This window comes from Streptomyces sp. bgisy027 (assembly GCF_057710365.1).
In genome coordinates, this window is record NZ_JBYIVZ010000021.1 from 112,269 (window position 1) to 155,461 (window position 43,193).

The 43,193-nt window shown below is 70.9% G+C and carries 51 protein-coding genes and 3 pseudogenes (1 of these 54 only partly in view); 24 read left to right on the forward strand and 30 right to left on the reverse strand.

The features are described 5' to 3' along the window. The 3 genes from AC3ETA_RS22735 to AC3ETA_RS22745 all read right to left on the reverse strand — a co-directional run. Window positions 1–566: the 5' portion of a hypothetical protein gene (locus AC3ETA_RS22735; protein ID WP_432194725.1), read on the reverse strand. The gene continues 79 nt to the left of window position 1, outside the view; only the first 566 of its 645 coding nucleotides appear in the window; its start codon is at window positions 564–566; its stop codon lies off the left edge, out of view. 111 nt (window positions 567–677) lie between these two features. After that, window positions 678–851: an Rmf/CrpP fold protein gene (locus tag AC3ETA_RS22740; protein WP_432194726.1), complete on the reverse strand. Its 174-nt coding sequence runs from the start codon at window positions 849–851 to the stop codon at window positions 678–680. A 4-nt stretch (window positions 852–855) separates the two neighbouring features. Further along, window positions 856–3,108 (reverse strand): phage minor capsid protein, encoded by a 2,253-nt coding sequence (locus AC3ETA_RS22745; protein ID WP_432194727.1) that lies wholly within the window; start codon window positions 3,106–3,108, stop codon window positions 856–858. Between the two features lie 184 nt (window positions 3,109–3,292). Between AC3ETA_RS22745 and AC3ETA_RS22750 the strand changes: the two genes are divergently transcribed. Further along, a complete protein-coding gene (locus tag AC3ETA_RS22750) occupies window positions 3,293–3,448 on the forward strand; it encodes a hypothetical protein (protein WP_432194728.1) in 156 nt (51 codons plus the stop codon). 3 nt (window positions 3,449–3,451) lie between these two features. Here the strand turns inward: AC3ETA_RS22750 and AC3ETA_RS22755 are convergent, their stop codons facing one another. The 4 genes from AC3ETA_RS22755 to AC3ETA_RS22770 are packed head-to-tail and all read right to left on the reverse strand — an operon-like array spanning window position 3,452 to window position 6,941. Then, window positions 3,452–4,930 carry a phage capsid protein gene (locus tag AC3ETA_RS22755; RefSeq protein WP_432194729.1) on the reverse strand — a complete coding sequence of 493 codons (1,479 nt, stop codon included), beginning with the start codon at window positions 4,928–4,930 and terminating at the stop codon, window positions 3,452–3,454. A 6-nt stretch (window positions 4,931–4,936) separates the two neighbouring features. Next, window positions 4,937–6,193: a PBSX family phage terminase large subunit gene (locus AC3ETA_RS22760; protein WP_432194730.1), complete on the reverse strand. Its 1,257-nt coding sequence runs from the start codon at window positions 6,191–6,193 to the stop codon at window positions 4,937–4,939. A 6-nt stretch (window positions 6,194–6,199) separates the two neighbouring features. Continuing rightward, on the reverse strand, window positions 6,200–6,730 hold the full coding sequence (locus AC3ETA_RS22765) for a helix-turn-helix domain-containing protein (RefSeq protein ID WP_432194731.1): 531 nt from the start codon (window positions 6,728–6,730) through the stop codon (window positions 6,200–6,202). Window positions 6,731–6,749: 19 nt separating this feature from the next. Next, window positions 6,750–6,941: a hypothetical protein gene (locus tag AC3ETA_RS22770; protein WP_365127216.1), complete on the reverse strand. Its 192-nt coding sequence runs from the start codon at window positions 6,939–6,941 to the stop codon at window positions 6,750–6,752. 459 nt (window positions 6,942–7,400) lie between these two features. On the opposite strand from AC3ETA_RS22770, the gene AC3ETA_RS22775 reads away from it, so the two are divergent. Continuing rightward, window positions 7,401–7,571: a hypothetical protein gene (locus AC3ETA_RS22775; protein ID WP_432194732.1), complete on the forward strand. Its 171-nt coding sequence runs from the start codon at window positions 7,401–7,403 to the stop codon at window positions 7,569–7,571. Between the two features lie 77 nt (window positions 7,572–7,648). Here AC3ETA_RS22775 and AC3ETA_RS22780 read toward each other — a convergent pair whose 3' ends face one another. From AC3ETA_RS22780 to AC3ETA_RS22875, 20 genes are all read right to left on the reverse strand, one after another. Next, a complete protein-coding gene (locus AC3ETA_RS22780) occupies window positions 7,649–8,053 on the reverse strand; it encodes a hypothetical protein (RefSeq protein ID WP_432194733.1) in 405 nt (134 codons plus the stop codon). 76 nt (window positions 8,054–8,129) lie between these two features. Further along, window positions 8,130–8,696: a hypothetical protein gene (locus tag AC3ETA_RS22785; protein ID WP_432194734.1), complete on the reverse strand. Its 567-nt coding sequence runs from the start codon at window positions 8,694–8,696 to the stop codon at window positions 8,130–8,132. Window positions 8,697–8,759: 63 nt separating this feature from the next. Continuing rightward, complete coding sequence (locus AC3ETA_RS22790; protein ID WP_432194735.1) at window positions 8,760–10,169, reverse strand: zinc finger domain-containing protein; 1,410 nt, start codon at window positions 10,167–10,169, stop codon at window positions 8,760–8,762. 204 nt (window positions 10,170–10,373) lie between these two features. Then, complete coding sequence (locus AC3ETA_RS22795) at window positions 10,374–11,201, reverse strand: hypothetical protein (protein WP_432194736.1); 828 nt, start codon at window positions 11,199–11,201, stop codon at window positions 10,374–10,376. Beyond that, a complete protein-coding gene (locus AC3ETA_RS22800) occupies window positions 11,198–12,037 on the reverse strand; it encodes a hypothetical protein (RefSeq protein ID WP_432194737.1) in 840 nt (279 codons plus the stop codon). Before AC3ETA_RS22800 ends, AC3ETA_RS22795 begins: the two co-directional genes overlap by 4 nt. After that, window positions 12,034–12,186 carry a hypothetical protein gene (locus tag AC3ETA_RS22805; protein WP_432194738.1) on the reverse strand — a complete coding sequence of 51 codons (153 nt, stop codon included), beginning with the start codon at window positions 12,184–12,186 and terminating at the stop codon, window positions 12,034–12,036. Before AC3ETA_RS22805 ends, AC3ETA_RS22800 begins: the two co-directional genes overlap by 4 nt. Then, window positions 12,183–12,893, reverse strand: coding sequence for a hypothetical protein (locus AC3ETA_RS22810; protein ID WP_432194739.1), 711 nt, complete (start codon window positions 12,891–12,893; stop codon window positions 12,183–12,185). Before AC3ETA_RS22810 ends, AC3ETA_RS22805 begins: the two co-directional genes overlap by 4 nt. A 148-nt stretch (window positions 12,894–13,041) precedes the next feature. After that, the gene (locus AC3ETA_RS22815) at window positions 13,042–13,533 is read right to left on the reverse strand and encodes a single-stranded DNA-binding protein (protein ID WP_432194740.1); all 492 of its coding nucleotides are present in this window, start codon (window positions 13,531–13,533) and stop codon (window positions 13,042–13,044) included. After that, window positions 13,533–14,060 carry an HNH endonuclease signature motif containing protein gene (locus AC3ETA_RS22820; protein ID WP_432194741.1) on the reverse strand — a complete coding sequence of 176 codons (528 nt, stop codon included), beginning with the start codon at window positions 14,058–14,060 and terminating at the stop codon, window positions 13,533–13,535. The genes AC3ETA_RS22815 and AC3ETA_RS22820 overlap by 1 nt, the downstream gene beginning before the upstream one ends. A gap of 141 nt (window positions 14,061–14,201) precedes the next feature. Then, complete coding sequence (locus tag AC3ETA_RS22825; protein ID WP_432194742.1) at window positions 14,202–14,354, reverse strand: hypothetical protein; 153 nt, start codon at window positions 14,352–14,354, stop codon at window positions 14,202–14,204. Continuing rightward, window positions 14,351–14,911, reverse strand: coding sequence for a hypothetical protein (locus AC3ETA_RS22830; protein WP_432194743.1), 561 nt, complete (start codon window positions 14,909–14,911; stop codon window positions 14,351–14,353). Before AC3ETA_RS22830 ends, AC3ETA_RS22825 begins: the two co-directional genes overlap by 4 nt. Then, window positions 14,908–15,627 (reverse strand): zinc finger domain-containing protein, encoded by a 720-nt coding sequence (locus AC3ETA_RS22835; RefSeq protein WP_432194744.1) that lies wholly within the window; start codon window positions 15,625–15,627, stop codon window positions 14,908–14,910. Before AC3ETA_RS22835 ends, AC3ETA_RS22830 begins: the two co-directional genes overlap by 4 nt. Continuing rightward, a complete protein-coding gene (locus tag AC3ETA_RS22840) occupies window positions 15,624–16,487 on the reverse strand; it encodes a hypothetical protein (protein ID WP_432194745.1) in 864 nt (287 codons plus the stop codon). Before AC3ETA_RS22840 ends, AC3ETA_RS22835 begins: the two co-directional genes overlap by 4 nt. A 70-nt stretch (window positions 16,488–16,557) precedes the next feature. Beyond that, complete coding sequence (locus AC3ETA_RS22845) at window positions 16,558–16,773, reverse strand: hypothetical protein (protein ID WP_432194746.1); 216 nt, start codon at window positions 16,771–16,773, stop codon at window positions 16,558–16,560. Next, on the reverse strand, window positions 16,770–17,387 hold the full coding sequence (locus tag AC3ETA_RS22850; protein ID WP_432194747.1) for a hypothetical protein: 618 nt from the start codon (window positions 17,385–17,387) through the stop codon (window positions 16,770–16,772). Before AC3ETA_RS22850 ends, AC3ETA_RS22845 begins: the two co-directional genes overlap by 4 nt. Continuing rightward, window positions 17,384–18,616, reverse strand: a complete 1,233-nt coding sequence (locus AC3ETA_RS22855) for a recombinase RecT (RefSeq protein WP_432194748.1) — start codon at window positions 18,614–18,616, stop codon at window positions 17,384–17,386. Before AC3ETA_RS22855 ends, AC3ETA_RS22850 begins: the two co-directional genes overlap by 4 nt. Beyond that, a complete protein-coding gene (locus AC3ETA_RS22860) occupies window positions 18,613–18,993 on the reverse strand; it encodes a hypothetical protein (RefSeq protein ID WP_432194749.1) in 381 nt (126 codons plus the stop codon). The genes AC3ETA_RS22855 and AC3ETA_RS22860 overlap by 4 nt, the downstream gene beginning before the upstream one ends. Continuing rightward, window positions 18,990–19,340 carry a hypothetical protein gene (locus AC3ETA_RS22865; protein ID WP_432194750.1) on the reverse strand — a complete coding sequence of 117 codons (351 nt, stop codon included), beginning with the start codon at window positions 19,338–19,340 and terminating at the stop codon, window positions 18,990–18,992. The genes AC3ETA_RS22860 and AC3ETA_RS22865 overlap by 4 nt, the downstream gene beginning before the upstream one ends. A 66-nt stretch (window positions 19,341–19,406) precedes the next feature. Then, window positions 19,407–19,601: a hypothetical protein gene (locus AC3ETA_RS22870; protein ID WP_432194751.1), complete on the reverse strand. Its 195-nt coding sequence runs from the start codon at window positions 19,599–19,601 to the stop codon at window positions 19,407–19,409. After that, a complete protein-coding gene (locus AC3ETA_RS22875) occupies window positions 19,598–19,831 on the reverse strand; it encodes an XRE family transcriptional regulator (RefSeq protein ID WP_432194752.1) in 234 nt (77 codons plus the stop codon). Before AC3ETA_RS22875 ends, AC3ETA_RS22870 begins: the two co-directional genes overlap by 4 nt. Window positions 19,832–20,108: 277 nt before the next feature. Between AC3ETA_RS22875 and AC3ETA_RS22880 the strand changes: the two genes are divergently transcribed. The 7 genes and pseudogenes from AC3ETA_RS22880 to AC3ETA_RS22910 all read left to right on the forward strand — a co-directional run bounded on the left by AC3ETA_RS22880 (window position 20,109) and on the right by AC3ETA_RS22910 (window position 26,293). Further along, window positions 20,109–20,558 carry a helix-turn-helix domain-containing protein gene (locus AC3ETA_RS22880; protein WP_432194753.1) on the forward strand — a complete coding sequence of 150 codons (450 nt, stop codon included), beginning with the start codon at window positions 20,109–20,111 and terminating at the stop codon, window positions 20,556–20,558. Window positions 20,559–20,575: 17 nt separating this feature from the next. Continuing rightward, complete coding sequence (locus AC3ETA_RS22885; RefSeq protein WP_432194754.1) at window positions 20,576–20,995, forward strand: hypothetical protein; 420 nt, start codon at window positions 20,576–20,578, stop codon at window positions 20,993–20,995. Beyond that, the gene (locus AC3ETA_RS22890; protein WP_432194755.1) at window positions 20,992–22,644 is read left to right on the forward strand and encodes a recombinase family protein; all 1,653 of its coding nucleotides are present in this window, start codon (window positions 20,992–20,994) and stop codon (window positions 22,642–22,644) included. Before AC3ETA_RS22885 ends, AC3ETA_RS22890 begins: the two co-directional genes overlap by 4 nt. 38 nt (window positions 22,645–22,682) lie before the next feature. Continuing rightward, window positions 22,683–23,336: pseudogene (locus AC3ETA_RS22895) on the forward strand (ATP-binding protein); the annotation flags it as partial. Continuing rightward, a complete protein-coding gene (gene dprA, locus AC3ETA_RS22900) occupies window positions 23,333–24,487 on the forward strand; it encodes a DNA-processing protein DprA (protein WP_432194756.1) in 1,155 nt (384 codons plus the stop codon). The pseudogene AC3ETA_RS22895 and the gene dprA, both read left to right, overlap by 4 nt. A gap of 311 nt (window positions 24,488–24,798) precedes the next feature. After that, a complete protein-coding gene (gene whiG, locus AC3ETA_RS22905) occupies window positions 24,799–25,641 on the forward strand; it encodes an RNA polymerase sigma factor WhiG (protein WP_107902371.1) in 843 nt (280 codons plus the stop codon). Between the two features lie 94 nt (window positions 25,642–25,735). Next, a complete protein-coding gene (locus AC3ETA_RS22910; RefSeq protein WP_432194771.1) occupies window positions 25,736–26,293 on the forward strand; it encodes a TetR/AcrR family transcriptional regulator in 558 nt (185 codons plus the stop codon). A 98-nt stretch (window positions 26,294–26,391) separates the two neighbouring features. Here the strand turns inward: AC3ETA_RS22910 and AC3ETA_RS22915 are convergent, their stop codons facing one another. After that, complete coding sequence (locus AC3ETA_RS22915) at window positions 26,392–27,009, reverse strand: M23 family metallopeptidase (protein WP_432194757.1); 618 nt, start codon at window positions 27,007–27,009, stop codon at window positions 26,392–26,394. Between the two features lie 342 nt (window positions 27,010–27,351). On the opposite strand from AC3ETA_RS22915, the gene rpsB reads away from it, so the two are divergent. The 6 genes from rpsB (at window position 27,352) to AC3ETA_RS22945 (ending at window position 32,697) form a co-directional block, all read left to right on the forward strand. After that, window positions 27,352–28,275 carry a 30S ribosomal protein S2 gene (gene rpsB, locus AC3ETA_RS22920; protein WP_330356406.1) on the forward strand — a complete coding sequence of 308 codons (924 nt, stop codon included), beginning with the start codon at window positions 27,352–27,354 and terminating at the stop codon, window positions 28,273–28,275. 155 nt (window positions 28,276–28,430) lie between these two features. After that, on the forward strand, window positions 28,431–29,267 hold the full coding sequence (tsf, locus tag AC3ETA_RS22925) for a translation elongation factor Ts (RefSeq protein ID WP_432194758.1): 837 nt from the start codon (window positions 28,431–28,433) through the stop codon (window positions 29,265–29,267). 195 nt (window positions 29,268–29,462) lie between these two features. After that, complete coding sequence (gene pyrH, locus AC3ETA_RS22930; protein WP_432194759.1) at window positions 29,463–30,221, forward strand: UMP kinase; 759 nt, start codon at window positions 29,463–29,465, stop codon at window positions 30,219–30,221. Between the two features lie 168 nt (window positions 30,222–30,389). Then, window positions 30,390–30,947, forward strand: coding sequence for a ribosome recycling factor (gene frr / locus AC3ETA_RS22935; RefSeq protein ID WP_062666818.1), 558 nt, complete (start codon window positions 30,390–30,392; stop codon window positions 30,945–30,947). Further along, window positions 30,947–32,101, forward strand: coding sequence for a phosphatidate cytidylyltransferase (locus tag AC3ETA_RS22940; RefSeq protein WP_432194760.1), 1,155 nt, complete (start codon window positions 30,947–30,949; stop codon window positions 32,099–32,101). The genes frr and AC3ETA_RS22940 overlap by 1 nt, the downstream gene beginning before the upstream one ends. 146 nt (window positions 32,102–32,247) lie before the next feature. After that, window positions 32,248–32,697 (forward strand): SRPBCC family protein, encoded by a 450-nt coding sequence (locus AC3ETA_RS22945; RefSeq protein ID WP_432194761.1) that lies wholly within the window; start codon window positions 32,248–32,250, stop codon window positions 32,695–32,697. 174 nt (window positions 32,698–32,871) lie between these two features. Here AC3ETA_RS22945 and AC3ETA_RS22950 read toward each other — a convergent pair. Continuing rightward, a pseudogene (locus AC3ETA_RS22950) lies at window positions 32,872–33,660 on the reverse strand (tyrosine-type recombinase/integrase); the annotation flags it as partial. 88 nt (window positions 33,661–33,748) lie between these two features. Here AC3ETA_RS22950 and AC3ETA_RS22955 point away from each other — a divergent pair. Beyond that, window positions 33,749–33,850: pseudogene (locus tag AC3ETA_RS22955) on the forward strand (IS5 family transposase); the annotation flags it as partial. A gap of 123 nt (window positions 33,851–33,973) precedes the next feature. After that, window positions 33,974–34,393 (forward strand): hypothetical protein, encoded by a 420-nt coding sequence (locus AC3ETA_RS22960; protein WP_432194772.1) that lies wholly within the window; start codon window positions 33,974–33,976, stop codon window positions 34,391–34,393. 81 nt (window positions 34,394–34,474) lie between these two features. On the opposite strand, the gene AC3ETA_RS22965 is transcribed toward AC3ETA_RS22960, so the two are convergent. After that, window positions 34,475–34,696 carry a hypothetical protein gene (locus AC3ETA_RS22965; RefSeq protein ID WP_432194773.1) on the reverse strand — a complete coding sequence of 74 codons (222 nt, stop codon included), beginning with the start codon at window positions 34,694–34,696 and terminating at the stop codon, window positions 34,475–34,477. Between the two features lie 170 nt (window positions 34,697–34,866). Between AC3ETA_RS22965 and rlmN the strand changes: the two genes are divergently transcribed. The 7 genes from rlmN (at window position 34,867) to AC3ETA_RS23000 (ending at window position 43,009) form a co-directional block, all read left to right on the forward strand. Then, window positions 34,867–35,973, forward strand: a complete 1,107-nt coding sequence (gene rlmN, locus AC3ETA_RS22970; RefSeq protein ID WP_432194763.1) for a dual-specificity RNA methyltransferase RlmN — start codon at window positions 34,867–34,869, stop codon at window positions 35,971–35,973. Window positions 35,974–36,191: 218 nt separating this feature from the next. Next, on the forward strand, window positions 36,192–37,277 hold the full coding sequence (locus tag AC3ETA_RS22975; protein WP_432194764.1) for a thiamine ABC transporter substrate-binding protein: 1,086 nt from the start codon (window positions 36,192–36,194) through the stop codon (window positions 37,275–37,277). Next, the gene (locus AC3ETA_RS22980) at window positions 37,253–38,932 is read left to right on the forward strand and encodes an ABC transporter permease (protein WP_432194765.1); all 1,680 of its coding nucleotides are present in this window, start codon (window positions 37,253–37,255) and stop codon (window positions 38,930–38,932) included. Before AC3ETA_RS22975 ends, AC3ETA_RS22980 begins: the two co-directional genes overlap by 25 nt. Beyond that, window positions 38,933–39,961 (forward strand): ABC transporter ATP-binding protein, encoded by a 1,029-nt coding sequence (locus tag AC3ETA_RS22985; protein ID WP_432194766.1) that lies wholly within the window; start codon window positions 38,933–38,935, stop codon window positions 39,959–39,961. Window positions 39,962–39,986: 25 nt separating this feature from the next. Then, window positions 39,987–40,778 carry a maleylpyruvate isomerase family mycothiol-dependent enzyme gene (locus AC3ETA_RS22990; protein WP_432194767.1) on the forward strand — a complete coding sequence of 264 codons (792 nt, stop codon included), beginning with the start codon at window positions 39,987–39,989 and terminating at the stop codon, window positions 40,776–40,778. Window positions 40,779–40,985: 207 nt separating this feature from the next. Continuing rightward, window positions 40,986–41,189, forward strand: coding sequence for a cold-shock protein (locus tag AC3ETA_RS22995; protein WP_031013754.1), 204 nt, complete (start codon window positions 40,986–40,988; stop codon window positions 41,187–41,189). Window positions 41,190–41,275: 86 nt separating this feature from the next. Further along, on the forward strand, window positions 41,276–43,009 hold the full coding sequence (locus AC3ETA_RS23000) for a DEAD/DEAH box helicase (protein WP_432194768.1): 1,734 nt from the start codon (window positions 41,276–41,278) through the stop codon (window positions 43,007–43,009). Window positions 43,010–43,193: the final 184 nt, after the last annotated feature.

Here is a 43,193-nt window from a genome sequence, read left to right on the forward strand (position 1 = left end):
GCGCCACCCCGGGCGGGGCCGGTGATGGCGGTGAGCCGCGGCTGTGCCGCTACAGCGTTCTTGATCGCCTCGGTCACGGCGGCCTGGTCGTTGGGGTCGACCGCGGCGAGCGCGGTCATGGCGGACTGGGAGTCGAGCAGGGCGGCGACGTCGGCGCCCGCGGCCGGCGCGGCGCGCAGTACGGCGGCCTGCACGGCGGCGGTCTTGGCCTGCTCCTGGGCCTGGGTGAGCTGCTGCTGTGCCCACTTCGGCAGGCGGGACAGGTCGCCGTCGGTGCCCTGCTCGGGCGCGGCCGGGGCGGCCGGGGCGGCCGGGGTGGCTGGGGCCTGGGCGTCCTTGATGAGCTTCTGGGCCCACTCGGGGAGCGCGGACACGTCTCCCTCGGCCGGCTGCTGCGGCGCCGCGGCCGGGGCGGCGGCCGGGGCCTGCGCGGGCGCCTGTGCGGGTGCCTGCGGGGCCGTCGGAGTCTGCGGGGCCTGCGGGGCGGCCGGGGTCTGCTGCGGCGCCTGGGCGCCGCCCTGGTCGCCCTGGGAACCGGTGCCGGGGGTGGCGGGCGCGTCGGACATGGTGGGTCGTCTCCTGTGCGGTCGGGCCCGCCGGGCGGGCTGGGTGCGGACATGCGAAAGGGGGGCCCGCCGTGGTGGCGGACCCCCCTTCGGGGTGTGGTCGAGGTGGGGCTACTCGTCGGCCGGGTCGTCGTCGGCGACTGGACGCGTCTCGGCGTAGCCACGGACCCACGCGGTAACCAGGGTCGAGGTACGCGGGTACGGGCACGCGGTCGGCGGGTCGCCTCGGCGGCCTGCCTCGCGGCCGGCCGTGACTGCCTTGACGATCTCCTCGCGCGTGCCCATGGGGTCACCTCTTGTTCTGGTGGTCGCTCTCGTTCTTACGGGCGCCGGTTGCCCAACGCTGTTCCTTGCCGGTCACCTGCTCGATGAACTCGGCTTGCGTCAACCGGCCATGCTCGGCCCACCACTCTTTCAGCTCGTCGGACGCCCGCGCGTAGGCGATACGGGCGGGCCCGCTGAACAGGCTTGCCGGGTTGTGGCCGGCGGCCTGGGCCTTCTTGTTGAGCAGGTAGCCGTTACAGGCGTCCTCGGCGGCGAGGTACTGGCGATATACGTACTCGTCGTAGAGGCGGCGGGCCTCGGCGCGGGTGATCTTGTGCCGCTCGTCGTGGTCGTCGTCGTCCCCGTACAGGCGGGCGGCGGCCTGTTTCAGGTCGTCCCAGAATCCGGGGTCGGTGTCGTCGAGGGCCTGGTCGTCGGCGAGGGCGCCCCACGCGTCGGGTGCGGGCGTGGTGTCGCCCATGGCCTCGGCGAGGGCGTCGCGGTCGGCGAGCAGGTCGTCGACGGCGTTCCCCGTGGCGGCCGGGGTTGGTAGGTCGACCGCGTCGCGGCGGTCCATCTCGCTGGCGATCCGCAGTAGTTCGGCCTCGTTGGCGTACTGCATCGCCCACGCGAGGGCGTCGTCGCCGACCTCGGACAGGTCGTCGAGCAGGCGGCCGGCGGGGAACATCGCGGCGAGCATGTCGCGGCGGTGCGCCTCGGCGGCGAGCTGGTCGACGTCGTCGAGGCCGTGCTCGATGGCGTGGCGGACGCGGGCGGCGAGTTCGTCGTCGGACAGGCCGACCAGATCCGGGCGGACGCCCGGGAGGCGGGCGGCGACGTCGCGGCGGTCCAGTTCCGCGGCGATCCGCAGCGCGTCGGCGTCGTCGACGTGGCCGACCAGGCGGCCGAGTTCGGCGTCGCTGAACTCGGTGAGGTCCGCGGCGAGGTTCCCGCGGGGCGCGGCGCGGTCGAGCAGGGCGTCGAGGTCGCGGCGGTCGGCCTCGGCCTCGATGCGTGCGCGGGCCCGGTCGTCGAGCAGGTTCGAGCGCATGGCGGCGGCGAACTGGTCGTCGCCCATGGCGCGCACGCTGGCATCGTCGCCCGACCAGACGCGTGCGGCGTCGACTTGCTCGGGCGTCGCCTCGCGGCGCGGTTCGGGGAGGTTGCCGGCGCCCAACTTTTCGCGGGTGGGGTTGCGGCGTAGGTCGGGGTGGGCGGCGAGGTGATCACGCATGGTGCCTTGCCACTGGCGCACCTTGGCGCGGGCGGCGCGCTGCTCCTCGGGGGTGATCGCGGCGGCCTCGCGGCGCTTCCACTTCCGTATGCCGCGCTCGATCTCGCGCTGTCGCTGGCCGGCCGCGTACCCGTCCGGGTCGCTGGTGGCCTGCTCGACGCGGGTAAGGCCGGGCGTGTAGGCGCTCACGGAGTGCCGGCAATTTGGGTGCTGCAACCCCCGGCCGCGGGCCTCGTCGAGGCTGCCGGCCACGCGGACGCTCACCATGCGGTCGTCTTCGGTGGCGTGCTCGACCTCGACCGTGCGCGCCCCCTCGGGTCCGCCGATCGTCAACACCTTGCCCTCCCACGGCGCGCACAGGGGGCACTCGCGGGGGGCGTTGCTGACGACGACCAGGTCGACGCCGTGCTCGGCGAGCGTGCGCATGTGCGCCTCGGTCGCGGCCCGACCGGTCGCCGTCCTCACTGCCATCTCGGCGTAAGAGGTGAGCTGCCAACGGCGGCCGGCCTGGTCGACGAACGACTGGATACCGGCATCGGCGAAACGACGCATCGCGTCCTGTGTGGCCTGCCGGCGGGTGCCGGTGCCCAGTAGGGGCGTCGCGGCCACGGACGACACAACGGCGCGGTAGGTGTCGACGGACGCCCGCAGGATCGACCGATGGGTCGCGGTGACGACGTCGACGGCTTCCTGCGCGAGGCGGTCGACGGCCTGCGCCTGGGGCAAGCGGTCGTCGACCAGGCGGCGGGCGTCGTCGGACAGGGCGCCCAACTCGGCGACCGCGGCGCGGTGCCCGACGTTGTACGCCTCGGCGACCGCGTCGAACACGTCGAGCGACACGGCCTTGCCCAGCTCGTCGACGACGGCCTGTGCGCCCCGGGTGACCTGCTGCACGGCGGCGAGCTTGGCCTCGACCCACCCGGGCGCGTCGAGGCCGGCGGCGAGCTGGCGCGCGATGATGCCCAACAGGCGCTCCTCGGCCCCCGCGTACAGATCGCGCGTCGCTGCGGAGAGACCCTCGACCATGCCTGAATGAATGGGCATCAGATTTCCCCGAATTGCGATCGATTTGCTTCATTTCAAGAAACCGAAAGGGTTCCTGAGCTGCCCTTTGCTTGGCAGCCCAAAAATTCACCTCCACGGTATTGACGGCGCCCAAATTTCCCGGTTAGCTATGTGCGGGAGTTCGCGTGTCTCGCTTCGACAATTTCGTGTACCTTGCTTCGGCATGGGACTTCAGCAGTTGCTTGCCTCCGGCGTTTCTTTCCTCTGCATCGCTCTGGCCTGCCTCATACTGGTGGCGCTTAGTTGGCCCAGCGAGGACGGCCGGGCTCGTGCCGAGCGGCTGCTCTCCATCATTTTTCGTGGGTCGACGAACGACTGACGGTCATGCAACAAGCGGATAGGTGTCCCCCGGGTCTGGTGCCGCAGTGCCTGTCTCTCGGAGGATCGCGGCGGCCTCGGCGGCGACGGCCGTGTCGTCCCAATCCGGGTGAAGGATCTTGACCCGGGTCTGTGTGGATACGGCCTGCGCGCGGTTGAGTAGTTCGAGCGTCGTCGCGGTGTCCATGGGGGACTCGGCGACTCCGTCGGGAAACTCGATCCGCGGGCGATCGGGAACGATGCCGCTGCGGAATTGCACGGCGTCGACGCCGAGCAGGGCGAACAGGACGTCGGCAAGTCCCTGTTTCCAGTGGCCGGCCTTCTTGCCCCGGGTGATCATCGACCGGTCGTCGTCGCTGTCGACCTCGGTCGCCGTCCTCGCCTGCCCTCCGTCCTGGTCGAGGCCGAACGACCGTGCCGCGTAGCCGGCGGACTGGGCGGCCTGCCTCATCAGGGCCTCGGCGGTGCGCTGGTGCTCGTCGACCCTGATCTCGAACTGAGACAGGGTGATCCCGCCGTTTTCGGTCGGCGGCATGTTGAGCTGTGCGTATACCTCGGCGTCCTCGTCGAACGATGCTCCGCGGCCGGGTCCGTTGCTGCGCAGGTATCCGTCGGGGACGATCAGGCGGGCGCGGGCGAGGCGGATATCGCGCATCCATGACGTCCACACCTCGTCGAGGCTGTCGAGCTGGTCATAGATCGGCGCGGCGTAGTCGCTGCGCCCCATCGGTGACCCCCGGTGCAGCCGGTTGGGGGTCATGTTCGGGATGTAGCAGGCGGTGAGCTGCCGGATTCCGGTCGTCGTCGACTCGCCGTCGCTCTCGATGCTGGCGACCAGGGCGGCCGTGTCGGGGTGATCGGCGAGGGGGATGCGGCGCCCGATGTTGTCGCCGCTGCCCTGGTACAGGGCGTGCGCGATGCGGCCGGGCTCGTGCCGCTCGACGTGGCGCCACACAGTCTGTGTGGTGCTGCCGGGGAGTTCCCGCCAGAAGTTGACGGCGGCGAGCATCCCGAACCGGAACTCGGGGATCGCGTTGTCGGGCTGCACGGCTGTGAGTAGGGGGTGGTCGACTAGGTCGCGGTCCCACGCGGCCCGCAGGAAGATCCCCGACAGGGCGGCGCACTGCTCGGCGGCCGACAACAGAGTCTTTTGAATGTGGCCGTCGGCGAGCAACTGGTCGAGGCGAGCCTGTGTCCAGGCGTCCTCGACGACGACCGCGGGCATGTCCGCGAACAACATGTCGGCGCTCGTCTGCGCGATATCGCCAGCGAACGGGACGTGCAAGCGGGTGTCATGCCCGGGGCGGTGCGCGGTGCTGCGGCGGCTCCACAGACGGCGGCGCGGCTGCTTCTGCTCGCGGCCGTAGATCCGGGCGAGGCGCTTACGGTCTCCGGAGTACCACGCGTCGTCGACGGCGATCCGGTCAAAGTACGGGGCCCACTCGGGGGGCGGCCACGCTGCGCCGTTCTCGGGCAGTGCCACGGGGGCTCACCTCCTCGTGGTGTCGGGGCGACCGGCGGTGAGCAGGTGGCGCCACTCGTGCGACGTCGAGTGGATGGCGTACCGGATCGCGTCGCAACTGTGGTCGTCCACCTTCAACGGCGCGTCCTCGCCCCGCTCGGTCGCCTTGGGGTCCCATGAGTAACCGGGGAGTTCGCCGAGCAGGCCGTCGCACGACCGGTGCACGTACAGCCGGCCGGCGGCGAGCAGGGCGGCCACGGAACGGATGCCGTCGCCGACGGTGTTGTCAGCGCGGGCCACGCCCGGGTGGCCGTCCTGCCACAACTGGGTTGAGAACGACTTTGCGCTCGGGTCAACGAACGTCCACTCGGGGGCGACGTCCTGCTCGTCGAGCCACGCGCGGACGGCGGCGCTGTACTGGGCGTCGGTCATGGCGCGGTGCGTGGCGCGGGAGTCGTAACGCCACTCGGCGCATGCGTACAGCCGGTCGTCGACACCGAGGCTGAGCAGGACGGCCGAGAAAGCGTTCGTCGTGCCGTAGTCGATCCCGACCCAATGGCGGCGCATCGCGGGCAGTTCGTCGACGACGTGCCGATCTTCGTCCCACTCGCTGTAGATGGCGCCCTCGGCGACAACCCACGCGCCGTCGATCATGCGTCGGCGCCATAGGCCGGTGTACTCCGCGGCGAGCGATGCGACGTACTCGGCCGACAGGCTGGGGTTATCGGCTAGGCGAAAGTGCCACGCCCGCATGTCGAGGTCGGCGAGGCGGTCGAGGTATCCAACCTTCAACCAGTGCCGCGGCGAGTCGGGGTTCGTCGTGGCGTACAGGCGCGCGCCCGGGACACTGAGCCTGGCAAGTAGCTGGGTCCAAAACGCCTCGGGCAACAGGGTTGCCTCGTCGACGTAGGCGAGCTGGGCGGTAAGGCCACGTAGCCGGCCCTCGGCGCGGGCGTCCGCGGCGCCGATCAGGTGGACCGTACGGCCGAGGATCGTCGCGGTCGTCGCCCCGCGGGTGTGCACGACGTGCCGGGACAGGGCGCCGAACAGGGCGCGGTCCTGTAGGGGCTCCAACACGTTGCGCTCGATCGTCTGCAACGACCGACCGACCACGATGATCAGGCCGGACGGTCCGGCCGTGGCGAGGGCGATCACGAACGCCAGTAGCGACGCGATGGTCTTTCCGCTGCGGACGCTGCCGTGCCACAGGTTGATACGGGCGGTCGCCTGTCCGATGCTGCGGAGTTGCTTACGGGACAGGGGCAGACGGTCGAGGTCGAGCAACGCGGCTCACCCCCCGGCGTCGCCCCCGTCGTCGTGGGCCTGGTCGTCGTTGGCGGTCTGCGTCAGGGCCTCGCCGAGGGCGCCGAGCATGGAACGCACCTGTCCGGCGTCGTCTCCGCCCTCGGCCGGGGCGAGGCGTAGCGAGGTGCCGACGGCGGTCTGCACCGACGCGATGATTGCCCGTTGGTCGCCGAACCGGGGTTGCGGTAGGGGGGTCTCGTGCCACTCGCCCTCGCGGCCGGCGAACTCGCCGTGCACGGTGGGGGCCCATAGCTGGGTGCGTAGGCGCTCGGCGTCGTCCTGTAGGGCGGAAGCGAGGGCGGCGCGGCGCGCGGCGAGGTCGGCGGTACGGACGCGGGTCGCGGCCTCGACCTGCGGGGCGCGGTCGAACGAGAGGGGCGGGTCGAACGCGGCGGCGATCTTCGACACGGTCGAGGGCGATCGGTTGATCTCGCGGGCGATTTCGTTCCGGCTCTTGTCCTGCGCGTGCAGCTCGCGGACGCGCCGGCGGTCCTGGTCGGTGATGGGGCGGGCCATGGCTCACCCCCTGCTCGGTCTACGCGTTCAGCTCGACGCGGTGCCGTACGGCCTCGGCGGCGAGCGACCATGCGTTCTGTACGGGGCGGGTCAGCTCGACCCACGGGGGCAGTTCCTCGCCGCTCACGGACCGGTTCTCTACGGCCGTCGCGTACGCCTCGTAGGCGTCCTGGCCGAGTCGGGCGGTGTCGGGGCGAACCTTGAAGATCACGCGGAGCCTCCCGGATGCGGGCATGAAAAAACGCCCCGCGGCGGTGGGCCTGCGGGGCGTCGTGGTCGTCTGTCTCCGGGCACGCCGAAGACGCGACCAACATTAGGTCACGGAAAGGTCACGGCGCAACTCTTTGCATGGGGTGCAGTGTGCGACCGAGTGGAGGTAGGGCTTGCCTCGCGACGCGCCTCGCGCTCACGCAGAGTGGCCGACTGATTACTAGGAAAGCTCAAAGCGACGAATCTTGACATAAATAGTGTGTGACTCGACCACTCTCATCGGTTATCGGCTATCTTTCGTCAATTTCGTTCATATCTTGCTGGCTTCTAGGCAACGCTGCCAGACTGCTAGTCAATAGGCGCAGAGTGTTCCTGGGCGTCGGCCGACCCCTTCGCATGAACGCACCGTGTGAAAGGAACCTCAGTGCCTAAGAAGAGCTCTGCTTGCGGCGGGGAACGTGTGCCTCGTCGACGTCGACGCCTGCCGTATCTCTGGCCGGTCATCGTCGTGATCGTGCTCGCTGCCTTCTCGCCGTGGATCAACTCGCAGATCCTCGCCGTCATCTGTGCCGTGCTCGGTGGGCTGCTGCCCGTGTTCGTGCCTCGCCGTCGGAAAGTTGCTGAGGCGTAGCGCACCACATTGCACGGCGGCGCCCCACCTGCCGATGATCGGGCGGGTGGGGCGCGCTGCTGCTGCTCGCGCGTCGGCTACGGGTGGACAGGCGGTCGGCCGGTCTGCTGACGCTGCGGCGGCCGGGGCGGCTGCTGCTGCCGACGGGCGTCATCAGTCCTGGTCAGGCTGCTGCCGAGCGTCCACGTGGGGCCGTTGTGGTCGACGGTCGGGAGGGACGGCGGGCCGACGAACGGCGGCTTCTCGACGAACTTGTACGGGCCGAGCGTCGGCGCGGTGCCGACGGGAACGATCTCGTAGTGCCACGCGGTCCGGTACATGTTCGCCGCGATGCCGACGGCCGTCCGCATGGCGGTCGTCAGGTCGTCGCCGGTCTGCATGAGAACAGCGAGGTCGCGGGCGAACTCCTCGTCGAGGCGGACGGACGGTCGGGTGCCGGCGATCGGCCGGGCGCGGCGCTGGGTACTCTGCGGGGTAGCCATCTTGGGTCGCTCCTTGGTGGTGAGGGCCCGCCCATACGGTTTGTGAGGAACCGGGCGGGCCCGCTTATGTGTGGGACTACTGGGCGTCGTCGCCGTGGCGCTTCTTCTCCTCGCGGAGGAACTGAGCGATCCGACTTGATGTGTAACCGGACTCGGTGGCGATTTCGTCGGGGCTCATGCCCTCTTCGCGGGCTTTGTGAGCGATCCGCGGCATGGCGTCTGCGAGTGCGGCGGCAACGCCCCGGATGATTCGCACGTCTTCGAGGGTGAAGTCGTCGGCGACCATGTCGAGTAGCCGATTGAGGTCGGGCACGCGGTCAAGGTGCTCAGGAACCTTTCCGCGGGTAACCATGCGGTGGGTTCGGGCGAGGGCGCGCATGTTCAAGCGGCTGTACGGGTCGTTCTGCCTCTCGGTCCGCGAGGCGGACGCGTGATCGGCGGCGTAGTCGTCTACCAGGCGGATGAACGATTGCAGGGAAACGTCAAAGAGGTGACGCCCGACGGACCGCATAAAGGGGCTTTGACTGTCCTGCGGCGACGCTGCGTACTCGGCGAGGGCAGACAAGTGCTCGCGGAACTCGGCGAGGGTTGGGCCTGCACGGCGGGCCGCGGCCCTGACGCGGGGCGGCTGCTCTTTGCTCATCTGTGGCGCTCCTGTCGGTGCGATGGGGGCCCGCCCTCGACCGAGGGCGGGCCGGTCGGGTGGCTACTGGGCGGCGCGGTCGTCGGACAGGGCGCCCTGTTCCTCGGCCTGGTCGACGACGAACAGGACGTCGGCGGCCTGCTGCTCGCCGATCCATGCGCCTCGCCACGTTCCGTCGGTGGCGTCGGCCTCGGTGACCAGGGCGGCGGCATACAGCGCTTCGGCGTCCTCGACGGTGGCGACTTCGGCCTCGACCTGGTCGAGCCGGGCCTCGGTGGCGGCGTTGACGCGGGCGGCGTAGGCCGTCGACAGGGCGTCCTCGGCCTTGCGGTCGAGGGCGACCACCCATCCGCCGCGGGCCTCGGCCTCGCGGCGGGCGGCGGCGCGGTGCTCCGTGATGCCGGCGGCGTCCTCGACGGCCTCGAATCGGCGGCCGTGCGGCTCGCGGGCGGGCTTGCTGGCGTGGGTGGTGCAACGGGCGCCCGCGGGGGCGTGGCACATCGGGCACGCGACGGCGACGGCGAGGGCTTCGAGGTCGACGGCCGGGGTTGCCTCGGGCGCGTCGGCGGCGGCGGCCTCGGCGAGGGCCTGCTCGGCCTCGGCCTGGTCCTCGGCGCGGGCGAGGTAGGCGCCAATCTGGTGGGCGACGTCCATCGCCATGCGCACGGCCGGGCCGGTGTTGGCGTCGACCTCGCGGGGGTCGCCCTCGGCGCGGTGAAACTCGCCGTGCGCGGTGGTGACGGCGACGGGGTGCGACTTCCACAGGAAAGCGACGGCGGCCTCGGCCTCGACGACCAGGACGTCGCCGTTTCGAACGGTGTCGCTGCTCATGGCGGCGTCGTACGCCTCCCGGGTGGAGGCGTAGCGGGTGGTGACCACCTGCGGGGCGCGGCCGGCCGTGGCGAGCCACTGGCGGGCGGCGCGCTTCTGCGGCTCGGTCGTGTAGGCACTGGCGAGCAGGTACTCGGTGTTACGGCTGATGACGTGCAGAACGGCGATCGTCTTCGGCTTGATAACCAGGGTCCGGCCACGACCGCGGCGCGCGTCGTCGAGGGCGTCGCGGGTGTCGAGGTCGAGCGGGGGGTCGGCGGTGAGGTAGTCGGCGAGGGCGCCGGGGATCACGACTCCACCGGAGCGCGGGGCGGGCGCGGTCTGCTCGGCCTGCTCGGCGGGGTACGCCTCGGCGAGGGCTTCGTCGACGGTGAGCCGGCCGGCGTCGGCCGGGCGAACGGTGCGGTACTGCGCCCGCAGGAACGCCCACGCCTTCGGGGTCAGGAAGTAGCCGGACTGCCCGCGCTCGTCGACGCCCTCGCCGAGCAGGCCGCGACGGTACAGGGCGCCGTGCGTGCCTCCGCCGTTGCCCAGGTTGCGGCGGGCGAGGGCGCCTTGCGGGTTCTTGGCGAGGATGTGCAGCGCGTCGAGCATCCGCGAGGACAGATCGTCGGCCATGCGAAGTGCGGTGTAGACGTTCACAGTGTCGCTCCTGTGTCGGTAGGTGGTGCGCCGGGTGAGGTCCGGCGTTCCTGCCGGGGTGAGGACCCGTCAGGAATCCCTACAGTAGCGGTTACAGTAATGATTACAGCAACTGTTGCAGGGATGCGTTATGGAACCGTGACCTAAGTGGGTACGGCGACGCCCCCGGGTGGCGCTCCCGGGGGCGTGCGGCCTGGTGCGCCCCTACGCGGGCACGGTGCGCCGGGCGTCGAGGGCCGTCCACAGATCGACCAGGGCGGGCCCACGCCACGCCCGGCGCCCTCGCTCGACGTCGACCGGTGCCGGGCACGACGGGCCGGTCGAGCAGGTCGCCACGGCGGCGCGCGGGTCGCCTCCCCCGTTGTGCACGGTGATGCGGCCGGCCTGGCAGAACGGGCACGCGTCGTCGAGCGTGATCGTCCGGACGCTGCGGCCGAGTGCGGCCTCGACGCGGCGGCGCGCGGTGCGGGCGACGTCGGCGATCTGGTCGACCAGGGTCGCCGGGGTGGGGGCGAACAGGGCGCGGTCGGCCGGGTCGTCGTCGAGGGCGCGGCCCTCCAGCCATACGGCGGCCCAGTGCAGACCGAACACGCGTGATCCGGTCGAGGCGATCGTCGCCGGGCCGGCGTCGCGGGACGTGGGCACGAGCCACAACCGGGGGTCGCTCGGGTCGCTGCCGAGTGTCCATCGGCCGGCGCGGTCGCGGGCGGGGAGCTGCACGCGCTCGGCGACGGCGTCGCACATGTCGAACACCTCGCGCTCGACGTCGAGGGCGGCGTCGAGGGCCCGCAGGTTCGCGGGCGCGGGGTGCTCGCGGATGGTGAGCGGCATACGGCCGACGGCGGCCTCGTCGAGGGCCTGGTCGTCGTCGGCGCGGTCGTCGGCGGCGAGCTGGTCGAGGAATCCGCGGCGCTCGTACGGCATCCATTCGGCGGCGCGCGGCGGCTCGGCTATCGCGGCGAGCAGGTCGCCCCACTGCTCGCGGACGGCGGCGAGATCGTCGGCGGCCTGCTGGTTGGGGGTGGTCGTCATGCGTGCTGCTCCTGGTGCTCGTTGTCGAGGGCCTGCTCGATGCGGTCGGCGTAGATGGCGGCGGCGCCCTGGGGCGATCCGGCGCGCATCCGTGCGGCGAGGGCGCGCACGCGCTCGACGGCCTGGGCGAGGGGCAACTCGGCGGCCATGGCGGCTCGGTCGGCGCGGCGGTCGCGGCGTGCGGCGAACCATGCGGTTCGGTACCGGTGGGCCCGGTGTCGCTGCTCCCTGGCCTCCTCGGCGGCGGCCATGGTGTGGCGGCGCTCGCGGGCGAGGGCGATGTCGTGGTCGCGCTGCTGCTCGGCGAGGCGGGCCTCGGTCGAGTCGGCGCGGTCGAGGATGCGGGCGTGCACGCGGGCGGCCGTCGGCGACATGCCGTCGTGCTCGGCGACGGCGGCGAGGGCGTCGCCGAGTGACTGGGAGTTTCGGACGCGGGCGAGGACGGCGAGCACTTGGTCGACGTGGGCGCGCTGCTCGGCGAGGGCGTCGCGGTGCTGCCTGCGTTGGGCGAACGCCTCGCGGGCGGCGTTGTTGATGCCGTCGTGCATGGCTTCGACGTCGCGGGCGAGGCGGTCGCGCTCGCCTTCCAGTCGGCGTATCTCGGCGTCGGCGGCCTCGCGGTGCTTGGCGAATGCCTGCGTGGTGCCGGCCATGGCGCGGCGGTTCTCGTCGGCGAGGCGCTGTTCTTCGCGTACATGCTCGGCGAGTAGGGCGCCCTCGACGGCGGACAGGACGCCCCGGGCGGCGCGGGCGAGCAGGACGTCGACGACGGCCCGACGGTCGAGGCGGTCGCGGTTACGGCCCTCCGGGGGGCGGTGGAAGGGGCGGCGGGTCATGGGTGCTGCTGCTCCTGGTCGTCGTCGTGCTGGGCGTGGTGGACGCGGCCGGGCTCGCCGGACAGGGCCCACACGATCAGGCGGGCACTGGCGGCGAGCAGGACGGCGGCGACGGCGAGGTTCGCCACGATGGCGGCGGTCTGGCTCACGGTGTGGCGTCGGCCTCGGCGAGGGCCTGCTCGTCGGCGAGGCCGTCGGCGTATGCGGTGACGATCTTCCGGGCGCCCTCGTAGCCGGTGAGCAGGCCGCGGGACGAACGGGTAACGCCCCATCGGGTCCGGGTGGCCTGGTGGTGCGCCTCGACCAGGGCGGCGACCTGTCGGGCGTGCGCGGTCAGGATGATGCGGGCGGCGGCGAGGGCCTGCTCGGGCGTGCGCGTGGCGGTGGTGTCGAGCAGGACGTCGCGGAGCGTGGCGAGGGCGGGGTCGCCCTCCTCGGCGTTGAAGTCGAGGGCGTCGCGCACGTCGTCGGCGGTGAGCGCGGGCGGTTCGTCGGCGGCCTGGTGCTCGTCGTCCTCGGGCGCCATGGCGGCGGCGACGTAGTCGAGCAGGGCGTCGAGGCCGCGGGCAGTCTGCGCCTGGGTGACGCCGCGGGCGAACGCGGGGCCGGCCTCGGCGGCGGCGAGCAGGGCGGCGGCGGGGCCGTCGTGCACGGGGCACGGGCGGCCGGTTTCGAGGGCGGTCTCGCAGCGTCCGGCCGGGCTGTCGAGGCCGTCGGCGATCTGGCGCAGTACGGACGCGGCGACGGGGCGCGGCAGGTTGCACGTGATCTCTGCCGGGCCCTCGTTCGGGACGGCGACGATCAGGCGGTGCGTGTCGAGGGAGGCAACGGCGACGGCGTCAGGGATACGGGACATGGGGCGTGGCTCCGGTCTCATCAGTCGGTTGTCGGTGTTCGCGGTGGCGCGGTAGTGCAGGGATGAATGCGGACGTCTGCGTGTTGGCGGTGAACCACTGCACGTTGCTCGCGCGCGTGAGCGGGCCCGCGACCGGTCGCGGCGAGGCTTAGAACGGGGGTTCATTGCCGTAGCCCTGCTGGGCCCACGGGTCGCCCTGGGGGGCGCTGTAGCCCTGCTGGGGGGCCTGCTGGCCGTATCCCTGGCCGTAGCCCTGCTGGCGGTTCTGGGCGCCGTTCTGGCCGTTCTTGGTGACCTGGGCGGACGCGTTCTTGAGCGCGGGCCCGACGTCCTCGGCCTGTACCTCGTATGACGACTTGCGTTCGCCGTCCTTCTCGTACTGGCGCTGTCCGAGGCGGCCGACGACGATCACGCGGTCGCCGCGTTTGATGGACTCGGCGACGTTCTCGGCCTGCTGGCGCCACACGCTGACGGACAGAAACAGAGTGTCGCCGTCCTTCCACTCGTTGGCGGTGCGGTCGAACGTGCGCGGGGTCGAGGCGATCCGGAAGTTCGCCACGGCGGCGCCGGACGGGGTGAATCGCAACTCGGGGTCGGCAACGACGTTTCCGACGACGGTGATCGGGGTCTCTCCAGCCATTAGGCGGCGGTCCTCTCTCGGGTAGTGCGGGTGGGGATGGTGGCGACGGGGGCGAGCTGGGGCTCGCGGGTGCGGCGGGCGCGGTCGCGGGCGCACGCGCGGCACTTGCGCATCCCGTGCGGGTGCGACGGGGGGTAGCTGACGTGCACGATGGCGGGGTCGGTGAGGTCGTGGCCGTTCACGCATCGCGTGCGGCGGGCGTTGACGGCCGACGGGCCGGTTGAGCGAAGAACGTTGGTGCGGTGGTCGACGGCGTCGAGGTGGTCGTCGGCGACGCATCGGCGGACGCTGCACAGGTGGTCGAGGTCGAGGCCGTCGGGGACGGGCCCACGGGCCTGCTCGAACGCCCATCGGTGGGCGGAGACGTACCGGCCGTCGACCCAAAAGCGGCCGTATCCGTCGCGGTCGAGGGCGGTCTCGGGCCACAACAGGCACGGGGTGTCGGGGGTGTTGGGGCCGACGGGGATGAGCCCGGGGGCCGTCTTGGTGGCGAACCGTTCGGCCGGCGTCGAGGTGGTGCGAGCCATCGGGGACGTACCTCCGGGGGATGTTCGGCGGCCTACGGGACGTGGGGGTGTGCTGTCGAGACAGAAAGCTTTCTGTCGGGACAGAAAGTTAGCAGGTAGGGGGCGCGGTGTCGCGGGGCGTGTGCCCCCCTGTCCTGCGGGTCAGGCTGCCTGCTGGTCGAGTGGGGCGATCGTCCACCCGTGGTCGCTGAGCTCGGCCACGATGCGGGCGACGGCGGCCTCGGCCGGCACGTGCTCGCGCTGCGCGTCCTCGACGGCGGCCCGGACGACGGCGAGGGCGGCCCGGGGGATCATCGCTGCGCCCCGGTGATGTGCCGGGCACGCTGCCGGTTCTCGGGCCGAACGATCGCCGGCGGCGACATCAGGGCCCGGGCGTTGCGGGTGGCCTCGGCGGCGAGGCGGCGACGGCGGGCGTCGACCTCGGCGCGCTCGCGCTCGGCCTGCTCGGCGAGCTGCTGCTCGACCTCGGCGCGGGCCTCCATACGGGCGAGCCACGACCGGTGACGGTCGACGGCGTCGAGGCGGTAGTCGTCCGGGGTCCGCGGGTGGCCGGCGGCGGCGAGCTGCTGCTCGGCGTCGCGCTCGGCGAGCAGGTCGGCGCCGTTCTGCTCGTCGACGGTGCGCCACCTGTCCCACCCGGCGTGTTCCTGAAAGATCACGTATGCGCCCTTGCCGAGCAGGTCGCGGAACGCCTTACGGGCCCGCTTGCGGTCCGACGTCCGGATCACGACCGGATTGTCGGGGTGGTGGTTCCAACTGGCCTCGACACGCCACTGAGTGACGTTCTTCGTCCGGTCGGTGGGGCGGGCCGGGCGGCGGTGCGTGCGGGCCTGCTTCGGGGTCGGGCTCATGCTGCGGTCTCCTGCTCCTGGCGGCGGGCGTGGTGTGCCTGGGCGTCCTCGACGCGGCACGGGTGGGGGTCCTTGCGGGCGCGGTATCCGACGGCGTCGGTCTTGGGGTTGACTCGCCGGCCGCGGCACGGCTTGCCCTCGGGCGCCTGGCACCACGTGCACGGGACGTCGAGGGCGTCGGGGAGGTTGGCGGCGGCCAAACGCTCGCGGGCGGCGCGGTGCGGCCGGTGAGCGGCGAGGGCCTGGGCGACGGTGCGGGGCATGTACTCGCCGAGTGCGGCGAGGCGGCGCTCGACCTGGGCGGCGGCCGGGCCCGCGGTGAGGGCGTGGTGCGTGGTCGGGGCCTGCTGGCCGGCGGCGACCGCTTGGCGCTCGGCGCGGAGTGCGGCGACATACGCGTCGCCGGTCTCGTCGTCCGGGTTGATCTCCGTGTGCGCCGTGGGCTCGAACGTGCCCACGTGCCGGCTCATCACGTCGGCCTTGTGGGCGTGCCACGGGCGGGACACGTCCGACGGCTGGATGCGGTAGGGGTTGCGTGCGATGTAGTCGCGGGCGGTGCGGGCGGCATCCCACCCGTGCGCCTGGGCGGGTACGTCGCTGAGCAGGTCGCACCACTGGGCGAGGCGTTCGGCGGCGGCGGCCTGGTCGTCGAGGGCGAGGCGGGGGTCGAGCTTGACGACGTAGGCAATCAGGGCGGCGACTTCGCGGGGGGTCACTGCTGGGCCTCCATGGCGGCGAGGGCTTCGGCGAGGTAGTCGGCGGACTGGGCGACGCGTCCGCGGGGCTGGGCGCGGTCGAGGGGGATCACGTTCGAGGCGGGCCGGGACGGTGCGGCGGCCGGGACGGTTCCGGGCGCGGGGGCGGGCGGTAGGGCCTGCCACGCCCGCAGGAAGTAGCGGGCGTGGGCGACGCCGTTCCGGGCCCGCTGGGCGGCCTGTACGGCGGCGGCGGCGAGCATGTCGGCACCGGATCGCTTGATCAGCGCGTGCACGACGACCCACTCGCCCGGGGCGAGGGTCCACGCGGGGTAGATCTCGGCGGCTGTGATCTGGTCGACCAGGGGGCGAGCGAACTCCGGGATCACTGCGACCTCGCGCCCGTGCTCCCTCACTCCTTTACTCACTCCCTCTATGGGTGAGTGATGGGGGCCGAAATCCGGTCCCATAGGGGGCCGAATCTCGCCCCCAAAGAGGGCGTCGGGGATATCAGCGGGGGGACCGGACTCCGGCCCGGTAAGGGGGCCGGGATTCGGCCCGGTAGCGGGGAGGGGGCCGGATTCCGGCCCGGTAGCGCGGTGCGTGCGGACGTACCCGACGGCTCCGGGGATCTTGTACCGGGTCGCGCGGCTGCCCTGGGCGGGCTCGTCCTCGATCAGTTCGCCACTGGCGAGGGCGGCGTCGACGGCGGCCCGGGTCGTCGAGCGGGACGCGGCGAGCCGGCGCATGAACTCGGCCGTTCCCATGCGGGCGGTGGCGTCCGGCCCGGTGGTGGCGTCGGCGACGGCGAGCAGGACTAGGCGGGCGTTCCCGCGCGACTTCGCGCGGGTCCACACCCAATCCATGGCGTCGAGGGTCACGGGGTGTCGCTCCTGTCGGGGGTGGGGCGCCCGGGGCGAGGGCGCGGTCGTCTCCTCGCCCCGGGGCTGATCACTGGGTCGTGCGGCGGCTGGTGCGGGCCGGCTGGTGCTCGTCGCACTTCCAGCCGTTCGGGTAGAAGCGGACGGGTACGGCTCCGCATCGGGGGGTGCCGTAGTCGCACACGTTCGGCGGCTTGCCCTCGCCGGCCGGGACGTCGACGGCGAGCTGTCCGGGCACGTTCGGGTGACGTTCGGCGATCTTCTGCGCGACCTTGTCGCGGGTCACGCGGCATCACCCTTGGGGGGCGGCGCTTCGATGGCGAGGGGCGTGTCGAGGTCGAGGGCGCCGGCCTTCACTGCGTTGGTGACCAGGGCGCGGCCGTCGAGGGGCTGACGCTTCGACTCGCGGGTGAACGTCCACCGGTAGTAGCGGCTGCGGGTCGGCTTGATCATCACGCCCGGCACGTCGTGCAGCTCGCCCGACTCGGGGTCGGCCCACTGGGGCACGCCCGCGGCGTCGACGGCGGCGAGGACGGTCGCGGCGAACGTCTCGTCGACGACGGTCTCGGTCCGGGCCGGGATGATCCGGAAATCCCAGTGTTCCGGGTAGTGGTCGCGCACCCATGCGGCGAACGCCTCGGGGTCGGTCACCTGCGCCTCGGCCTCGCCCCCGACGCGGGTCACGGTGGCGAACTTCGTGCCGTCGTCGAGGGTTACGTCGGCCTTGACGCTGCGGGTCGCCTTGTACTGCTGGTCGAGCAACTTCGCGGCCTCGCGGTTTACGTCCTCGTACAGTTCTTCGGCCTGGTCGAGGCGGGCCCGCATCGCCTGTCGGCGGCGTAGTACGGCGGCGAGGTACGCCGGGTCGGGTGCCTTGGTCTTCGTTTCGACGTTGGTCACTGGGCACCCCCGGCGGCCTCGATCTTGGCGCGGAACTGGTCGAGCTGGGCGGCGGTCGCCTGCTCGATGGGCAGGCCGTAGACGCGCTCGAAATCGGCGTCGAGGGTGGCGAGGTGGGCGCGGCTCGCGGCGAGCCTGAGCAGGTTCTCGGCCTCGGCGGCGGCCTGCTCGGCGTTGGCCACGCCGGCGGGTATGGCGCTCTCGGTGGCGACCGCGTCAGAAACGGAGTGCGGCGCGGGCCCGGCCGGCGTCGGGCGCTCCTCACCCCCGCCGGTCTGCTGCTTGGCGCCCGGCTTGGTGGCGCCGATGGTTGCGAGGCGGGCGAGGTGGTCGGGGTGCGCGCCCCGCTCCTGTGCTGCGGTGTGCAGCTCGCGGACGGGGCCGACGGTCTCGGCGGCGTGCGCGTCGCGGAGTTCGGCGAGGCACGCCATGTAATCCGCGGGGGCGCCGGCGGCCTCGGCGTCGGTGAGGATCGCGGCGAGCTGGTCGGCCTCGGCGGTGGCGGCGGCCTCGGCGAGGTAGTCGCGCTGCGGCGCGGTCGGCGGGCCGTTCGGCGTCGACTGCACGACGGTCACGCCCTGCTGCATGGGCGGGGCGTCGGTCCGCTCGACGACGACGGGGTTCCCTTCCTGGTCGACGACGGCGCCCAACTCCTCGGGCGTGTAGATGGCGCCGTGCAGCACTTCGGGGCACGCGATGCGCACGCCCTCGGCGATAGCGCGGGCCCGCAGCATCGCCCGGGGGAACTTCTCCCACGGCTGCGGCTGGTTCTTCTGATCGCGGGAGTACGGCCGGCCATCCCGCAGCGTGCACAGACCAGCGGTCACGGCGTCGTCGAGGGTCCACTCGATAACGGTCTCGTCGTCGGGGTCGTCGTGGCGCATGATGCGCACCTCGCATCGGGTGCGCTCCGACTTGATCCGCACGCGGTGCCCGGCGGAACGGGCGCGGCCGAGCATCAGGTCGGCGGACTGGCACGGCTTGCCCTTGATCACGTGAATGGTGGTGATCGTGGTCACGACGTCGAGGCCGAGAGCGCGGCCGTACTCCATCGCCCACAGAACGGATGCGGGCTGCTTGCGGTAGGCGTCCGGCAGTAGAGGCGTGTTGGCCAGAGACTCGCAGAACTGCCACGCCTCATACGGGGTCATGTGGCTGAGGGACAGGGCGCCCCCGCGGAACGGGGCGGCGGCCGGGGCGTGGGCGGTGGGGAGGGTCGTAACGGTCACGGGCGGGCGTTCCTGTTCTGTGCGGTGCGGTGGCGAATGAGGGCGGCGGTCCGGGTGATGCGGGTGGCGAGGCTGATCGCGTCGTCGGGGTCGAGCAGGGGGTCGACGGTGGCGGCGGCCGGGCAGTCGTCGAGCAGGGCCTCGCGGGTGGCGTCGGCCTCGGCGGCGCGCATGGCGCGTTCGTAGTCGGTGGCGTCGTCGCTGCACGCGACGTAGTCGAGGGCGACGACGCTCGCGGCGTGGGCGGCGAGCAGGCTGCCGACTGCGTCGGGGTCCTCGGCATAGGCGAGGGCCAGTTCGTCGAGCAGGGGGTCGACGTGTTCGGCGAGCGGTAGGCGGACGGCCAGGCCGTCGGCGCTGAGCTGGGGGCGGATCACTGGTGCAGCTCCTCGGGCATGGTTGGCTCGTCGAGGGCGAGGTCGCCCGTGATCGCGTCGTAGACCTGCGGGCGGGACCAGTCGGCGCTCGGAAGCATCCGGCGGAGCAGGCCGAGGGCGGCGCGGTGCGCGTCGCGGTCGGCGGAGATCGGCCCGCCGAGGGCGTCGTCGAGGGCGACCACCGTCGCGGCGCGCTGCTCGCCGTCGCGGTCGGTCGTTACGGGGACGGTTCGCACGCGGGCAGTGCCCGGGGCGATCTGGTCGAGCTGCCGGGCGATCACGCCCGTGCGGGTGAGGTGCTTGCGCTGGGCCTCGGCGGCGGCGCCGGTAGGCTGCGTGGCGTTCACGATCGGTACCTCTCGGGGTTCGGTCGGGAGGGCCGTCCGGGTCGCATCCGGGCGGCCCTCGGTGTTTCAGGCGGCGGCGCGGTGCTGGGCGGTGTGCGCCGAACGGCGCTGCTGGCGTTCGAGGCGGCGCAACTTCAACTCGGCCTCGGGGGAGAGGCGGCCGGCCGCGCGGTCACGTGCGATTCGGGCACAGGCGCGGTCGAACACCTGCCGCGCGTTGGCGAACGCCACCTCGCGCGGGATCACAGCGGGGGCTGTCATGCCGCGGCCTGCTCTGCGCCAGCGGTCGGGCTCGCCTGCTGGAGCAAGCCGGATGCCGATATGCCGTACTCGGCCTCGACAGCGGCGGCGACGCGGGCGCTCGGCGCGGTCTTGCCAGTCCACAGACGCCATGCGGTCGCGGGGGCAACCTTCAGGCGGGCTGCGAGGTCTGTGTAGTGCCGGTCGCCTTTGCCGCTGGCAACTGCCTGCAAGTGGGCGCGGTCGTACATAGGCCGTCCTTTCTGGCCAGACAGGTGATCTGGCGAGACAGAAAGTAGCAGCTATCTTTCACAAGTGAAAGCTAGTTGGGAGTGGGCAAGTGGTGACACAGAGTGGTTTAACGTTGACAGGGGTACGGTACGAGGACAGAATCGAACTTCAGTTCGGCCGGGTAAACGCCCAGGTCAACCGTGCGTCGCTACGGGCTAAGGGGGTGCCAAGTAGTGCGACTCGTCATGTTCTCTCGACTGTCTGTCTCACGAGACAGCTACGCGCTACATTTCACCCATGAAAAACAGCAAGCGCGACGCGGGCGAGCCCTCCCCCGACTTCAAGCAGTGGCTACACGACCAGCTCACAGCCCACGGCTTCGACCTGTCCGGCCCGCGCAGTGGCGGCCGAAGCAGGTTCGCCGAACGGTCGGGCATCAGCCCATCCACAGTCGGCCGACTCCTCGACGGCAAGCGCGTCACGGATATGGACGTCTTCACACGCCTCGCCGAGGCGATCAGCGTCCCCCTCGGCGAGGTGCTGGTGCGCGCCGGGATCTTGACCGAAGACCAACTAGCCGGCGTCCGTAGCCCGGAAACGGGACCGCGCCGCATCACACCCCAACAAGCCGCGGAAGAACTCGGCATCGAAGACGAGCAGAAACGAGCCCTGTTCGTCGCCATCACCGAGACCTTGCAGCGGCAGCCACCCCCCGGCACAGGCGAGGGAAACCTCGCGGAGCACTAACGCAGGAAGGCACCACATTGAACGGCCGCACCCTGTACGCACCGACCCTCGGAATCCTCGTGTTCGGCATCGTGCTCGGACTCGTCGGCATCTTCCAGGACGGAGGCGACGTCTCGCGCGCAGGCATTCTGATCGCGTTCGCGGCCCTTCCCCCTCTCTGCTACTGGCAGACGCAGCGAGCCCACCAGGACATAGACGACCGAATCGCCGACGCCCACGCGTCCGGATACCAACTCGCCCTCAAACACGTCGCCCGCGGCCTGCTCGACCAGAACGCAGCACCGCCCGACGGAGGCGAGAAAGTCGACCAAGCCGACGCCGACCGCGCCGAGCGCCGGCCACACCGCGCCGCCGACGGCACGCCCTACCCGGTCCTCGACAACGTGCGCCCGCTGCGCCCGACCCATCCGGAACAACACGAGCGGAAGATCGTATGACCCTCACGGAAGTGCCGCCCACGTTCCGCGGCTCGCCAGAACTCGGCGAGCCGTGGCTCGGCTACATCCGCGTATCCACGTGGAAAGAGGAGAAGATCAGCCCGGACCTACAGAAAGCCGCAATCGAATCTTGGGCTAGCCGAACCGGTCGCCGAATAGTCGACTGGATCGAAGACCTCGACATGACCGGGCGCAACTTCAAGCGCAAGATCATGACCGGCATCCAGCGGATCGAGGCACGCGAAGCCGTCGGAATCGCCGTATGGAAGTTCAGCCGATTCGGCCGTAACGACCTCGGCATCGCCGTCAACCTCGCCCGACTCGAACACGCCGGCGGACACCTCGCCTCGGCAACCGAGGACGTCGACGTAAAGACCGCCGTCGGCCGATTCAACCGACGCATCCTGTTCGACCTCGCCGTGTTCGAGTCCGACCGCGCCGGCGAAATGTGGAAAGACACCCACCAATGGCGCCGCGCCCACGGCCTACCAGCAACCGGCGGGAAGCGCCTCGGCTACGTCTGGTATCCGCGCCGCATACCCGACCCCACCAGGCCGGGCCAATGGATCATCCAAGATGAGCGGTACGAGGTCGACGAGAACGCCCGCGGCGACATCGAGGCACTGTTCGAGCGGAAGCTCGGCCACACCACCGGGACCCCGGAGGGCTACGGCGCCCTCGCCGGATGGCTCAACCGCCTCGGCTACCGCACCGGCGTCGGAACCCTGTGGAAGGCCGACAGTCTGCGCCGCTACATGCTGTCCGGGTTCGCGGCCGGCCTGCTCCGCATCCATGATCCGGACTGCCACTGCGACTACACGGCCAACGGCGGCACGTGCACCCGATGGCTCCACATAGACGGAGTACACGAAGCGATCATCACGCCCGAAACCTGGGAACGGTACCTCGCCCACGTCGAGGAACGACGGCGCATGTCCCCACGCGCCCGGAATCCCACCTACCCACTCACCGGACTCGTGCGCTGCGGATCATGCCGCGGAGACGCCGGCGCCACCTCCGCCAAACGCGCGGCAGGCCGCGTCTACGGCTACGCCTACATGTGCGGGAACCAAGGGCATTCAGGCGGCACCGTCTGTGCGAACGGCGTGTGGGTCCAGCGGTACCTAGTAGAGGACGCCGTCATGGACTGGGTACGGCGCGAGGCCGCGGCCGGTATCGACGCCGCACCGTCAACCCCTGTCGAGGTCAACCCCGACCGCGACCGTCAGCGAGCCGCCAGCGAGCGCGCGAGGCTACAAGCGGAACACACGCGCCTCCAAGGGGCACTGGCCAACCTCGCCGCGGACAAGGCCCTCAACCCGAACAACTACCCGCCCGGGGTGTTCGAGCAGGCCCAGGCGCAGCTACTCGCCCAGCTCCGCAACGCGCAAGCGGGCGCCGAGGAGGCCGCCGCGATCGAGACCGCACCGCGCCGCGAGGACTTCGTACCGATCGCAGGGAAGCTACTCGACCTGTGGGACGTCTTGGACGCGCCCGAAAAGAACGGCATCCTTCGGCAGCTCATCCGCCGTGTCGTCTGCACCCGCGGCGCCAAGGGGAAGAAGGGGGTAGAGGGGAGCGGAGAAACCCGCATCACTGTTCACGCGGTCTGGGAGCCTGACCCGTGGGCGGACACGTCTAACCTCTGACCTGCGCTTTTAACTGATCGCATCCACTTGTTTTGCACGTGCTGTCCCTGGACGAGACGCCCGAGTTCAGCAGTCACGCCCTCGATGCGCTGCGACAACCCTTGGAGGCAGGTCATGTCGTGATCGCGCGCAGCTCGGGTGTCGTGCGCTTCCCGGCGAAGTTCCTGATGGTGCTCGCGGCCAACCCCTGCCCCTGCGGTCGCTTCTCCCGGACGGACGACCTGTGCGAGTGCCCGCCCTCGGCGATCCGCCGCTACCAGGCGCGGCTGTCCGGACCGCTGCTCGACCGTGTCGACCTGAGGGTCGAGGTCGACAGGGTCACCCGCGCGCAGCTGACCGGGCGCGGAGCCCGGGGCGAGTCCACCGCGAAAGTCGCCGACCGGGTGCGTGCGGCCCGCGAACGGGCCTCGGCCCGGCTCGCCGGTACCCCGTGGCGAACCAACAGCGAGATCCCCGGACGGGAGCTGCGCAGCCGCTGGTACGCCGCCATCGGCGCCATGGACGAGGCGGAGCGGAACCTGGAACGAGGTGTGCTGACCGCCCGTGGGCTCGACCGAGTCCTGCGCGTCGCCTGGACCGTCGCCGACCTGCTCGGTCATGACAGGCCGGAGGCGACGGACGTCGCCCTGGCGCTGCAACTGCGCACCGGGGTGCCGCGAGGCGTCCCCATGGCCATCGGGGCGCTGACGTGAACGGTGACGGTGATCCGGACGGCGAACTGCTCGACCGTGTCTTCCTCAGCCGTGTCGTCGAGCCCGGGGACGAGGTCGTCGGGCGGTGGGTGCGGGAGTTCGGGGTGGGGGAAGTGGCGCGGCAGTTGCGGGCGGAGGCGGACCCCTTGCCGGGGGTGACTTCCAAGCGGTGGGAGGGGCTCAGGGCTCGCGGCGCACGGGCCCGGCCCGGCGTGGATCTCGCGGTCGCGCGGGAGGCGGGGGTGCGGTTCGTGTGTCCGGGGGACGTCGAGTGGCCCGGACAGCTCGCTGACCTGGGGGACGCCCGGCCCGTCGGGTTGTGGGTGCGAGGGCCGGCCAGTCTGCGGATGTGGGCCCTGAAGTCCGTCGCCGTGGTGGGAGCGCGTGCCTGCACCGAGTACGGCGCCCACATGGCGGCCACCCTCGCCGGCGGCCTGGCCGAGCGGGGCTGGGTGGTCGTGTCCGGCGGCGCCTACGGAGTCGACGGGGCCGCCCACAGGGGAGCCCTAGGAGCCGGTGGCGCGACCGTCGCCGTGCTCGCCTGCGGCGTCGACCGCCCCTACCCCCGCGGACACACCCAGTTGATCAACAGGATCGCGAAGCAGGGACTGGTGATCGGGGAACTGCCGCCGGGGGATCATCCGACACCGAGCAGATTCATCGTGCGGAACAGGGTGATCGCGGCGCTGACACGGGGCACGGTCGTCGTGGAGGCCGCCCACCGCAGCGGTTCACTGGTCACCGCCCGGGCGGCGCAGCGGCTCGGCCGTCACACGATGGGAGTTCCCGGCCCGGCCACCAGCGGCCTGTCCGCGGGCATCCACGAGCTGCTGCGCGGAGAGGCCGTACTCGTCACCGACGCCGCCGAGGTCGTCGAACTCGTCGGCGACATGGGCGAGCTGGCCCCTGAGCGGCGCGGGCCCGTCCTGCCAAGAGATCTGCTGGAGCCGGCTGCCCGCCGAGTGCTGGCCGCGCTGCCCGGCCGCCACGCGGCGAGGGCGGACGAGATCGCGCGCGGTGCGCAGACCACCGAGGACGACGCCGTCGCGAGGCTGTACGAGCTCCGTTCACTTGGCTACGTCGAACGACACGGCGACGGCTGGAAGTTGACACGCCAGGCGATGATCTCCGTTCGAGCCGGTCGAAGGTGATGCTGACCGAGCGTGTTCGGCCGTACGGGGGAACACGGACACCCTTGTGAATTCCCCCAGTTGAGGTGTTCGGGTGATCACGTAGAGCGACCGGTATGACCCGGTGGGGCGTCGAGCGGAACGTATCTGCGTACGGCCTGTGCTCCGCCCTTCGCGCACCGCGACACTTCAGTCACGCTACGCTCACGAGGATTCCGACGCAGACCGGCACCTCGACACCGGAAGGTCCCCAGAACGGCACCAGAGCGACATCAGACCGACAGCTCCCCCAAGCACCCCCCACTTCACGGCAGAACGGCACAAGGCAACGAATGCCCCAGCACACCTCCGGGTCCGACCGGGCGGCGGTCCCCCCAGCCGCCCGTGACGGTGGCAGCGTGCGGCCGCCCGCTCCCTCGACGCTCGACGAGCTGTGGCGGTCGTACAAGGCGACGGGGGACGAGCGATTGCGCGAGCAGCTGATCCTGCACTACTCGCCGCTCGTCAAGTACGTGGCGGGCCGGGTGAGTGTCGGTCTGCCGCCCAATGTGGAGCAGGCGGACTTCGTGTCGTCGGGGGTGTTCGGGCTGATCGACGCGATCGAGAAGTTCGACATCGACCGCGAGATCAAGTTCGAGACGTACGCGATCACGCGGATCCGGGGCGCGATGATCGACGAGCTCAGGGCGCTGGACTGGATCCCGCGGTCGGTGCGGCAGAAGGCACGCAACGTCGAGCGGGCGTACGCCACCCTGGAGGCGCGGCTGCGGCGGACGCCGACGGAGGCCGAGGTGGCCGTCGAGATGGGGATCGCGGTGGACGAACTCCACTCGGTCTTCAGCCAGTTGTCACTGGCGAACGTGGTGGCGCTGGAGGAGTTGCTGCACGTCGGAGGCGAGGGCGGTGACGGGCTCAGCGTCATGGACACGCTGGAGGACACCGCCGCCGACAATCCCGTGGAGGTGGCCGAGGACCGGGAGCTGCGGCGCTTCCTGGCGCGGGCGATCAACACGCTGCCGGAGCGGGAGAAGACCGTCGTGACGCTGTACTACTACGAGGGCCTCACGCTCGCCGAGATCGGCAACGTGCTCGGGGTGACCGAGAGCAGGGTGAGCCAGATCCACACCAAGTCGGTCCTCCAGCTGCGGGCGAAACTGGCCGGCTTCGGTCGTTGACCCGGCCGGAGGCATGCGGGGTTCGCGGAGAGACTCCCGTCCGCGAGGGCACGTCCGTAAAGTGGTTGACGTGCCAAGGATTCGAGCGGCCTCCGTGGCCGAGCACCGGTCGATGCAGCGAGCCGCCCTGCTGGACGCGGCGCGATCCCTGTTGTCCGAGGGCGGGACGGAAGCACTGACCTTCCCGGCCCTCGCCGAGCGGACAGGGCTGGCGCGGTCGTCCGTCTACGAGTACTTCCGGTCGCGGGCCGCCGTGGTCGAGGAGCTGTGCGAGGCCGACTTCCCGGTGTGGGCCGCGGAGGTCTCGGCGGCGATGGAGCATGCGGACTCCGCCGAGGGCAAGGTCGAGGCGTATGTGCGCAAGCAGCTCGACCTGGTGGGGGACCGGCGGCACCGCGCGGTCGTCGCGATCTCCGCGAGTGAGCTGGACGCCGGGGCCCGGGAGAAGATCCGGGCGGCGCACGGCGGGCTCGTCGCGATGATCGTCGAGGCGCTGGCGGAGATGGGCCACGCGGAACCCCGGCTGGCGGCGATGCTGCTGCAGGGCGTCGTGGACGCGGCCGTACGCAGGATCGAGCTGGGGGCCGCGGAGGAGCCGACGGCGATCACGGAGGCGGCGGTGGCCATGGCATTGCGGGGCGTTCGGGGCTGACGCCGGTCGGGGCGCCGCCTGCCCCCGCCCGTGGCGAAAACAGCTCAGCAGTCCGCCGGCTGCGACGGCAGCGGCACGTCGTGGCAGCGGCACGTCGGCTACGACGGCAGCGGCACCCCGAGGACCGGCAGCAGTCTCGACGGCCCCCTGCGCAGCAGCCACGGCGGGAGGAGCGACAGCGGATCCAGATAGGTGCCGGCTCTTCGCAGGCCCCAGTGCACGCAGGTCTCCGTGCAGTGCGACCCGGTCGCCTCCACGGTCCCCACGACCTCGCCGGCCTCCACCTCGTCGCCCTTCTTCACGACCGCCCGCACCGGCTCGTACGTCGTCCGCAGCGGCGGATCTCCCGTCCCCGGCAGCTCCACCGACACGACACCCTTCCCGGCCACCCGGCCTGCGAAGAAGACCCGGCCCGCCGTGACCGCCCGTACCGGTGTCCCGGCCGGGGCCGCCAGGTCCACACCGCGGTGGCCGCGGCCGTACGTGGTCGCCGGTGGCTCCCATCCGCGGAGGATCGGGGGCCGTACGCCCACGGGCCATGCCCGGCCGACCGTCGGCACCGCCGGGGCCGGATCCGGCGCCGACGGCACGCTCGTGGCGGCCGGCGTCAACCGCGGGACCGGCGCCAGCAATGCGGTCGTCGTCAGGAGCAGCAGCAACACCAGCCGCCCCACCGACCGTCCGCACGCCCTTGCCGCCGTCGCCGCCCTTGCCATCGGGGCCGCCCAAGCCGCCGTCGCGGCTCCCGCAGCCCCCGCGGCCCTCTCACATCGCTCAGCTCGCATGCGAGAACCGTCCCCCACCTCCCCGGATCATGGCCGGTATCTGTGGATAACTCCTGGGTTGTGGACAGCGGCGTCACCCGGTACCCCGTGGGTCCCGTACACTTCTTCTGGCGATCCGGGTCACCGGGTCGACTTCGCACGCCCCGACACGGCAACCGGAAACGGTCCGTGTCAGCGCCCCTCGGTCCCTAGCGGCACGGCGCATGTGGGCGTCAGGCGCGGGAGCCGTCCGGTCCCCGCGGCACAACCGAGAAAATTCAAGGAGATACGGCCATGGCCGTCGTCACGATGCGGGAGCTGCTGGAGAGCGGCGTCCACTTCGGTCACCAGACCCGTCGCTGGAACCCGAAGATGAAGCGCTTCATCTTCACCGAGCGCAACGGCATCTACATCATCGACCTGCTCCAGTCGCTGTCGTACATCGACCGCGCCTACGAGTTCGTCAAGGAGACCGTCGCCCACGGCGGCACGGTCATGTTCGTCGGCACGAAGAAGCAGGCGCAGGAGGCCATCGCCGAGCAGGCCACCCGCGTCGGCATGCCCTACGTCAACCAGCGCTGGCTGGGCGGCATGCTCACCAACTTCTCGACCGTCTACAAGCGTCTGCAGCGCCTCAAGGAGCTCGAGCAGATCGACTTCGAGGACGTCGCCGCTTCCGGTCTGACCAAGAAGGAGCTTCTCGTGCTCTCGCGCGAGAAGGCCAAGCTGGAGAAGACCCTCGGTGGTATCCGCGAGATGCAGAAGGTGCCCAGCGCCGTCTGGATCGTGGACACCAAGAAGGAGCACATCGCGGTCGGTGAGGCCCGGAAGCTCAACATTCCGGTCGTCGCCATCCTCGACACCAACTGCGACCCCGACGAGGTCGACTACAAGATCCCGGGCAACGACGACGCGATCCGCTCCGTCACCCTGCTCACCCGTGTGATCGCCGACGCCGTCGCCGAGGGCCTCATCGCCCGTTCCGGCGTCGCCACCGGTGACAAGGGCGAGAAGGCCGCGGGCGAGCCGCTCGCCGAGTGGGAGCGCGACCTGCTCGAGGGCGAGAAGAAGGCTGAGGAGGCTCCGGCCGCCGAGGCCGCCCCCGCCGCCGAGGCCGCTGCCCCCGCCGAGGCCGCTGCCCCCGCCGAGGGCGAGAAGGCCGCCGAGGGCGAGAAGGCCGCCGAGGGCGAGAAGAGCGCCGAGGGCGAGCAGGCCTGACCACCCCGTCAGCGTTGACGGCGGGAGCGGTGACATGAGATCCGCTCCCGCCGTTCACCCGTAGGTCCACGGAAGGTCAGGGCTCCCGACTACACGGGGGCCGTAGACCCCGTAGATCTCCGATCTTCCAGACTTCGAGAAAGACTCACAGACTCATGGCGAACTACACCGCCGCTGACGTCAAGAAGCTCCGCGAGCTCACCGGCGCCGGCATGATGGACTGCAAGAAGGCGCTGGACGAGGCCGAGGGCAACGTCGAGAAGGCCGTCGAGGCGCTCCGGATCAAGGGCCAGAAGGGCGTCGCCAAGCGCGAGGGCCGCTCCGCCGAGAACGGCGCCGTGGTCTCCGTCATCGCCGACGACAACTCCTCCGGCGTCATCGTCGAGCTGAAGTGCGAGACGGACTTCGTCGCCAAGGGCGAGAAGTTCCAGGCCGTCGCCAACGCGATCGCCGAGCACGTCGCGAAGACCTCCCCCGCCGACATCGAGGCCCTGCTCGCCTCCGAGATCGAGGCCGGCAAGACCGTCCAGGCGTTCGTGGACGAGGCCAACGCCAACCTCGGCGAGAAGATCGTCCTGGACCGCTTCGCGCAGTTCGCCGACGGCTTCGTCCTCGCGTACATGCACCGCACGATGCCCGACCTGCCCCCGCAGATCGGTGTCCTCGTCGAGCTGGACAAGCCGAACGCCGACGTCGCCAAGGGCATCGCCCAGCACATCGCCGCCTTCGCGCCGAAGTACCTCTCCAAGGAGGACGTGCCGGCCGAGGTCGTCGAGTCCGAGCGCCGCGTCGCCGAGGAGACCACCCGCGCCGAGGGCAAGCCCGAGGCCGCCCTGCCGAAGATCGTCGAGGGTCGCCTCAACGGCTTCTTCAAGGACGCCACGCTGCTCGGCCAGCCGTACGCGCTGGACAACAAGAAGTCCGTCCAGAAGGTTCTGGACGAGGCCGGTGTCACCCTGAAGCGCTTCTCGCGCATCAAGGTCGGCATCTGAGTCCGTACCGCGATCGACGCCCCGTCCCTATAGGGTCGAAGGCAGTCGTTGGCGGACGCCGCCACCGCGCACGCGCGCGTGACGGACGACAGCAGATCTGACGAGGAGGCCATTGCCGCGCATGGGATGCGAAACACACCCGAGCCGGCAATGGCCTTCTTCGTATGTGCACCACGTAACAAAGGCGGGATCTCGATGACCACCAAGGCCCAGAAGAGCGACGACGGCAAAGTACGCGGCCGGTTTCTGCTGAAGCTGTCCGGAGAGGCCTTCTCCGGTGGCGGGGGCCTCGGCGTCGACCCGGACGTGGTGCACAAGATCGCCCGTGAGATCGCGGCCGTCGTGCGCGACGGCGCGCAGGTCGCGGTCGTCATCGGCGGCGGCAACTTCTTCCGCGGCGCGGAACTCCAGCAGCGCGGCATGGACCGGGCGCGCTCCGACTACATGGGCATGCTCGGCACCGTCATGAACTGCCTCGCCCTCCAGGACTTCCTGGAGAAGGAGGGCATCGACAGCCGGGTCCAGACGGCCATCACCATGGGTCAGGTCGCCGAGCCCTACATCCCGCTGCGTGCCGTACGGCATCTGGAGAAGGGCCGCGTGGTCATCTTCGGAGCCGGCATGGGAATGCCGTACTTCTCCACCGACACCACCGCGGCTCAGCGCGCCCTGGAGATCGACGCCGAGGCGCTGCTGATGGGCAAGAACGGTGTCGACGGGGTCTACGACTCCGACCCCAAGACCAACCCGGACGCCGTCAAGTTCGACTCCCTCGGCTACGGCGAGGTCATCACCCGCGACCTGAAGGTCGCCGACGCCACGGCGGTCACGCTGTGCCGCGACAACAGGCTCCCGATCCTCGTCTTCGAGCTTCTGGCGGAGGGCAATATCGCCCGCGCCGTCAAGGGTGAGAAGATCGGCACGCTTGTGGGTGAGCAGGGCGGTCGGGGCTGACGCTTCGACAACAAGCCCGTCCGGGGGACGGACGGGACGGACCCTGACCGGGGGATGGACAATGTCCTGCCGGTCGGGAACCGTGCAGGAAGAAGACGCGACGCAGCCGGCCGCCGCCCCACCGAGGAACCGCAGCCGGGCCTTACTCAAGACACGCAGGAGCAAGTGGTGATCGAAGAGACCCTCCTCGAGGCCGAGGAGAAGATGGAGAAGGCCGTCGTGGTCGCCAAGGAGGACTTCGCCGCGATCCGCACCGGCCGTGCGCACCCGGCGATGTTCAACAAGATCGTGGCCGACTACTACGGTGCGCCGACGCCGATCAACCAGCTGGCTTCGTTCTCCGTGCCGGAGCCGCGTATGGCGGTCGTGACCCCGTTCGACAAGAGCGCGCTGCGCAACATCGAGCAGGCGATCCGCGACTCCGACCTCGGCGTCAACCCGAGCAACGACGGCAACATCATCCGTGTGGTGTTCCCGGAGCTCACCGAGGAGCGCCGCCGCGACTACATCAAGGTCGCCAAGGGCAAGGGCGAGGACGCGAAGGTGTCCATCCGCTCGGTCCGCCGCAAGGCCAAGGACGCCATCGACAAGCTGATCAAGGACGGCGAGATCGGTGAGGACGAGGGCCGCCGCGCGGAGAAGGAGCTCGACGACACCACGCACAAGTACGTCGCTCAGGTGGACGAGCTCCTCAAGCACAAGGAAGCCGAGCTGCTCGAGGTCTGATGAACGACTCTTCCTGGGGGGCGCCGCCCGGGGCCGGGCAGGCCGGGTACTGGGGCACCGCCGAGCGTGGACCTGTCCAGGGGGCTGCCCCGGCGGGTCCCGCGTACGATGCGCCTCAGGCGCCTCACACTCGCCCCATGCCCATCGTGCCCGACGTACCCGCGTATGGCGGAGACCAGGATGACGACCGGGGGGCCGCTCGGCTGAGTGGCCCCCTGTTCAGCAGCCGGCCACCGCAGTCGCGGTCTCATGACACGCCGCAGGCGCGGCCCTTCGAGGCGGCGTCGCAGAATCCGGAGCCCATGCCCGACGCCCCGCCGCCGGCGCCCCAGCAGAAGAAGAGCGCTGGGCGCGACCTGGGTGCGGCCATAGGGGTCGGTGTCGGGCTCGGTGTCGTCATCGTCGCGTCGCTCTTCGTCGTCAAGGCCGTGTTCGTCGGTGTCGTGGCGGTCGCCGTCGTCGTGGGCCTGTGGGAGCTGACCAAGCGGCTGGAGGAGCGCAAGGGCGTCAACGCGCCGCTCGTGCCGCTCGCGCTGGGCGGCGCGGCCATGGTCGTCGCCGGCTACGTCCGGGGTGCCGAGGGCGCCTGGGTCGCGATGGCGCTGACCGCGCTGGCGGTGCTGGTCTGGCGGATGACCGAGCCGCCGGAGGGCTACCTCAAGGACGTCACGGCGGGTGTCTTCGCGGCGTTCTACGTGCCGTTCCTGGCGACCTTCGTCGCGATGATGCTCACGGCCGACGACGGTCCCTGGCGCGTCCTGACGTTCCTGCTCCTGACGGTGGTCAGCGACACCGGCGCGTACGCGGTCGGCTGGCGCTTCGGCAAGACCAAGCTCGCCCCGCGCATCAGCCCCGGCAAGACCCGCGAGGGCCTGCTCGGAGCGGTGAGCTTCGCGATGGTGGCGGGCGCGCTGTGCATGCAGTTCCTCATCGACGACGGCACCTGGTGGCAGGGCCTGCTCCTGGGCCTCGCCGTCGCGGCCAGTGCCACGCTGGGTGACCTCGGCGAGTCGATGATCAAGCGTGACCTCGGCATCAAGGACATGGGCACGCTGCTGCCGGGGCACGGCGGGATCATGGACCGACTGGACTCGCTGCTGCCGACGGCGCCCGTCGTGTGGCTGCTGCTGGTCCTGTTCGTGGGATCCGGCTGACGGCTCGACAGGTGTCCGAGGAGCCCCCGTTCTCGCCTGGAACGGGGGCTCATCGGTTTCCGCCCCCGCTTCTCGCAGAGCGACCGCTCCCCGCTGTGTGGGACGATTTCGGTGTACGCCCGTAACGGCACTCAAAGGGGGTCACCATGACCGCCATCCGAGAAATCATCGACGTCGACCGGACCCCAGCCGATGTCTACGCGTACCTCACGGACCCCTCTCACCTGCCAGAATGGCAGCTGAGCGCCGTCTCGGCCGAGTCGCTGGACGAGGGCCCGATCCACACCGGCTCCCGGGTCCGGGTCACCCGGCGCGTCGGGAACCGCCAGATGCCGATGACCGTCCGGTTCGACCAGCTCGACCCTCCGTACAGCTGGGACCTGCACGGGATCGACGGCCCCGTCCGGGCCCGCACCCACGGCCGCATCGAGCCGCTCGACGACGGGCGCCGCTCCCGCGTCACGATCGACATCGACTTCGAGGGCCACGGCCTCGGCAAGGTCCTGATCCCCCTGGTCGTCCGCCCCCAGGTCCGCAAGGAACTGCCACGCGACGAGAAACTCCTGAAGGACCGGCTGGAGGGCACGACGGACTAGGGAGCGATCTCCCCGGTCGACGGTGGAGCGGGCCACACGAGTGGATCTGCGACACTGGTACGGCCATGCCTAAGCCCGGAGAACTGAGGTACTCCGGGCACGAAGAAGCCCCCTACCAGCGATGTTGTCGCCAGTAGGGGGCTGTCTTGTGCCCGCTGGGCCGTCCCTGGGCCGTCAGGGCTCCTGGGCCGTGCCGAAGACACCATCCAGGGCCCGGCGGGCACGCTCGGTGCTGCTCGGCATCAGGTGGGCGTACACGCGCAGCGTCTTCGCCGGATCGGAGTGCCCGAGGTACTCGCTCACGGCCTTGATGCTCTCGCCCGCGTCCAGCAGGACCGAGGCGTAGAAGTGGCGAAGGGCGTGCATCCCGTGTTGCCGGGCGGAGGCGTACGGCTCGCCGGGTTCCGGCGTCGGGATGAGGCCGGCCGCCGCGAGGGCGCGCTTCCACTCGTGGACGTTGAAGTTGCTTCGCCAGACGATCCCGTCGGCCGTGTTGGTGAAGATCAGATGCCGCTCGGTCAGCGGGCCGTCCGGCCTGATCCAGGGCAGCTTGATCGCCACGGTCGGGTGGGCCTCGATGTGCCGGCGCAAGGCCGAGGCCACCGAGGACGGCAGCGGCACGTCCCGCTCCTTGTTGCCCTTGGGCGGAGCGAAGACCGCGACGCCCCGGACCAGCTTGACCTGAGTGGTGACCCGAAGAGTGTCGCCGTCGAGCTGGGCGGTGTCCTCGGACAGGCCGATGATCTCTCCCTGTCGGAGACCGCAGCCGCTGCCTACGTCGACCATGGCTTGGTAGCGCTCGGGCAGGGCGTCACGGACCGCCCGCACCTGGGACGGGAGCCAGGGCACGACCCGGGAGGCGGAGACGGCAGGCGGGCGGACGGACGCAGCCGAGCACGGGTTGCGGGCCAGGTGGCCGTCATCCACGGCGGCCGACAGCACCGCGCGGACGTTGGCGTAGATGTCGGCATCTCAAGCACAAGCGACCTGCTCAAGGCCCAGGACCGGAAGTCTGCAGCACCCCAGTCCCACCGGCTAGCCAACACGTTGCCTCAAGCAATGGCGCGGCATCGCCACCCGCTACGACAAGACCGCCGAGTCCTACCAGGCAGCCGTCACCCTCGCCTCCCTCCTGATGTGGGCGCGACATTGAAGACAACTCCTAGGCCGAATTACCAAAGGAAGCTGGTGAGCCGGGTGCACCCAGACTTCGGCGTCGAGCAGCGTCATTCCCAGCATGGGCCACGCCTCCCACCGGCGACGATGCAGCCGCGTGATGTCCATCTCGCTGCGTAAAATGTTGGCTCGTATGCGCGTCTGTGATGGCTACGCGCGCACTGACGGTTTTCCGTTCGACCCGAAGGACTGTGCCGTGCCCGACCGGCCTGAGATTGTCTGCATCTGCGGCTCTACCCGGTTCGTGGACGAGATGAGCGCGGCGAACCGTGATCTGACCTTCGCAGGTGTCATCGTCGTCGCGCCAGGCGTCTTCCTGCGGGCCGAGGATCACGAAGCAGACGAGTTGATCACTAACGAGCAGAAGGCCGCGCTGGGCGCCCTCCACCTGCGCAAGATCGACCTGGCTGACCGGGTTCTGGTCGTCAACCCAGGCGGGTATATCGGCGAGTCCACGAGCAGGGAGATCGCATACGCTCACGCCACTGGCAAGCCGATCTCGTTCACCGATCCCTTCTGACCGCTAGACGCTTCGTGGTGCGCGCGGGCAACGAGTCTCGGTCAGTCTTAGCGGCAGCAACGACCCCACAGGACATGCTGATCATGCGAACGGCGACAGGCCCTTGCCCTCCAGATGAGCTAGCAACGAGTCAAAGCATGCGTCTGGCGTGGCCAGGTCAGCACGAAAGAACGAGTCCTCGCCAAGCGGCCCGCCGCTGACGATGACCATCCATGCCGCCCGCCGCTCAACCATGCGGTCACCGTCGACCTTGAAGACGGTCGTGACGCCGCGCTCGGCCAGCCACTCCATCAGTTCAAGCATGTCCACTCGGCACCCCTCCGAAAAGATCATCCCACCCCCAGAGCGCGCGCCTTGGGCCGTCCCTGGGCCGGGCGAAGCCGACCAACGCCGACAGTCGGCACCCACAGGTGACCACCCCCACCCCGCTCTGGCCTGGGCTCCCGGAGTTGATCTGCCACACTGGTTGAGTTATGCCTGCACCCGGAGAACTCACTTTCGTAGCCCCCCGCGGAGCCAAGAAGCCGCCGCGGCATCTAGCCGACCTCACGCCCGGGGAGCGTAAGGACGCTGTTGCCGCTGTCGGGGAGAAGCCGTTTCGTGCCAAGCAGCTGTCGCAGCACTACTTCGCGCGGTACGCGCACGACCCGGAGCAGTGGACCGACATCCCTGCCGCGTCGCGCGCCAAGCTGCGGGAGGTGCTGTTCCCGGAGCTGATGACCGTCGTGCGGCATCTGTCGACCGACCAGGGCGACACCCGTAAGACGCTCTGGCGGCTGTTCGACGGGACGCTCGTCGAGTCCGTGCTGATGCGGTACCCGGACCGGGTGACCATGTGCATCAGTTCGCAGGCCGGGTGCGGGATGAACTGTCCGTTCTGTGCGACCGGGCAGGCGGGGCTGGACCGGAATCTGTCCACCGCCGAGATCGTCCACCAGATCGTGGACGGGATGCGGGCGCTGCGGGACGGCGACGTGCCCGGTGGGCCCGCCCGGCTGTCGAACATCGTCTTCATGGGGATGGGCGAGCCGCTCGCCAACTACAACCGGGTCGTGGGTGCCATCCGCCGGCTCACCGACCCCGAGCCCGACGGGCTGGGCCTGTCGCAGCGCGGGATCACCGTCTCGACCGTCGGTCTCGTCCCGGCCATCCACCGTTTCGCCGACGAGGGCTTCAAGTGTCGGCTCGCGATCTCGCTGCACGCCCCCGACGACGAGCTGCGCGACACCCTCGTGCCCGTGAACACGCGCTGGAAGGTGCGCGAGGTGCTGGACGCCGGGTTCGAGTACGTCGAGAGGAGCGGCCGCCGGCTGTCCATCGAGTACGCCCTCATCCGGGACATCAACGACCAGGCCTGGCGTGGTGACCGGCTCGGGCGGCTGCTCAGGGGCAAGCCCGTGCACGTGAACCTGATTCCGCTGAACCCGACGCCCGGGTCGAAGTGGACCGCCTCCCGGCCCGAGGACGAGAAGGCGTTCGTCGAGGCCATCGCCGCGCACGGGGTACCGGTGACGATCCGGGACACCCGTGGTCAGGAGATCGACGGGGCCTGCGGTCAGCTCGCGGCCACCGAGCGGTAATCTGAGCGCGTACACCCGTACGTACATCTTCATATTCCGACAGGGGAGCGCCACAGCGCTGAGAGTGCGGCAATCGGGCCGCAGACCCTCTGAACCTTGCCCAGGTCATTCTGGGTAGGAAGTTCGGTCATCACTCAAGCTGTTGCGCCCTGCCCGGGAGCCGGAGAGGCTCCTGGGCAGGGCCGCGTCTCTTCCTGGTCAACCCCAGGAGGAATCCAGTGAGCATCACCAAGAAGGCCACGGTCTTCGCCGTAGGGCTCGGTCTCGTCACGCTGTCCGCGTGCGGATCGTCCGACTCGGGCAGCGACAGCGCCGAGGCCGGGGGCAAGACCGTGACCCTCGTCAGCCACAACTCGTGGGCCGTCTCCAAGGGCGTCCTCGCCGCGTTCGAGAAGCAGTCCGGGTACCAGGTCAAGGTCCTGGAGGACGGCGACGCCGGGCAGGCCGTGAACAAGGCCATCCTGACCAAGGACAACCCGCAGGGCGACGTCTTCTTCGGCGTCGACAACACCCTGCTGTCCCGGGCGCTCGACAACGACCTGTTCCAGTCGTACGAGGCCAAGGGCTCCGACCTGATCCTGCCCGAGTTCCGGGTCGACCAGGACAAGCACCGGGTCACCCCCGTCGACACCGGCGACATCTGCGTCAACTACGACAAGGCGTACTTCAGCGAGCACAAGCTGGCCCCGCCCACCTCGTACGACGACCTGATCAAGCCCGCGTACAAGAACCTCCTCGTCACCGAGAACGCCTCCACCTCCTCGCCCGGCCTCGGCTTCCTGCTCGGCACCGCCGCGAAGTACGGCGACGAGGGCTGGCAGGACTACTGGAAGAAGCTGAAGGCCAACGGCGTCAAGGTCGTCGACGGCTGGGAGCAGGCCTACAACGAGGAGTTCTCCGGCTCCGCCGGCGGCAAGAAGGCCAAGGCCGACCGGCCGCTCGTGGTGTCGTACGCCTCCTCGCCGCCCGCCGAGGTGATCTACGCCGACCCGAAGCCGACCAGCGCTCCGACGGGCGTCGCGGCCGGCACCTGCTTCCGCCAGGTCGAGTACGCGGGCCTGCTGAACAACGCCCAGAACACCGAGGGCGGCAAGGCGCTGCTCGACTTCCTGCTGACCAAGACGTTCCAGGACGACATGCCGCTGAACATGTTCGTCTACCCGGTGCGGGAGGACGCCCAGGTTCCGGAGGAGTTCACCAAGTACGGGCCGCAGGCCGAGAATCCCGAGACCCTCGACCCGGCGAAGATCGCCGACAACCGTGACGACTGGGTCAAGTCGTGGACCTCGCTCGTACTGAAGTAGCGGCCCCGGCTCCGGCACCCGGCAAGAGGGGCGCGGCGGTGCGGCTCGGCCTCATCGCCGTGCCCGTCGCGTTCTTCGCGGTCTTCTTCGCCTACCCCGTCGCCGCGATCGTCTCGCGCGGTCTGAAGGTCGACGGGGCATGGCAGCTCGGACGGCTGTGGGACGTGCTCGGGGAGTCCGACATCCGGCACGTCCTGTGGTTCACCACCTGGCAGGCGTTCGCCTCCACCGCGCTGACCCTGCTCATCGCGCTGCCCGGCGCCTACGTCTTCGCCCGCTTCGACTTCCCCGGCAAGAACGTCCTGCGGGCCGTGGTGACCGTCCCGTTCGTGCTGCCGACCGTCGTCGTCGGTACGGCCTTCCTCGCGCTCGTCGGCCGCGGCGGACTGCTCGACGAGCTGTGGGGCGTACGGCTCGACACCACCGTGTGGGCGATCCTGCTCGCGCACGTCTTCTTCAACTACGCCGTCGTCGTCCGCACCGTCGGCGGGCTCTGGGCGCAACTCGACCCGCGGCAGGAGGAAGCCGCGCGGATGCTCGGGGCCTCGCCCCTGAAAGCCTGGCGTCAGGTCACCCTCCCGGCGCTCGCGCCCGCCGTGGCCGCTGCCGCGCTCATGGTCTTCCTGTTCACCTTCACCTCCTTCGGTGTGGTGCAGATCCTCGGCGGACCGACCTTCTCCACCCTCGAAGTGGAGATCTACCGGCAGACCTCCGAGATCTTCGACCTGTCCACGGCCGCCGTCCTGACGATCATTCAGTTCCTGGCGGTGGCCGCGATCCTCGCCGTGCACGCCTGGACGGTACGGCGGCGGGAGAGCGCCCTGCGTCTGGTCGACGCGTCGGTGACGGCCCGCCGGCCGCGCGGGGCGGGCCAGTGGGCGCTGCTGGCCGGCGTCCTGGCCGTCATCGTCGTACTCCTGCTGCTGCCGCTGGCCGTGCTGGTGCAGCGATCGTTCGACGCCCCCGGCTTCGGCTACTACCGGGCGCTGACCGGCGCCGACGGCGGCGTGTTCCTCGTCGCGCCGATCGAGGCGATCGGCAATTCGCTCCAGTACGCCGTCGTCGCCACCCTCATCGCCGTGGTGATCGGCGCTCTCGCGGCGGCCGCGCTGACCCGGCGGGACGCGGGGCGGTTCGTGCGGGGCTTCGACGCGCTGCTGATGCTGCCGCTCGGGGTGTCGGCGGTGACGGTCGGGTTCGGGTTCCTGATCGCACTCGACGAGCCGCCGCTGGACCTGCGGGCCTCCTGGATCCTGGTGCCGCTGGCCCAGGCGCTGGTCGGGGTGCCCTTCGTCGTACGGACCATGCTGCCCGTGCTGCGGGCCGTGGACCAGCGGCTGCGCGAGGCGGCGTCCGTGCTGGGGGCCTCGCCCTGGCGGGTCTGGCGCGAGGTCGACCTGCCGATGGTGCGGCGGGCCCTGCTGATCGCGGCCGGGTTCGCCTTCGCGGTGTCGCTGGGCGAGTTCGGCGCGACCGTGTTCATCGCCAGGCCCGACAACCCGACGCTGCCGGTCGCCGTCGCACGGCTGCTGGGACGGGCCGGCGAGCTCAACTACGGCCAGGCGATGGCCCTTTCGACGGTACTGATGGTGGTGTGCGCGGTGGCGCTGCTGGTCCTGGAGCGGCTCCGTACGGAGCGGACGGGGGAGTTCTGAATGACGCCGGGTCTGCTGAGTCTCGAAGGTGCGACCGTAAGGTTCGGTGGGCGCCCTGTCCTGGACGCCGTCGACCTCGATGTCGCCGAGCACGAGATCGTGTGCGTGCTCGGGCCGAGCGGCAGCGGCAAGTCGACGCTGCTGCGGGCCGTGGCGGGGCTGCAACCCCTCGACGCAGGGCGGGTGTGGCTCGACGGCCGGGACCAGACGGGGGTGCCCGCGCACAAGCGGGGCGTCGGGCTGATGTTCCAGGACCATCAGCTGTTCCCGCAGCGGGACGTCGGCGGCAATGTCGCCTTCGGATCGCGGATGCACGGCGCCTCCAGGGCCGAACAGGCCGAGCGCGTAAGGGAGTTGCTGGACCTGGTCGGACTGCCGGGCGCCGCCGGTCGTGCCGTCGCCTCGCTGTCGGGCGGGGAGCAGCAGCGGGTCGCGCTGGCCCGTGCCCTCGCGCCCAGGCCGCGGCTGCTGATGCTGGACGAGCCGCTGGGGCAGCTCGACCGTTCGCTGCGCGAGCGGCTCGTCGTCGAACTCCGCGAGCTGTTCGGGCAGTTGGGCACCACCGTGCTGGCCGTGACGCACGACCAGGGCGAGGCGTTCGCGCTCGCCGACCGGGTCGTGGTGATGCGGGACGGGCGGATCGCGCAGAGCGGCACGCCGCTGCAGGTGTGGCAGCGGCCGGTGGACGAGTTCGTGGCGCGTTTCCTCGGCTTCGACAACGTGATCGACGGCACCGTCGCCGGTCAGGCCGCGGACACGCCCTGGGGGAAGCTGCCGGTCGGCGAGGACGCCGCTCAGGGCGCGCGGACGCTGCTGGTCAGGCCGGCCGGGGTGCGGCTCGTGGACCCCGGCACGGGGCTGCGCTGCACGGTCGCCGCCCGCACGTTCAGGGGCACGCATGTCGCCGTGCACCTCCAGCCGGAGGACGCGCCGCGCCTGGAGGCGGCCTGCGCGCTGCGGGAGGCCCCGGAGGTCGGGGACGCCGTCGGGGTCGAGTTCGACGCGGTCGAAATTGTCGTGCTGGGCTGATCACCCCGCACATATGGTGCGGGACATGACACTCCTCACCCATGACCGCTACTGCGACGAGATCGCCCACCAGGTCGGCCTGCTGCGAGCCGTGGTGACCTCCGGCGCCGATCTGTCGGCCACCGTGCCGACCTGCCCGGACTGGTCGCTGGAACAGCTCGTCCGGCACACGGGCGGCGCCCTGCGCTGGGTGGAGCTGATGGTGCGGACGCGGGCGCAGGAGGAGATCCCGGAGGAGCAGGTCCCGCTCCACGGCGGCCCGGACGGCGAGGGCGATGCCGCCGCCCTGGACGCCTGGCTGGCGGAGACCGGCGACATGCTGGTCGGCGCGCTGAGGGAGGCCGGGCCCGACACGAAGATGTGGGGCTGGGCCGGGGTCCACCACGCCGGGTTCTGGGCCCGTCGTATGGCTCACGAGCTCACCGTCCACCGTGCCGACGCCACGCTCGCCGCCGGACTGCCCTACGAGGTCGCGCCCGAGGTGGCCGCCGACGCGATCGACGAGTGGCTCCAGATCATCGAGTGGGCCCAGCGGAACCTGCCGGACGATCCGACGACGGACCTGCGCCGGCCGGGCAGCATCCACCTGCATGCGACCGACGGCACTGCGGGGATCGACGCCGAGTGGCTGATCGATGTCTCCGGGGACGTGATCGCCTGGCGGCGCGGCCATGAGAAGGCGACCGTGGCGCTGCGGGGGCCGCTCACCGCCGTACTGCTCGCCTTCTACCGTCGGCTGCCGCTGGACAGCGACGAACTCCAGGTGCTGGGCGAGCGGGAACTGCTGGAGTTCTGGCTGGAGCGGGCGAGCTTCTAGTGCCCCCCGCGACGGCGACGGCTCCGAAGAACACGCGGCGCGCCCCATGGTGATCTACTCCGGCAGCCGAGCTGTGCTACGGTTTACACGTTGCAGTTGTGGTACCCATGAACCTATGTGCGCCTGACGGGAATGTTATCCATCGGGCGCATTAGTTGTTTTCCCGGCATCTCCGGATGGGGCCTCTGCCTACAGAAGGAGAAGGTCATGGCACAGGGAACCGTGAAGTGGTTCAACTCTGAAAAGGGTTTCGGCTTCATCGAGCAGGACGGCGGCGGCCCCGACGTCTTCGCCCACTACTCGAACATCGCGACCCAGGGCTTCCGTGAGCTCCAGGAAGGCCAGCGGGTCACCTTCGACGTCACGCAGGGCCAGAAGGGCCCGCAGGCGGAGAACATCGTTCCCGCCTGATAGCCGGACGCGTATCCGCTCAACCGGGGTCCGCACCGCATGGTGCGGACCCCGGTTTGTGCTGTTTCAGGAAGGCAGAAAGCAGCATGCCCCGCAGGCCCCAGAAGCCGAATCGGCGCGCCTCGTCGCCCGCACCGTCCGCGTCGCCGCCGAGGGAATTCCGGCTGCCGCAGAGCACGACCCCCGCACTTCCCGCCGTGGACGACTTCGCCGCTCTGGACATGCCGGCGGGGCTGCTGAAGACGCTCACCGCACAGGGCGTGACGACCCCATTCCCCATCCAGGGCGCCACCCTGCCCAACTCGCTCGCGGGCCGTGATCTGCTCGGACGCGGGCGTACCGGCTCCGGCAAGACCCTCGCGTTCGGTCTGGCGCTGCTGGCCCGCACGGCCGGGCTGCGCGCGCTGCCCAAGGCACCCCTCGCCCTGGTGCTGGTGCCCACCCGTGAGCTCGCCCAGCAGGTGACGGACGCGCTGACCCCGTATGCGACGGCCGTGAACCTCCGGCTGACCACCGTGGTCGGCGGGCTGTCGATCACCAAGCAGGCGGGTGCGCTGCGGCGCGGCGCGGACGTGCTCGTGGCGACTCCCGGCCGGCTCAACGACCTCGTGGAACGCGGCGACTGCGTGCTCGGCGACGTGCGCATCACCGTGCTGGACGAGGCCGACCAGATGACCGACATGGGCTTCCTGCCGCAGATCACCAAGCTGATCCAGCAGGTGCGGCCGGACGGGCAGCGCATGCTCTTCTCGGCCACTTTGGACCGCAACATCGACCGCCTCGTGCAGCGGTTCCTCACCGACCCCGTGGTGCACTCCGTGGACCCGTCCGCGGGGGCGGTGACGACCATGGAGCACTACGTCCTCCACGTCCAGGACGAGACCGACAAGAAGGCCGTCACCACGCGTATCGCGGCGCGGGACGGGCGGGTCATCCTCTTCCTCGACACCAAGAGGGCCGCCGACCGGCTGACCAAGCGGCTCCTGGCCGTCGGTGTCCGCGCGGCGGCACTGCACGGCGGCCGCTCGCAGCCGCAGCGCAATCGCACCCTGGAACAGTTCAAGAGCGGCCAGGTCACCGCGCTGGTGGCGACGAACGTCGCCGCCCGGGGCATACACGTCGACGACCTCGACCTCGTCGTGAACGTCGATCCGCCCACCGATCACAAGGACTACCTGCACCGGGGCGGCCGCACGGCCCGTGCCGGTGGTTCCGGCAGCGTGGCCACCCTGGTCCTGCCCGACCAGAAGCGGGACGTCACCCGGCTCATGTCGGACGCGGGCATCCGCCCCCGGACCTCCCGGATCACGTCGAGCGACCCGGAGCTGGCCGCCATCACCGGCGCGCGCGAGCCGTCCGGCGTGGCGGTCACGATCGAGGTCCCCCAGCCGGTGACGGCGACGGCGTCCCGCACCGAGGGGAAGACCGGCAGGCGGTCCGCCGGCCGACGCCGGAACGGCGGCGGGGCCAAGGCGGCGGCAGGTACCGCCACCAGGACGGAGAACCGGGGTTCCGAGCGCCGGGCCGCGACCGGGGCGACGGCGTCCGGCGGCACCTCCGCGACGGGTGGGCGAGGAACCGCCCGCCGTACGGCAGCCGGCGGGGCGACGGGCGGCGCTGTCCGGGCGGGCGGCCGTGTCTCCGACCGCCGGTCCGCGAACGGTGCGGCGACCGGCGCGGGCGCCGGGTCCGGTGCCGGCAAGGCTCCTCGCGGCGGCTCCGGCCGGCGGGCGAAGACCGGCGGAGGCGCGGGTGAGGCCGGCGCGACCGGCAGCCGCAACCCCGACCGCCGGGGCGGCCGGCGCACCTCGGCCAACTAGGTCGTGTCCCGGTGGCCGCGCCGTGTTCGGCGCGGCCCGGGCGGCGCCACCGCCCCTTGGGTTCGGCGCCCCGGCCACGGCCGGCCGCGGCACTGCCGACCGGTGCCGCGCTCCCGTGGCCGCCGCGCCGACGCCGCAGCGACGAGAACGACGTGGGGGAGCCCCCACAAAAAAGGGGGGGGAC

Coding starts and splice junctions, on each gene's coding strand:
- AC3ETA_RS22960 (WP_432194772.1), top strand. CDS start 33,974: ATGTCCATCTCGCTGCGTAAAATGTTGGCTCGTATGCGCGTCTGTGAT.
- AC3ETA_RS22750 (WP_432194728.1), top strand. CDS start 3,293: ATGGGACTTCAGCAGTTGCTTGCCTCCGGCGTTTCTTTCCTCTGCATC.
- rpsB (WP_330356406.1), top strand. CDS start 27,352: ATGGCCGTCGTCACGATGCGGGAGCTGCTGGAGAGCGGCGTCCACTTC.
- AC3ETA_RS22740 (WP_432194726.1), bottom strand. CDS start 851: ATGGGCACGCGCGAGGAGATCGTCAAGGCAGTCACGGCCGGCCGCGAG.
- AC3ETA_RS22945 (WP_432194761.1), top strand. CDS start 32,248: ATGACCGCCATCCGAGAAATCATCGACGTCGACCGGACCCCAGCCGAT.
- tsf (WP_432194758.1), top strand. CDS start 28,431: ATGGCGAACTACACCGCCGCTGACGTCAAGAAGCTCCGCGAGCTCACC.
- AC3ETA_RS22985 (WP_432194766.1), top strand. CDS start 38,933: ATGACGCCGGGTCTGCTGAGTCTCGAAGGTGCGACCGTAAGGTTCGGT.
- AC3ETA_RS22785 (WP_432194734.1), bottom strand. CDS start 8,696: ATGAGCAAAGAGCAGCCGCCCCGCGTCAGGGCCGCGGCCCGCCGTGCA.
- AC3ETA_RS22795 (WP_432194736.1), bottom strand. CDS start 11,201: ATGACGACCACCCCCAACCAGCAGGCCGCCGACGATCTCGCCGCCGTC.
- AC3ETA_RS22915 (WP_432194757.1), bottom strand. CDS start 27,009: ATGGCAAGGGCGGCGACGGCGGCAAGGGCGTGCGGACGGTCGGTGGGG.
- pyrH (WP_432194759.1), top strand. CDS start 29,463: ATGACCACCAAGGCCCAGAAGAGCGACGACGGCAAAGTACGCGGCCGG.
- AC3ETA_RS22825 (WP_432194742.1), bottom strand. CDS start 14,354: ATGATCCCCCGGGCCGCCCTCGCCGTCGTCCGGGCCGCCGTCGAGGAC.
- rlmN (WP_432194763.1), top strand. CDS start 34,867: ATGCCTGCACCCGGAGAACTCACTTTCGTAGCCCCCCGCGGAGCCAAG.
- AC3ETA_RS22995 (WP_031013754.1), top strand. CDS start 40,986: ATGGCACAGGGAACCGTGAAGTGGTTCAACTCTGAAAAGGGTTTCGGC.
- AC3ETA_RS22780 (WP_432194733.1), bottom strand. CDS start 8,053: ATGGCTACCCCGCAGAGTACCCAGCGCCGCGCCCGGCCGATCGCCGGC.
- AC3ETA_RS22800 (WP_432194737.1), bottom strand. CDS start 12,037: ATGACCCGCCGCCCCTTCCACCGCCCCCCGGAGGGCCGTAACCGCGAC.
- AC3ETA_RS22745 (WP_432194727.1), bottom strand. CDS start 3,108: ATGCCCATTCATTCAGGCATGGTCGAGGGTCTCTCCGCAGCGACGCGC.
- AC3ETA_RS22890 (WP_432194755.1), top strand. CDS start 20,992: ATGACCCTCACGGAAGTGCCGCCCACGTTCCGCGGCTCGCCAGAACTC.
- AC3ETA_RS22810 (WP_432194739.1), bottom strand. CDS start 12,893: ATGTCCCGTATCCCTGACGCCGTCGCCGTTGCCTCCCTCGACACGCAC.
- AC3ETA_RS22875 (WP_432194752.1), bottom strand. CDS start 19,831: ATGTACGACCGCGCCCACTTGCAGGCAGTTGCCAGCGGCAAAGGCGAC.
- AC3ETA_RS22940 (WP_432194760.1), top strand. CDS start 30,947: ATGAACGACTCTTCCTGGGGGGCGCCGCCCGGGGCCGGGCAGGCCGGG.
- AC3ETA_RS23000 (WP_432194768.1), top strand. CDS start 41,276: ATGCCCCGCAGGCCCCAGAAGCCGAATCGGCGCGCCTCGTCGCCCGCA.
- AC3ETA_RS22820 (WP_432194741.1), bottom strand. CDS start 14,060: ATGGCTCGCACCACCTCGACGCCGGCCGAACGGTTCGCCACCAAGACG.
- whiG (WP_107902371.1), top strand. CDS start 24,799: ATGCCCCAGCACACCTCCGGGTCCGACCGGGCGGCGGTCCCCCCAGCC.
- AC3ETA_RS22870 (WP_432194751.1), bottom strand. CDS start 19,601: ATGACAGCCCCCGCTGTGATCCCGCGCGAGGTGGCGTTCGCCAACGCG.
- AC3ETA_RS22815 (WP_432194740.1), bottom strand. CDS start 13,533: ATGGCTGGAGAGACCCCGATCACCGTCGTCGGAAACGTCGTTGCCGAC.
- AC3ETA_RS22830 (WP_432194743.1), bottom strand. CDS start 14,911: ATGAGCCCGACCCCGAAGCAGGCCCGCACGCACCGCCGCCCGGCCCGC.
- AC3ETA_RS22965 (WP_432194773.1), bottom strand. CDS start 34,696: ATGCTTGAACTGATGGAGTGGCTGGCCGAGCGCGGCGTCACGACCGTC.
- AC3ETA_RS22990 (WP_432194767.1), top strand. CDS start 39,987: ATGACACTCCTCACCCATGACCGCTACTGCGACGAGATCGCCCACCAG.
- AC3ETA_RS22880 (WP_432194753.1), top strand. CDS start 20,109: ATGAAAAACAGCAAGCGCGACGCGGGCGAGCCCTCCCCCGACTTCAAG.
- AC3ETA_RS22765 (WP_432194731.1), bottom strand. CDS start 6,730: ATGGCCCGCCCCATCACCGACCAGGACCGCCGGCGCGTCCGCGAGCTG.